This is a genomic window from Flavobacterium sp. 22659, from assembly GCF_052044235.1.
GTDB lineage: Bacteria > Bacteroidota > Bacteroidia > Flavobacteriales > Flavobacteriaceae > Flavobacterium > Flavobacterium johnsoniae.
Window position 1 is genome coordinate 77,036 of sequence record NZ_JBQEMU010000020.1, and the last position, 43,793, is coordinate 120,828.

General features: G+C 38.7%; 32 protein-coding genes. 16 read left to right on the forward strand and 16 right to left on the reverse strand.

What is annotated here, in order from left to right:
* Positions 1-631: 631 nt before the first annotated feature.
* The gene (locus ACTJIW_RS18355) at positions 632-1,942 is read right to left on the reverse strand and encodes a hypothetical protein (protein WP_440716351.1); all 1,311 of its coding nucleotides are present in this window, start codon (positions 1,940-1,942) and stop codon (positions 632-634) included.
* A 136-nt stretch (positions 1,943-2,078) separates the two neighbouring features.
* Complete coding sequence (locus tag ACTJIW_RS18360) at positions 2,079-3,974, reverse strand: ATP-binding protein (RefSeq protein ID WP_440716352.1); 1,896 nt, start codon at positions 3,972-3,974, stop codon at positions 2,079-2,081.
* A gap of 602 nt (positions 3,975-4,576) precedes the next feature.
* Here ACTJIW_RS18360 and ACTJIW_RS18365 point away from each other — a divergent pair.
* The 3 genes from ACTJIW_RS18365 (at position 4,577) to ACTJIW_RS18375 (ending at position 7,211) form a co-directional block, all read left to right on the forward strand.
* Positions 4,577-5,071 (forward strand): hypothetical protein, encoded by a 495-nt coding sequence (locus ACTJIW_RS18365; RefSeq protein WP_440716353.1) that lies wholly within the window; start codon positions 4,577-4,579, stop codon positions 5,069-5,071.
* Between the two features lie 148 nt (positions 5,072-5,219).
* Complete coding sequence (locus ACTJIW_RS18370; RefSeq protein WP_440716354.1) at positions 5,220-6,335, forward strand: ParB/Srx family N-terminal domain-containing protein; 1,116 nt, start codon at positions 5,220-5,222, stop codon at positions 6,333-6,335.
* A 6-nt stretch (positions 6,336-6,341) separates the two neighbouring features.
* Entirely contained in the window at positions 6,342-7,211 is an 870-nt protein-coding gene (locus ACTJIW_RS18375) for a restriction endonuclease (RefSeq protein WP_440716355.1), read from the forward strand.
* Positions 7,212-7,344: 133 nt separating this feature from the next.
* Here ACTJIW_RS18375 and ACTJIW_RS18380 read toward each other — a convergent pair whose 3' ends face one another.
* From ACTJIW_RS18380 to ACTJIW_RS18400, 5 genes are all read right to left on the reverse strand, one after another.
* Entirely contained in the window at positions 7,345-7,953 is a 609-nt protein-coding gene (locus tag ACTJIW_RS18380) for a BglII/BstYI family type II restriction endonuclease (protein ID WP_440716356.1), read from the reverse strand.
* Positions 7,950-9,527 (reverse strand): DNA cytosine methyltransferase, encoded by a 1,578-nt coding sequence (locus ACTJIW_RS18385; RefSeq protein WP_440716357.1) that lies wholly within the window; start codon positions 9,525-9,527, stop codon positions 7,950-7,952. Before ACTJIW_RS18385 ends, ACTJIW_RS18380 begins: the two co-directional genes overlap by 4 nt.
* A 243-nt stretch (positions 9,528-9,770) precedes the next feature.
* Positions 9,771-11,024: a relaxase/mobilization nuclease domain-containing protein gene (locus tag ACTJIW_RS18390; RefSeq protein ID WP_440716358.1), complete on the reverse strand. Its 1,254-nt coding sequence runs from the start codon at positions 11,022-11,024 to the stop codon at positions 9,771-9,773.
* Entirely contained in the window at positions 11,012-11,563 is a 552-nt protein-coding gene (locus tag ACTJIW_RS18395) for a plasmid mobilization protein (protein ID WP_440716359.1), read from the reverse strand. The genes ACTJIW_RS18390 and ACTJIW_RS18395 overlap by 13 nt, the downstream gene beginning before the upstream one ends.
* Before the next feature lie 51 nt (positions 11,564-11,614).
* Complete coding sequence (locus tag ACTJIW_RS18400) at positions 11,615-12,214, reverse strand: hypothetical protein (RefSeq protein WP_440716360.1); 600 nt, start codon at positions 12,212-12,214, stop codon at positions 11,615-11,617.
* A 545-nt stretch (positions 12,215-12,759) separates the two neighbouring features.
* Between ACTJIW_RS18400 and ACTJIW_RS18405 the strand changes: the two genes are divergently transcribed.
* The 4 genes from ACTJIW_RS18405 to ACTJIW_RS18420 all read left to right on the forward strand — a co-directional run bounded on the left by ACTJIW_RS18405 (position 12,760) and on the right by ACTJIW_RS18420 (position 16,400).
* Complete coding sequence (locus tag ACTJIW_RS18405; protein WP_440716361.1) at positions 12,760-13,182, forward strand: single-stranded DNA-binding protein; 423 nt, start codon at positions 12,760-12,762, stop codon at positions 13,180-13,182.
* A gap of 29 nt (positions 13,183-13,211) precedes the next feature.
* Positions 13,212-14,273, forward strand: a complete 1,062-nt coding sequence (locus ACTJIW_RS18410) for a DUF932 domain-containing protein (protein ID WP_440716362.1) — start codon at positions 13,212-13,214, stop codon at positions 14,271-14,273.
* Between the two features lie 244 nt (positions 14,274-14,517).
* Entirely contained in the window at positions 14,518-16,083 is a 1,566-nt protein-coding gene (locus ACTJIW_RS18415; RefSeq protein ID WP_440716363.1) for a MauE/DoxX family redox-associated membrane protein, read from the forward strand.
* 53 nt (positions 16,084-16,136) lie between these two features.
* Complete coding sequence (locus ACTJIW_RS18420) at positions 16,137-16,400, forward strand: hypothetical protein (RefSeq protein WP_440716364.1); 264 nt, start codon at positions 16,137-16,139, stop codon at positions 16,398-16,400.
* Between the two features lie 75 nt (positions 16,401-16,475).
* Here ACTJIW_RS18420 and ACTJIW_RS18425 read toward each other — a convergent pair whose 3' ends face one another.
* Genes ACTJIW_RS18425 through ACTJIW_RS18435 form a run of 3 tightly spaced genes read right to left on the reverse strand, consistent with a single transcriptional unit; the run spans position 16,476 to position 23,556 of the window.
* Positions 16,476-19,130 carry a prolyl oligopeptidase family serine peptidase gene (locus ACTJIW_RS18425; protein ID WP_440716365.1) on the reverse strand — a complete coding sequence of 885 codons (2,655 nt, stop codon included), beginning with the start codon at positions 19,128-19,130 and terminating at the stop codon, positions 16,476-16,478.
* Positions 19,131-19,140: 10 nt separating this feature from the next.
* Positions 19,141-20,523 (reverse strand): RagB/SusD family nutrient uptake outer membrane protein, encoded by a 1,383-nt coding sequence (locus tag ACTJIW_RS18430; RefSeq protein ID WP_440716366.1) that lies wholly within the window; start codon positions 20,521-20,523, stop codon positions 19,141-19,143.
* Positions 20,524-20,535: 12 nt separating this feature from the next.
* On the reverse strand, positions 20,536-23,556 hold the full coding sequence (locus ACTJIW_RS18435) for a SusC/RagA family TonB-linked outer membrane protein (protein ID WP_440716367.1): 3,021 nt from the start codon (positions 23,554-23,556) through the stop codon (positions 20,536-20,538).
* Positions 23,557-24,056: 500 nt separating this feature from the next.
* Here ACTJIW_RS18435 and ACTJIW_RS18440 point away from each other — a divergent pair, with 500 nt between their 5' ends.
* Entirely contained in the window at positions 24,057-24,296 is a 240-nt protein-coding gene (locus ACTJIW_RS18440) for a transcriptional regulator (RefSeq protein WP_440716368.1), read from the forward strand.
* 672 nt (positions 24,297-24,968) lie between these two features.
* Here ACTJIW_RS18440 and ACTJIW_RS18445 read toward each other — a convergent pair.
* Together ACTJIW_RS18445 and ACTJIW_RS18450 are read right to left on the reverse strand one after the other, a co-directional pair.
* Positions 24,969-25,145 carry a histone H1 gene (locus tag ACTJIW_RS18445; RefSeq protein WP_440716369.1) on the reverse strand — a complete coding sequence of 59 codons (177 nt, stop codon included), beginning with the start codon at positions 25,143-25,145 and terminating at the stop codon, positions 24,969-24,971.
* Positions 25,146-25,220: 75 nt separating this feature from the next.
* Positions 25,221-26,918, reverse strand: a complete 1,698-nt coding sequence (locus tag ACTJIW_RS18450) for a helix-turn-helix domain-containing protein (protein WP_440716370.1) — start codon at positions 26,916-26,918, stop codon at positions 25,221-25,223.
* A gap of 256 nt (positions 26,919-27,174) precedes the next feature.
* Between ACTJIW_RS18450 and ACTJIW_RS18455 the strand changes: the two genes are divergently transcribed.
* From ACTJIW_RS18455 to ACTJIW_RS18470, 4 genes are all read left to right on the forward strand, one after another.
* Positions 27,175-27,945, forward strand: a complete 771-nt coding sequence (locus ACTJIW_RS18455; protein ID WP_440716371.1) for a hypothetical protein — start codon at positions 27,175-27,177, stop codon at positions 27,943-27,945.
* A 301-nt stretch (positions 27,946-28,246) separates the two neighbouring features.
* Positions 28,247-29,104 carry a helix-turn-helix domain-containing protein gene (locus ACTJIW_RS18460; RefSeq protein WP_440716372.1) on the forward strand — a complete coding sequence of 286 codons (858 nt, stop codon included), beginning with the start codon at positions 28,247-28,249 and terminating at the stop codon, positions 29,102-29,104.
* Positions 29,105-29,130: 26 nt separating this feature from the next.
* Entirely contained in the window at positions 29,131-30,321 is a 1,191-nt protein-coding gene (locus tag ACTJIW_RS18465; protein WP_440716373.1) for a hypothetical protein, read from the forward strand.
* A gap of 111 nt (positions 30,322-30,432) precedes the next feature.
* Entirely contained in the window at positions 30,433-30,633 is a 201-nt protein-coding gene (locus ACTJIW_RS18470) for a YqaE/Pmp3 family membrane protein (RefSeq protein ID WP_440716374.1), read from the forward strand.
* A gap of 86 nt (positions 30,634-30,719) precedes the next feature.
* Here ACTJIW_RS18470 and ACTJIW_RS18475 read toward each other — a convergent pair whose 3' ends face one another.
* Genes ACTJIW_RS18475 through ACTJIW_RS18490 form a run of 4 tightly spaced genes read right to left on the reverse strand, consistent with a single transcriptional unit; the run spans position 30,720 to position 34,954 of the window.
* Positions 30,720-32,309 carry an MFS transporter gene (locus ACTJIW_RS18475; protein WP_440716375.1) on the reverse strand — a complete coding sequence of 530 codons (1,590 nt, stop codon included), beginning with the start codon at positions 32,307-32,309 and terminating at the stop codon, positions 30,720-30,722.
* A gap of 2 nt (positions 32,310-32,311) precedes the next feature.
* Positions 32,312-33,358, reverse strand: coding sequence for an HlyD family secretion protein (locus ACTJIW_RS18480; RefSeq protein WP_440716376.1), 1,047 nt, complete (start codon positions 33,356-33,358; stop codon positions 32,312-32,314).
* Positions 33,359-33,369: 11 nt separating this feature from the next.
* Positions 33,370-34,707: a TolC family protein gene (locus ACTJIW_RS18485; protein ID WP_440716377.1), complete on the reverse strand. Its 1,338-nt coding sequence runs from the start codon at positions 34,705-34,707 to the stop codon at positions 33,370-33,372.
* Positions 34,694-34,954, reverse strand: coding sequence for a hypothetical protein (locus ACTJIW_RS18490; protein WP_440716378.1), 261 nt, complete (start codon positions 34,952-34,954; stop codon positions 34,694-34,696). Before ACTJIW_RS18490 ends, ACTJIW_RS18485 begins: the two co-directional genes overlap by 14 nt.
* Positions 34,955-35,043: 89 nt before the next feature.
* On the opposite strand from ACTJIW_RS18490, the gene ACTJIW_RS18495 reads away from it, so the two are divergent.
* The 4 genes from ACTJIW_RS18495 to ACTJIW_RS18510 all read left to right on the forward strand — a co-directional run.
* The gene (locus tag ACTJIW_RS18495; protein ID WP_440716379.1) at positions 35,044-35,823 is read left to right on the forward strand and encodes a helix-turn-helix domain-containing protein; all 780 of its coding nucleotides are present in this window, start codon (positions 35,044-35,046) and stop codon (positions 35,821-35,823) included.
* 756 nt (positions 35,824-36,579) lie between these two features.
* Positions 36,580-37,491 carry a PorP/SprF family type IX secretion system membrane protein gene (locus ACTJIW_RS18500; protein WP_440716380.1) on the forward strand — a complete coding sequence of 304 codons (912 nt, stop codon included), beginning with the start codon at positions 36,580-36,582 and terminating at the stop codon, positions 37,489-37,491.
* An 11-nt stretch (positions 37,492-37,502) separates the two neighbouring features.
* Complete coding sequence (locus ACTJIW_RS18505; RefSeq protein WP_440716381.1) at positions 37,503-39,443, forward strand: OmpA family protein; 1,941 nt, start codon at positions 37,503-37,505, stop codon at positions 39,441-39,443.
* A 383-nt stretch (positions 39,444-39,826) separates the two neighbouring features.
* Positions 39,827-43,793 (forward strand): Ig-like domain-containing protein (locus ACTJIW_RS18510; RefSeq protein WP_440718467.1); only part of this gene is annotated, 3,967 nt, incomplete at its 3' end.

Below are 43,793 nucleotides of genomic sequence, written 5' to 3' on the forward strand. Positions count from 1 at the left end.
TTAGTTAGTTAGTTAGTTAGTTAGTTAGTTAGTTAGTTAGCTTTGTGTTTATTTTATTTTTGTTTTGACCGGCGATTGTGGAGTTGCGAAAAGAGTGTGGTTGATTTTACTATCAGATGTATTTGCTAGTTGTCAAATTGCGAATAATTTAATTTGATTTGTTTGATGCTGGTTCGAGTCCTCTTGCCGGTAATAAGTAAAGGACTTATCTTTTTCTAAGATAGTTCGTTTATGTCTTTTCAACAAGAACAAAGTTTTACCATACAATAAGAAAATGATTCGCAAATCCTTTTAAGTGACCTTGACGGTACAGAATTCGAACCATTTATGGGAAGATGTAAAGCTTTTAAATGTTTGATTTCAATATGTTTTACAAAAAAAATATTATAAAATTCTATTCTAGAATACATATATATATGTATATCACAAAGATAAATAACCTCAAAAGATTATATTAATTAGTTACAGTTTTATTTTATCAAATTCTGAATTAACTATGGTTTCCATCCTATCAGAGATAGAAATATCGTACGCCTTGTTTAAATTATTATCTGAGGAATTCCTCATATCCATTTTCTCCGGAAATGACACGATATTTAATTTTTTCTTTCTTATTCTTTTCTTTCCCATCTTAATATTTTAAATATTTATCTTGAAAAATCCTGTTATATGTAATGTCAAAGTAATGTTTTCTTTTCATCCAGATGAAGCCATCTGCTTTAGAAATAATTGCTACATCAACAGGGCCTCCAACGCTTTCATCTGTAGAATGTAATGATGTAAATTTACGCTTCAGAGAAGTGATATTAACAAGAGATTCTGCAAGTTCAGACATATCTTCTTTTCCCATGTGTGCTAAAATCTCTAAAAGAGGACCAGTAATATTTTTCCACTGATACTGTTCTAAACCTTGGATTAGTTGTTCTGAAATAGATGTAATTGCTTGACCTACTTGCTGGCTAAGAACCGGATCATTTATTATAGGATCAAGTTGCAAAGTTATATTATCAAAAGCATTTTTTACGGCGCTTTTAACTTCTTTTTTATAATTTGGATCTACTCCGGTAAGAACGGTTGTAGTTACGTCATCTTGAGCATAAGGCACAATGTTGGAATCAACTACGCCTGGATTGATTTTAATGACATCTCCTTTTCTAATTCGAGGGTTATTCATAATCGGTGTCCCCACAAGTACTAAGTGACTTGAAGGAAAGATTTCAGACTCGCCAAATCCAACAAATACTAATCCACAATGATTTTCAAAAATGAACTCAACATTTATAAGTTCGTATAACAACTGTTTAATTTTTTGTTTGTGTTCTTCGATTATAGAAAAACCCTCAAATTCTTCCGCAATCATAGATGCAATATAATTTTCTATGTCATTAAGCTCATTATTAAATTCTTGGCAGTAGTCATCAAATGATACTGTCATATAATTAGCTTTATCATATGATTCTAATAATTTTTCACTTTTATCTAACTCTATTTTAAACAAATCGGAATAAAATTGAGATTTCTCCTGACCTTCTAATCCATCTAATTCAGCTTCTCTATCATAAAGACTGTCAAGGGTAGAATTAATAATTGCAAGATGAGCCCATGAGCAAAAAGAAAAAAAAGCGTTCTTTTTATATTCAGGACTAACATGAACCAGTTGAGCTAATAGAAAATCCAAAAAATCATTTTTGTATTCCTCCAATGTATTAAATGATTGATCTTTTAAGTTTTTACGATACATTTTTATGAGTGTTTCTAACGGAATTCCCATAAAATCAGCTCTATTGTAAATTGCTATTCCTACTGGGTGAAATTTTGAAAGAGTAAAGATCTTATTACTTTTATTATAAACTTTCTTAACATTACTTCCCGTAACTGTTACAGCACTATCAGCTGCAATTGCAATTCCTTGTGAATTTAATACCCCGACAATTGCCGTCATAATTATAGTTGTTGATTAATAATTTTCTTTGATTCAAATTTTAATCCGATGGATTAAACAAAAGGTTCTGTCAAATTTTAAGGTGTCTATCTTGCCAACTTTAACTCCGCAAAAATTGAATAGATGCTGACAACTGCTAACTCTCGTCTATAAGTCTTTTTATTTCTAGTAGCCAACCTCGCATTTCATCATATCCGTTTCTTTGTTTTAGTCTTTCTATAGTCATGTTTTCTACAGCTAGTTTATTCAGTAATCCTTTTTTTCCGTTAGCTTTTTCTTTTTTCTTTTCCTCAGATAATTCAGTCCAATCTCCACCTGTATTTAGATATAAATTTTCAGCAACCTTGAATGGCACATCATCTATATCAAGGATTTCTAGAAGATTGGATGTATTCCCCTGAGATAAATACGCTTCGTTAATGGCCTCGTGATGTAAGTAGCTTTCAAGTTCGCTTTTCGTGGTATTAAAAGCTGTTTTCAATGGATTACCTTCTGCATTAATTGTGGCGACATCAACTATGTAGCTAGCAACGTCACTATCGTATAAATGGAATTCTGGTTTACCTAGTCCTTCTAAATATTTATTTTCTAAATAATGTTTTAATGATGATCCACCTGTAATTACCCAAGCAATTTCCTCTGAATTTAAATTAATTAAATTTTGATCCTCGTCACACAAAATCTTACTATACCTTTTTAATCCATTAACATCGTGATTTCCCTCTACATAAACCAAGATTCTTACTTTATCAGCAGGATTTGGCAATATCCCTAAAGTTTTAATAACCTTTTTGATAGTCTCTTCATTTGCATTTCGTGTCTCACGATCAATTCCATAATCTATATTTAAGCCTACATCTTCACTTAATGAAATAAATCTCAATGCTTGTACTGGTATTTCACGAACTAAATTGGAGCTATGCGAAGTAAATAATACTTGAGTATTTTGTTGTTCACTTAAGTCTATTAACGCCTTAATTAATAGCAACTGATGATTTGGATGTTGTGATGTTTCTGGTTCTTCAATTGCGTAAATAATCGAAGGCGCACTTTGTTCCCCTTTTCTCTTTTCTGCTTGTGCTTGAAAAAAACTTAATAAAACTAAACGTCTTATTCCACTTCCTCTCTTGTTTAATGGAATATTATTTTCATTTAGCAATGTTAAATCAAACACACTTTTCCATGAGGGAGATTTTTTGAAATCAGATTTTAATTTCTCTGCGAGACTTTCATCTATATCTTTTAATTTTTCAATAATACGGTCTGCTACTTCAGAGGATTTTTCTCTTACTTTTGATTCAATTTGTTCTAACAGCTCCTGTATTTCAGGAATTGCAAGAGCTTCTTCAACAGCACTTTTCATAGGATCCTGGACATCTTTATCTTTATCGTCTAAAGGTTTATCCACCTTAAATAAAGTATAAATAGGCAACATTGTTTTAAGTTTAGACCATATCGTCTTTAAATTACTCTCTGTTGGAAGATTTCCGTCGACTTTGATTTCTTTTAGCATTCTATTTCCCCCAAAATGGTCTCTTAAAACTTTTCTTAAAGGAGGATTTTGTTTTTTTGGGATTCCTTTTAAGTCTATCTTTAGATTTTCGGCCTTAACTTTTAAGCTATCATTTTTTAAACTTAACAAATCTGAAAGTTCAGGATTCTCAGGATAATAGCAATTTAAAAATACTGATTTTGATATCGTACCGCCAACAGAGTATCTTCTAATAATCTCTAATTCATTGTTGTTATTAAGAATTCCTTCCTCCTCTGCAGAAGTTCGAATGGAAGTATCTAAAATAATTTGTTCAGGCATTCCAGAAAAGCTGCAGGTTAACTCAATAATATTACTGTCGCCATTACTGCTTAAATCACCTGCATCAATATTATCATTAAAGAAGGCATCTAATGCTTCTATAATTGTTGATTTTCCTATATCATTTTTACCAATTATACACACTAAATCATCTATTTCAAAAATAGTTTCTCTATTATAGCATCTAAAGTTTTTGATTTTGATTCTCTCTAATTTCATCTTTTTTTCCGTATTAGTTATCAAACAATTAGACTGTCATTGCAATTTGATTTTTAGTATCATTTTTTTTTCAAATGTTATAATTTTTCAGATGCTATTTTTACGGAAATCCATAATATACAACTTCTTAAATGATTATTTTCAAAAATATAAATTAACAAATATTAATATATAAGTAAATATACCTGTTTATATAAGCGTCAGAAAAAAGTGTCTGTTGAGTAATCTTGGTTAAAACCTTTTTAAAGTATTTAAAAACAAGACTTTAAGTGATCTTGACGTAACTAAATAGAGCCTTTTATTAGATGATTTAAAGATTCTGAATGATATATAATTTTGCCATTTAAATTTGACATCATTATTTAAGTCTCATTCGCAATCATTGAAGTAGCATGATAATCGGATTTATACTGCGCTTAGCCCGAAAAGTATTCAACAAATAAAAGTCCATTTGATGGTTTATGAAATAAAAATCCTATTTTTGAAAACAACTGAACAGTGGCATTTGTTAGACATTGCTATCCAATTTAAGATAGATAGGTCGGATATTGTCAGACATATAAACGAGTTACCTGCTAGTTAAAAACCAAAAAAAGTGATAAATGGATATTTACCATATTTGCCCGAATTGTAGAAAAGAAGAATACTTTTTTGACGGAGAGAAATGGAAATGTCCTAATTGCAATCAAAATGAATTTGAAATAGCTTTATATATTAGTGAAGGCAATCACAAATTTCAAAGCCTTACTGAAATAAGCCAACCTTACTTTCACCTAAAATGTGGAGAAATTTATAGTTGTATTGTAGAATATAATCAGAGAGTTGAAAATACTACAATTACTCCAATAACTTATGCTGAAGATTCTAATAAATTATTCTTTGCATTTGAAGCAGAAAAGCTTTCCAAAGAAATGCCTAAAATGCTTGATGAATTAATAACAAAAACATTTCCCGAACTTTTGACTCTAAAAATAAATTTTGGCTTTCACGATGATATTGGCCACATGCTAGTCATTGGAGCAAGCGAAGAAGGTAATTCGATAATCGAGTACAATGGATATGTATTTAAGAATTTCCGTAAAATGAACAGCAGGTAACAGCTACTACAGCGGATTTTGACAATGATTTGGCAAATCCGAAAAGAGGGCTTAATTTAGCCCCGCACCCATTGTAGTACCAGAACGTTAGGCGATATTTAACCAAAAATAATTGAAATAAAGACTTTATTAAAAAAAAAAGATAACTATGGAACTTAATCTGATTGACAATCTAAAAGCCGAAAAAGTGAAGCTTGAAAACTTACTTTTAAATCCAAATAATCCAAGATTAATGGATAAGAGTAGAAAAAACGAGCTAAATGACAAAAGAGTTGTTGAAGAGAAAGTACAACAAACTATAATAAAAGATATTAGAGTTGAGGGAATTAACGATTTACTTGAGAAAATTAAAAAGCTTGGTTTTTTAACAATTGATAGAATAGTCGTTAGAAAAATCGAAGATTCTGAAAATTATATTGTTTTAGAAGGAAACAGGAGAATTACAACTGCTAAAGTATTACAAAAAGAACATCAAGAAGGTTTAATTACTTTAGAAGAAAACATTTTAAATTCATTAACAGAAATAGAGGTTTTAGTATATTCTGGTGACGATAAAAATATTATTTGGTTATTGCAGGGAATGCGACACATTAATGGGATAAAAGAATGGGGAGCATTACAGCAATCAAGATTTCTTTATGAAATGCAGTTAGATAACTCTTTAAATGCAACTGAACTAGACAAGATGACTGGTCTAGGAAGAAACTCAATAGCAAATAAAATCAGATCATATAAAGGTTTTATCTTTTGTCAAGACATTTATCACAGTGAACTAAATGAGAGTAATTTTAGTTTATTTCAAGAAGCGATTTTTCCTAGACCTTTAATTAAAGAATGGTTAAAATGGGATGAAGCAGAAGAAAAATTCAATGATATTGATAATTTGGAAAAATTATTGAATTGGTATATCGGAGATGAAGAAGGTAATACAAGATTAACTAGAGTACTTGATATAAGAGATTATTTTAATCAATTATTACTTCCTGAAAATAAAAACACATTAATAAAATTTATTGAAGATGAAAACTTTTCAATAAATGAAGCTATTCAAGAAGTTAGAAATAAAGATGCTGAAAAAACAGCGCAAAAACATCAACTTGATTTGATTGAAAGATATCAAAACCTTGAGGAATTATATACAAGTATGACAACTTTACCAATAATAAATATAATAAATGAAGATGCAACTAAAATAAAATTTGCTGAAATAATAAGAAAAATAAAGGATTCATCTATTTTTCAATTATCAATTCTAGAAAAATAATTTTCTATGAAAGTTAATGAAGTAAAAGAATTTATCGAATATTTAAAAACTATAAAAGAAAATAAATTCTATATTTCTCAATTTTTTATTGATTGGAGCAATAATAAATTTAAATTCAACGAATTACAATCCTTAGAACTGTTTGATTTAAACAAAAAGAGAATCATAACTAAAATAAAGGATTATATAGATTCTTGTAATTCAAAGTATATCTTACCTATTTTCTTTTTTGATGAATTTGACGAAGATGTTTTGATTAGCTCAAAATTTATAAATGGTAAGGACGAAAAACAAAATTTAGAATACAAACTTGAATGGAGAAATAAGTTTTATCAATTAATTAAAAAGTTAGATTGGAGAGAATTTGAAATACTTGGAAAACTAATCTTAAAAGAAAATCATATTGATAATGTAAAAATTACAAAATCACAGAACGATCAAGGCATTGACTTTTATGGTTATTTTAAGTTTAAAGAACAAAAGATTTTGCCTCGTTTCTATAATTATTTTAACTTTAGAATTATCGGACAAATAAAACATAGTGAAAATAATAATGGCGTAGATCACCAGAAAGTTGCGTCTTTCGGAACAGAAATTAATAAATTAAGAAAAACAAAAGATAATACTTATTTTGTTAATTTAGGTAAAGAGTTTATTGAATCCGAATTACCAATTATAGGGATATTTATTACAAATAGTTATTATCCAACAAAGGCTAAAGATTTTGCTAACGAATATGGAATTATTTATTGGGATGGAGAACAAATTTCACAAGATTTAGCTACCAAAGAAAATATTGATAAAATTTTTGACGAAACTTTACAAGACTTGACTATTGAAAAATTCAAAAATTTGATAGTAGAAATATCTAAATAAGCATCGCCTAACAGCCGTTTGGCGCGATTGGGGTTTTATGCTTAATTTAAAAATCTTTTTATATTTCGAAAAATTTGCTCAACCGAAACATAATCTTAATTTAGTCCCCCCAACCTCTCCAAGCGCCAGAAAGTTACTCTACTCCAATAATTATTAATGGAACAGATGGATTTCCACGACCTTGTCTCAAGATATGAGTTAAAGTTCTTTCATAATATCCAGGCCCACTAGACATACAAGCTTGCAAGTTTTTAGTTGGAATTATTTCAATCCCCAAATCAATTCCATCTCCTATAAAAAAACCTAAATGCTTAACAAATAAATCAAACTCTATAAAGGGATACTTACCAAATTGCACCTCAACTGAAACTCGATTTTTCACAAAGTCGGTTTGATGATAAGAAGGAGTTGCTGTTAGACCTGCCTCTTCAATAATGCGTTTCTGTTCGGTACTAGGCAAATTGACTACTTGTCGAGTAATTTTGTAGTCATCAGTAACATAATACGCATATCTTTCTTCTTTCCATCCACGCTGTTCAAACTGCAATTTCAGATTCCTATTCATTTCAATTGGAGAGTAAAGCATTTTATCGATCATCGTTTTCTCTTTACTTTGCTTAATCTTACACGCTTCGGCATCGACTTCTCCTATAGCTTCAATAATTTCAGCCCACAGCGCAGGATGATGATGATTTAGCCATTCATAACCATTTAAATGGGAATACATAAATTTTACAGTCATAGTTTCATATTTTTATTAATGACATAGCCAGTTATTAATCCAGCTATAATTAGAGATTTATTATCAAACAGTTTATTATTAAGATTTTTACCCAATAGTAACTCAAAGTCTAAATCTGAAAATTCTACCTCATCTATTTTCTCTTTTATCTGAATACCTAGCGACGAAACCATATCCAAAACCTCAAAAGGATGAGTTCCTTCTTGATTTTCGTGTACCCATCTTTTTTGTAAGGACTTTGAAGAAATCCCTTTTCCATAAATTTCCAATGATTTAATTTCGTTTTTTAAATCAATTTTCTGACGTTTCAAAACCATTTGTATATTATCAAAAAGCTCTTTATTAATTGCCACTTCAATAATACGCTTTGATGTACCGTAATAAAATTTGATAGACCATTTACAAACATCGTTAGTAAATTCATTCGACAATTCAAACCTAACCCCACTGCCAAATCTAAATTCAGGTATTGCAAGCCTAAAAGACCTACTTTCTCTGTATTTAAATTTTACTTTATCTGGCGGCGTAACTGGTATTGGCTCCAAAGGTGCTTTGTGTTTATAACTTTTCACTTCATCAATAAGCTTCAAATCCTTAGGTTGAATTTCAAGCATGCTTTGAAAGATGTAATAAGTTAAAACTGGTGGAATAGCATTGCCAATCATCTTCAATTTAGAATTAAACGAATTCCCATAAAACTGATATGTTATAGGAAATCCCATCAAAGTAGCTCTCTCGCGAACAGTTAATCTTCTGTATCCATCTTTTGATTCAATAATCAAACTTTCTCTAGAAACTCTCGTACATGTCGAAGTTATTGTGCGTGATGGCCTGTTTAACAATTCAGGAAAAGACATCCCGTTATAAATAGGATGATGCGTTTTTGACTCTTTATTTATTCTTAATTCTTCAAAGTGTAAATTTTCCTCTAAAATATGGTCAGAAAGTTCTTCTCTGTCTAATTCGTATTTATATGTAGGATCAATAATTATCTTTGAATTAAGAGCCTTTATCACATTACCTAAAGTATTTGGTTCTATCTGGTTTCGATAACTTTCAAATAATTCAAAAGGAAAATTTCCAGCTATCATCCGCATTCTTTTTTGAGGAGCCCCATATTGACTACAATCAACCACATCAATGTAGTTGAACATTTCTTTAAATCCCATAAATTTTGGATTTTCGTCTAAAATAGTTTTCAATATATTTTTAACTCTCGGTACATTCTCCATAGCCCAATATTTCGGTTTTAAATATTGAACCACCTTTAAAAATTGATACATATCGATTAATCCATCTTCAATATTACCGCCACCACCTTTATTTGCATACGAGAACTGCGTACAAGGTGGGCTTCCAACCACAAAATCAACGCTACCAACTGGTGGTAAATCGTCAAAATTTAATTTTCTAATATCGATTTCTTCGGTAGATGTTCCAAAATTGTAGTTATGTGTTCTGTTTGATTCTTTATTCCATTCAAAAGATTTTAAATGTTCAATATTGTTGAGCTTCATACCTAAAGTCCATCCCCCAATACCACTATATAAATCAATGCAAGTTTTCTTATTCATAGAGCGTAAAATTACTAAAATATAATCTCGAACTAATACTCGAAAATAAATAATTTCATTCGAGTTCAAATGTCGTATTTAATTATTTTTTTTAAATCTTAAAAAGTTTCAAAATATGATGAATTCCCTCATCAAAACCGAAAGTAATTTATGATTTTATTAATGCTATGGCGCAGGGACAATTGAAATCATAAGATTTAGGGAACAACCTTGATGTTGTATAAGGAGGCAAAAGACGCCTCCTCAAATTTTGTTAAATTTTTCGCTGTATCTTCTTTTTCTTTTTAATTTAAATTGGTTGGAAACGTAATTATTTACTTTCTCCCCACGTAGCAGTATATCTGCCAGATTTTCGTTGACATATTCTTTTAATTCAATATTTTGAATATTTTCAGAATTTGCCGAAATAGAGTTTTGATGCTTTTTTTCAAACACAAGAATGTTCATGGCACAGCTCTCCTGAATTCCTTTTGCACTGAATTCTTTCCCAAGACTACTTCCATTGAATACAGACTTGGTTTTATGGTCTACGTAGGTTATTCCGTAAAGCTGTCCTTCCTTGCTTTTTCTTAATATTATATGAATGCTTTCACGTTCCAATATATTGACTAATTTTTCGGGAGAAAATATGTTTTCGCGAAAGAAAGCAAGTTTTATGGCATTTTTCACATATTTTTTACAAGACTCTTTTTCTGCTTCATTAGACTTAAACTTTCCTTCCAGAAATTTTAAGGTAGGTCTGCTGTAGAATTCGCTGGCTTTTATCGGCACGCCTATCGGTTTTGAATTCTTGTCAAGTATCTTGTAAAGCAGTCCATTATTTTTAAAAACTCTCGATTCTTCAGTTCCTCTGTCAGCATGAACATTATAGAGGTTTAAAACTGAATTGAGCTCAGGCAGGCTTGAATACTTGTAATCAAATAAAACCTTATTCAAAACTGAATTTATCGCCTTTCTGGACTCTGCTTTTCCGTATTGGACTTTGCCGACATCTATCGGATTTAATGAAAAGTGTTCTTTCTGTTTTCTTCCTTCGGCTTTTACAAGGCCGAACATTTCTTCAATTTCTTTTCGGGCAGGTTCTGATTTTCTGACTCCCAGTAAATGAAGATCGATTCTTTTTCCGTCTCTCTGAATGTTGTTTGTCACGATATGGCAGTGAGGATGACCCGCATCATAATGCTGGTATACCAGATAAGGCTGTCTGCCGAATCCCAGTTTTTCCATATAGGTGTCTGCAATTTCAGCCAGTTTTTCTTTCGAATGATTCTCCGAAGGATCAAAGTTTAGCGAGATATGAACTGTGTTCCGCTTCGCATTGGTATTGAGTTCTGCCAGTTTTAGAAAGCGGTTTAATTTTGAAGTGAAACTCAGTTTTTCCAGTTCCAGCGGATAATTTACAGCACTTATACATTCCGCTTTTCCAATCTCAACTTTATTTTCGTTGTAATTCAGAATGCTTCTTATGGACGAGCTTGTTTTTATTACTGCAACCATTTTTCTGCTATTTTCTGGGTGTGGCCTGATACCTCTTCCATTTTATCAAAAAGCTTTTTTCTCTGGATCTCGAACAGATAAAGATGTCCTTTAAAATCAGGAGCTGTTTTGAGCGTGTTTATCTTTCTGGCAATCTGATTGATATTATTGCCGATTGCCCGCAATTCGGAAGTAAGTACAGCTGTCTCTTCCATCAGTTCGTCTAAAGACTGGTTTCTGTAGGTGGCTACAATTGGTCTGTTGAATAAGTGGCTTCTGATGTGGTCACTTAATTTTCGGCAGGTGCTTGCTCTGAATCTTTTTTCCAGTTCGGCATACTCCAAAGGAGTGAATCGCAGTCCCACGATTCGTGTTCTGTTTGAATTTTCTCTTTTCATCATCTTATTTTCATTGTTATCAAACTCTTTGCTTTTAAGTTTCTCCACCGCCGAGTTCCGAGGCAATTGGTGGCAAGATAGGCGGTTGTTAAACAACCGTTCATCTTGCTGATTGCAGGAACGTGGCAATCTTTCAATATTGTCGAAATTAATTTTTCTCAATAAATAATCAGAAAGTGAAATACGATTCTTCTGTTGTTAGCTTTTTATTTTTTAAAGATCATTTAATGCCTGTTTTTTTATTGCAGTACCATTAATTTTGTCCAAATAAGCTAAGGTGACAAAGCAGTTTGATGTGCTTCCATGTTCGATTGACAGCTCTATTTTTCCTTTTTCGGTCTGCCAGGTTGAGCGGTATTTACAGTCATCAAATTTAACCTTCTGCATTTTAATAAAATCATCTGACTGCTGTAGGGAAGAATCACCGTCGAACATTTCAACAACATCAGAAGGTTCTCCGTATTTTTCAGTAAGCATTTCTTTGAGACTAAAGTAGTTGTCTGAAAGTTTTGACCAAGTTTCTTTTTTAGGAAATAGAACTCCAATTTTGTGAACCAGATTCTTTTTGCTTAATGTTGAAACGCCGACATAGCAGTCTTTGTATCCGGCAAAATCACCCTGAAGAACTGCTGTGCCATCGTTAGTGCTTAAATGTCTGAATCCATTTTGTTTCATTTTCAGAACATATTCCTCCAATGTTCCGTCAATCGGTACGCCTTTAAAAGCCAGATGTTCAGAGGTATCTGCTTTTGTTTGCCCAAATGAGATGTAACAGGTCGCCAGTAGAGCTAATAATAGTAAAGTTTTCTTCATGTTAAGTAGTTTAGAATTATTCAAACATCCTATTTTCATTTAAAATTCCGATAGCAGGAAATTGCTTATGTAAAAATAGTATAAAACCAGATAACTTGTTCTAAAGATTGATTGTACTGTTATGATTGGCAAGAAGATGTAAAATTATTACTGCATTAAATTTTTGAACCTATGTAAATATGATCTGCTTTTTTCAAATACAGCAAGCAGATGATTTATAATGAAATAATGGTTTTCATTCGAAACGGCTAAAAAGGGCTGCCAAGATAGCGCCAGCCGTCTGCTGCATGCGCATAACGGATTCCACTTCCTTTCCATCCGCCCTGCGGGACTTATAGCACTCCGCATCCTTTAACTGACGCTTGATCTGTGCTTTCTTTTTTTCCGTTTTTTCTTTTGAAAACAATTTTATTTAAAGGGCGGAGCGGGAGTTAAGGGAAGCTCGCAGTCGGAGCAGTGGTTATTGTTAGGTATCTTATTTGGGGAATCATTAGTTGTTGCTCGGCTGGTAATTAATTATTTATTCACAATTAAATTTTAAGGTTATGGAAATTACAGGAAGGGTTACAAGGGATGCGGAAGTACGCAGAGCTGGAGACAAAGAGGTTTTGAACTTCACCATAGCGGTTAATGACCGTTACAAAGCCGCGGGAAGTTCAGAGTACAAACAGGTGACCACTTTTATCAATTGTTCCTATTGGATTAGCATGAAAGCAGGGCAGTGGGTTAAAAAAGGGGCGGTGGTGCTGTTACAGGGCAGGCTGGGTATGCACGTGTATATCAATAGCGACGGGAATCCGATAGGAAGTATTGACTTTCATGTGAATGAGATCAATATTGTTGCTTTTGCAAAAAGAAGCAGTTATAATGCGGATGAATTGGAAAGTACTGTCAGCGGAAAGAAGGGAAACGGCAGAACTGCTCCGAAGAACGGTAATGATAAGGCAGGGAGTGAGGTTCCTTTTTAATTGGATGTTTAATCTAAAAATCAGAAATCATGGCACATCATATTTATTTCAATGAACAGACAGGAAAGCACAGTTTTTTCAGCGTGAAGGAAAAACCTTGGCACAATCTGGGGCAGGTAGTGGAGAAGTATCCGACAAGCGCTGAAGCGATAGCGCACGCGGAATTGGATTTTGAAGTGGAGAAAAGAAGGCTTTTTACGCCTTCTGCTCCCATTGTTACGCAGGACTTTGTAGATTCGGGCAGGCTGGACGTTCCGGATTACTGCAGTACGGTGCGCACCGATAACGATACGGTGCTGGGCGTTGTCGGTAAAGATTACCATATCGTACAGAACAGGGATGCTTTTTCTTTTTTTGACAGTATAGTGGGTGGTGACGGGATCATGTATGAAACCGCAGGAGTACTGGGAAAAGGTGAACGTATTTTTATCACGGCCAAAATGCCTGATTATATCCGAGTGGGAAAGGATGATCTGATTGAAAAGTATCTTTTCCTGACGACTTCCCATGACGGAAGCGGCAGTATTACGGCAGCTTTTACGCCTATCCGCATTGTATGTGCTAATACACTTAATGCAGCCATGCAGTCTAAAACCAATACGGTGCGCATCCGCCACACCTCAAATGCAAGAGACCGTTTGGAGCAGGCGCATAAAGTTATGGGAATTTACGACACGCTGTCCAGCAGTCTGGAAGCCGTTTTCAATTACTGGGCTAAAACCCGTATTTCAGATCAGGAGGTTAAAAAATTGATCCAGCATGCGATGGCTCCCAACAGGGAAGTGCTTAAAAGACTGCAGGAGGAAAGAAATGAGGAATTATCGGCCTGTTTTAACAATATGGTGGATAGTGCGTTTGAATATGCGATGAGCCATCCCTCGCAGCAGACCGATACTACAAAAGGAACTGTGTTTGGTGCGTATAATGCGGTGACAGGTTATTTTCAGAACGTTAGAAAATACAAGGATGACGAGGTAAAACTTTCTTCCATACTGATGGGAGGAACAGCGCAGCTCAGAGGGCAGGCGGCCTTTAATTTATGTCTTGATTTTGCTGTTAAGGGCTTTAGTTCCTACGTAGCGCAGAACTGAGTTTGTTTTTACATTGTAATACGGGCAGTCTTAGGCTGCCTGTATTTTTACTGCCGGCTGCGCGGCAAATCTAGCCGATCTGCCGCGCGTTTTTCTTTTAGAAAGGTTTTAATGGATTATATCAGTTTTTGGAAAATTTATATCACTTTTTCATAATGAATGATAAATCTTACGATTTTAAATTTGTTAAAGATTAAGTGAAACAGATTACTGGAGAACTATTTTATTATTTAAATCATAAATTATGAATTGGAGTACAAGTCTAAGAAAAAGAATCATTGAAGTAATATGTTATCTATTTGTAATACTCTTTGTATATGCTGCCATGAGTAAATTGCTTGACTTTGAAAATTTTCAGGTACAGATTGGACAGTCACCTTTGATAAGTGCTTTTGCATCATGGATTTCATGGTTAGTTCTTATTTTAGAATTGTTTATTGCTTTGCTGCTCTGTATCCCTAAATTCAGGATATGGGGGCTTCTAGGTGCTTTCAGCTTAATGACATTTTTTGCGATATACATATTCATCGTTTTGAATTACAGTTCTTTTGTTCCTTGTTCCTGTGGAGGGATTTTGGAGAATATGAGCTGGAAAGTACATCTGGTTTTTAATTTTGTTTTTGTAATGCTGGCAGCATTAGCGGTTTATTGGCAAAGCAAGGCTGATCATGTAACAATCTTCAGTCATAATTTAAAACCCCTTAGGAGTTTGTTTATTCTGTGTCTTTGCAGTACAGGAATCATGATTTTTTTATTCCTGCATTCAGAAGATATTATGCATTATGAGAATCCTTTTATAAGACGTTATGCAAAGCATCCGGTCACATTTCTGTCTAAAAAAAATCTCACGTTTAATTCTTTTTATATTGCAGGAATCTCTCAGGGAAGAATTTATCTGGGAAATTATACCAACCCGCTTCACGTTGTCTCTGTGGATGAAAAACTACAGGACGAGCAGGTACATCAGATTATTTTTAGTCCCCAAAAAACTGCTTTTAAAAGTATAACAGTTAGCGTCAGAGGAAAGTATTTTTATCTGAAAGATGGAACAGTTCCAGCGATTTTCAGAGGAAAAGTTTCTGATTGGAGAGTTAACAGTGAACTTGAAGGACTGCCATACTTTACACAGGCAGAACCTATGGACAGTACGGCTGTAGTGTTTCGTTCCAACAATGGTGAGAACCTCGCTCATGTTTTAGGGATATACAATTTGAATGAGGATACAAAAGTGGTTTATAAGGACTCTTTGCTTCAAAAGCAGATAGACGGCGTTTTTGATACGGATGGAATATTGACATACAGTGAGACAAAGCGTAAAATAGTATATCTGTATCTGTACAGAAATGAATTTATTGTAGCGGATCACACAGGCAGACTGACTTTGCGCGGTAACACCATTGACACCACAACGAAGGCAAAAATAAAGGTGTCCTATCTAAAAGACAGCACGCAGAGAAAAATGGCAGCACCTCCTTATGTTGTAAATGCCAAAGCCGCTGTGTGCGAGAATCTGCTTTTTGTCCAGTCAAAGATAAAAGGAAGATATGAAAATGATAAACTATGGAATCAGGCATCGATAATCGATGTCTACGATTTTAGCAGGAACGCTTACTTACTGAGCTTTCCGGTTTATAATTTAAAGGATGACAAAATGAAATCATTTAGTACAACCCGCACCCATTTATATGCGATAATAGGCCGTGATTTAGTGGTATATGATTTTAAAGATATTTTAAAAGAAGAAATGGAAAAAAAAGGATTCAAAATAAGATTTGAACTTCAAGATATACCGGCCGGTATCAGGATTTAGATCGAAAACCTGTAAAAAAAAGTAGATCGAATGTTAACTTAATATTTAATATTATGAAAACGCAAATTTTTAAAAACATGATGCCTTTTGCGGTAGCAGCATTGGGGATCATCGGAGCTTTTACAACCACTTCAATGCAGCGTGCAGAAAAAGAAATGGTTCTTGTGAACGCTTACAATCCTAGTAACTGTCAGGACATCGTCAAACAGTGTGATAATCAGGAAAGAACGTTTATCTGCAGTTTTAGCGGTAACCAGCTCTATGGTAAAGACAATAATGGGAATTGTACGGAGACCTTATGGCAGGAGCAGCCATAAGTTTATATTAACTTTTAAAAAAAACAATGCCGTTCCTGTTTTGGAGCGGCATTGTGTGTTTTGATTACGTAATAATTAAATATGACCGCTGATCCAGTCAGCTTTTTTTTCATCTTTGAGATAATAATCAAACCACTCTAACACTCGAATGGTTAGATCCTTCTGGTTAATTGGATTAAGAAGTGTGTGGCTTTCTTTTGGATAGAGAAGCATGATGTTTTTTTTGTTTAACCTGCGCAGTGCCATATAATATGCTGTGGTCTGGAATGGATCAACCTGTGTATCTTCTTTTCCGCTCCACATTAAAAGAGGGGTCTGTAAATTTTCAATGGAGGCAATTGGGGAATTCCGGTCAAAATCCTCCCGGCTGGAGAAGGGTGTTTTGTCTCCCATGCGCCAGCCTCCTGATGCAAAACGCCACATTTCTGGTCTTGCCGTATTGATGCCTACGGTGAGATATCTTCTGGTCAAGTCTGTAATGGCTCCGCTTGCTATTGCCGCAGCGAATATATTAGTCTGATTGATAACATACGAAGTTTCGTAGCCTCCGAAGGAATGTCCCATAATTGCCATCCTCTTAGAATCCACGTGTCCTCTTTCCATTATTTTTTTTGTGCCGGAAAGCACACAGTCCAAAGTGGAAGGACCGACATTTTCCTTTTCATGTACAATATCAGGCAGAAAGACAAAATAGCCCGCTGCTGTAAAAATACTTGGATTGTAGCCGGACTCATTTTCCAGTGTAGGGTTCCAGTATCTGTGCAATCCGCCGGACTGTATTTCATAAATATATACAATCATGGGGTATTTTTTATTTGGGTCGTAGTCAGCCGGGTAATATAACACACCTTTTAAGCTTTTATTTTTTGAATTCTGGAAAGATACAAGTTCGCTTCTTCCCCAGCTAAAATCAGCATGCTGGGGATTACTTTCGAAAATGCATTTTTCATTTGAATTGTTTCTCACAGCAATCATTCGTGGAGGAAGATCAAACTTCTGTTCCATACAGAAATAGGTTTCTCCTTTTGATCCTGTGATAAGATTGGAAAAATAGGAATCACGCGCTATGATTGTCTTTATCCCCGTTGCGGCATTCCAGATATAAAATCCCGTCTGGCCGTTCTGGTTTTCACCCCGAAGCAGCAGTGTTTTTTTTAAATCATACTGCTGGTGCAGCAGTCCTTCATAAAGGTATTTGCGGTTAATTGTTTTAGGTTTCAGATCCAGTCTGTATCTAATTTGTGCTTCCCTGCCGTTAGTTAATCTTCTGCTTCGGGTTCCATCTGGTTTAAAAGCCCACAAATCAAATTCGTCATAAAGAAGAATTTCTGTGTCTGAAGTAGTCCATCCGGCATTTCCATAGGGGCTGTCAGCTGAAAGCGCCATTACTTTTCCTAAGAAAGGAATGCCGGTTTTTGAAGTAAGGCTGGTATGGGTTTTATTATTTAGATTATAAATGCACCAGTTCCTGTCTTTAAAATAAGAGATGTATTTTCCTGTTGGCGAAATGGAAATGTCATGCAATAGAACAGGCTGTTTTCTTAGAAGAAGATGTTTTTCAAAGGTGGTTAGATCCAATAGATAATAATCCCTGGGGCCTTCAAATTCGAACTGCGGTTCATAGGCTTTTGGATCAGACAGCACAGCGTAGCTGCAGTCAGGGGAAAGCATCATAGAGGAAAGGTTATTGTCTGTAATCTGTCTGAATACTTTTTGTTCAGGCATCCATACCGCTATTTTTGGAGTGGAGGGAAAATTTCCGTTTCGCTGTTCCTGCGGGTATATCCATTTGTCCTCAGTGCTCCAGATCTCCACTTTTGAAGGTAATTGATCAAAGGACGCTTCGCTTTTGTTTTTTACAGAGAAAAAGACCCTTTTCACATCGTCTGATATCAGCATCTTATTTCGTGAAGTGGCTGCTATGGAAGCTCCTTTAGGAAAATTATCCAATATGGCTGGATCAAGCTGATGCATTTTCTTATCAGCGATGGTATAGAGAAACAGTGAGACAGGATCTGCTGCTGTTGAGTTACTGCAGAATGCGATGGCTTTATCATTTCTCTGCCAGGTAAAATTGTCATAATAGTTTTCATCAGTGCTTATCAGCTGTTCTGAAACGGATAATTTTTTAAGATCAGTAAGAAACAGCGAATTCCTTGTATTGAATGAGACGTTATATAACAAACGGCTCCCCGAAGGACTCATTGAAAATTTAGTCACATTAGGTATCTCCAGAAACGTTTCACCTAACGGAGATTTAACTCGTAAGGTGCCTTTATTTTCCCCTGAACGAATATAAACCAATAGCAGGTTATTCGGATAGGAATACTCATAATGAGCAGCCGATGTGATGATGTCCTTTTTTCCGTTTTCAGGATTAATGGTGGTTAAGGTATCTCCTTTCATAAAGAGGAAGAGATTGTTTTTTGTAAACAAGGACTTTACAGCAGAAGGAAAGCTGTAGGTTCTGCCGTCCTTAACGTTGCGCAGGAATAACGTATCGGAGCTGTAGGCGTAATTAATGCCGTAACTTACCCATTTTTCATCGGGTGCCTTTTGATCTATTTCAAAATTGGACCATTGTTTATAAAAGGATGGATCTAATTTCATTTTTTGCATTACCTGCCCCTTTAAAGGGCAGGTTACTAATGGCAAAATAAAAAATGAAACAAGGGTAAAAAATGGTAAAAATGAGATTTTAATGATTCTCAATGGAATACATGCTGTCATAATAAAAGGTTTAATATCCGGGATTTTGAGGAAGAAGTTTGGGATTTAAATTAAGTTCATTCTCAGGCAGGGGAAGAAGCTTGTCCGTGGCCTCCCAGCCTGGTTTCACTTCTGAGAGCACGGCATCTAACTGCTCAAATCTGCGCAGATCAAAAAAACGATGACCTTGTTCTGTAAAAAGCTCCCATCTTCTTTCCTGAAGGATGGCATTTAGGATTTCCTGTGGTGATACTGCAGCTGTGCCGGGAAGACCTGCCCGGTTTCTGATCTTATTCAAATCCTCTTTTGCCCCGATTAGCTCTCCCTGACGGATGCGTGCTTCAGCTCTTATAAGATATTGTTCAGCAGTGCGAAAAATGATGGAATATTCTTTAGAAACCGGAGTGTTATTCTGCTCTTTGTATTTGTATGCATGAGACCATGAACCATTTGCATTGGTAACAGTCCTGATCCAGCTGGTTTTGCGCAGATCGGCATTTGAAAAGGAATTCAGCAGATAAGGGGTGAGTGCTACAGTGGAAGGCGGGCCGGCCTGAAAAATAAAAAAGGATCCTTCCGCGGCATTCTGACCCGCAGCAGAGGTCTGCAGCTGCCAGATTGTTTCTTTTGAATTGTTTAAAAATACCTTTGAAAGATCATTTTCCATTATAAAGAGTTCTGTTTTGTTCAGCACTGCAGAGGCTTCGTTTGAGGCCTCCTCAAACATTTTATTGTAGAGGTAAACGCGTGCCAGAAAAGCATGGCAGACAGATTTGTTGGGACGGATTCTGTTGGCAGAGGTATAATTCTCCGGTAAGAGTTCCATTGCCTGGTTTAAATCAGTAATAATGTTCTGATACACTTTATCTTCGGTCATCCTGCTGACTTTTGTGTTTTGCTCATAGTCAGTCTCTTTGAGATAGGGGATATCTCCGAAAAGATTGAGCAGGTAGAAATGTGATAAAGCCCTAATGAACAGCGCTTCACCCTGAAGTTGTTTTTTTCGGTCCTCACTGAAATTTATGCTGTTTTCAATCCCTTTTAATAGGGCATTGGCGGTATAAATCTGGTTATAAGAATTGTTCCAGTATGTCAAAACTACAGTTGATGAAGCAGGAACCGTGTTATCGTAAAATGTGAACACTGCATTTGAGGGCAGACCATAAGCAGTCAGTTCATCTGCATAGTTTCCAAGCTGGTTTGAAATTCCTATGGTTGATCCGTTAAGAATCCCGTTATCTCTCATCTTGGAATAAATATTGGTAAGAGCGGCATTTGCGGTGTCATAATTATCAAATACAGCTTGTGCGGTCAGTTGTGATTTTGGAAGGTCAACTTCGACAAAATCAGTGCAGGAGCTGAACATTAGCAGTATGGACAGCATTGAAAAAAATGAAGTAGTAGAATGTATCATAAGAATGTTTTTTTAAAAGGTTAATTGTATCCCTGCAGTCACAACTTTAAGAGGAGGCAGATAACCAATAGTAGAAAATTCAGGATCCCCATCCGGATACTTTGTAAAAGTCAGCAGATTTTGAGCCTGCAGCATTACCTTGCAGCTTGTGTCTTTCAGGGTTAACGGAACAGTATAGGAAAGTGCAATATTTTTTAAACGGATAAAGCTGGCATCGGTTATTATTGCATTGCTGAGCAGGTAATTATTATTGGCGTTTACAACGTCTCGGTCTGTCCCCGTTGTATAGATTTGGTACGCTGTCTGATCCCCTGTTGTCTGCCAGCTGTCTGTTAACCTTGTCTGCTGATTGGACATCATCCCCGGCGTTCCCATTGGAAATATCCGGTTCTGTTGTTTTGTGAACTGAAAAAGAAAATCAAGATTCCAGCTTTTATAAGTGAGCTGATTCTGTATGCCTCCAAAATACTTGGGATTCAGATTGGCGGCATACTGCCTGTCATAAGGGGAAGATATTACACCGTCGTTGTTTACATCTTCAAAATCATAAATGCCTGTCTGTGGATTTACGCCCTTAAATTTGTAAAGGAGCAGAATATTGAGCGGTTCTCCTATTCTGTACTGCTGGCTGTAGGTCGAACCCTCCAGACCGGGAAAACTCAGCAGTTTGTTTTTTGCAAAGGTGAGGTTGAAATTGGTTGTCCACTGGAAATGTGCTTTCTGTAAATTAACGGTACGCACCGTAAATTCTAAACCTCTGTTTTCAACAACAGCACTTAGATTGGCCTGAATAGAGGAAAAGCCTGTTGTTCCAGGAAGCGGAATCCCAACCAGTTGATTAGCAGAACGGTTTTGATACCACGCTGCCGTGGTAAAGATTCTGTCCCTTAAAAATCCTGTTTCAATTGCAAATTCAAGCTTCTTATTGATTTCCCAGCCGAAATCAGCATTGTAAAGTCTTGACGGGGAAATTCCGGTCACGCCGTCATAGTTGACTCCTGTTGTGCTGTAGGTATCAAAAAACTGATAATCGCCAATCTGGTCATTTCCTGTGGTTCCATAACTGCCTCGGAGTTTTCCAAAACTAAGCCAAGAACTGTTTTTTAAGAAATTTTCATTTGTGAAAAGCCATGCCAATCCTGCTGCTCCAAAATTAGCGAACTGCCTTCCGGGGCCAAAGCGACTGGAGCCGTCCCTTCTTGCTGTAAGGTTTACAATATAACGGTCCTGCCAGTTATAGTTAAACCTGCCAAAAATTGCCTGATACTTATATTGTGTTTCATCATCCAGTTGTATGGTAATCACTTTAGCAGCCGCAAGATTATAAATTAGGCTGTTGGAACTAAAACCGCTTCCTGACTGATACAGTGTGTTTGTAATCTGGTTTTGAAAAGTAGTGCCAGCCAGCAAGTTTATTTTTCCCTTCCAGAATTCTTTTTCCCAAGTAATCTGGGGTTCGATAATCCAGGAAGTTCTCGACGTTTGGTTTTGATACAGCACTGATCTCTGGCTTGTGAAATTGTAAGCAGGGTTAAAGATTGTGGAAGGTGCTGTACGGGTTTCCAAAGTGCCCAGATCAGTAAAACCAAAGCTGCTCTTAATATTTAGACCTTCTGATAGTTCGTAGGACAGCAGGGCGTTTGCTATGAGGTCTTTGGTCTTCGATTCATATTTTGCGTTAAGGTTTCGCAGCGGATTTTCCCAAGTCTGGTTTTCCCAGTTTAAAGTTCCGTCCGAATTGTAAAGCGCAGGTGCGTTAGGAGGGAGAAATCTTGTAGCATTAGTTAAATCACTAGCGGGCTGGTTATTTTTCTGTGAAGTGTATCCGCCCGAGAATGTCATTTGAAATCTATTGTCTTCTGATTTGTGGTTAATATTTACCTGCACACCGCCTCTATTATAGCCGAAGCGGCCGGGAAAGACCGTTGATTCACTGTGGTAGGTGCCGCTGAGCAGAAACTGGGTGTTTTTTGCCCCTCCTGAAACTGTGGCCTGATTGTCATTAATTTTTGAGGTTCCACCCAGAAGTTCCTGTTGCCAATTGGTATATCTGTTCTGATCCCAGGTTCCGTTTACATCATAATCGGTAGCACCATACTGCTTTCCATCATTTAAGAAAGCTTGTTTTCGCATGGCCAGATACTGTTCGGTATTCATGAGCTTAAGAAATCTTGTAACGGTTCCGGCTCCCGTACTGCTTGTTATGGTAAATCTGGTTTTTCCTGATTTTCCTTTTTTAGTTGAAATTAAAACAACCCCGTTGGCACCCCTTGAGCCATAAATAGAGGTGGCATCGGCATCTTTCAGTACCTCGATATTTTCAATGTTTTCTGGGTTTATACTGTTCAGCGGACTGGTTGAGGTGGGAAATATGGATGAGGTCTGTCCTGAACCAATCGGGCTGGAGGAGTAAGGAACACCGTCAATTACATACAGCGGAGCATTGGCCGAAGAGCGCAGACTGTTCTGCCCACGGATCTTGATATCAAAACCGCCTCCGGCTACTCCTGTAGTCTGCGTGATGTTTATTCCGGCCATACGTCCCTGCATTACAGCCAGCACATTTGCAACTGGCTGGGTCTCGATATCCTTTGATGTGATTTTTGCTATGCTTCCGGTGCGTTCGCTTTCTTTGACTGAATAATAGCCGGCGTTGACCTTTACTTCCTGTAAAGTGGTAGAGTCAAAAAGCAATTTTACATTAATGGTCTGTTTTCCCGTAATGGGAATAACGGCAGTTTTAAATCCTATAAATGAAACCAGGAGTGTATCATTGGGAGAAGCAGTTATTTTGTACTGCCCGCTGTAATCTGAAATAGCAGCAGTGTTAGGTCTGTTTTTTATGGCAATAGTCACACCTGGCAGGGGAGCAGTTCCATCTGTAACAGTTCCCTGAACCTGATGTTGCTGAAAAAACGTTTTGAATGTTTGTGCGGAATTTTTGGCCGACGTGGATGAAAAAGACAGCAGTATTCCAGTAAAAATTAGGCAATAAAGAGCTTTTCCATCCTTGTATAATGAAAAATAATTCATAATATTGGGATTGGTTAGTTAAATGGTATTTGATTAGCTATATGGCTCTCTACACTAGTTTGGCGACGAAGTAGAGGGCCATTTAATTTTTTTGAGTTTAAACTTAATATTAGATTTTAATTCACAGGCAATATTATTTCAGGGTTGAACAAGTTAATAAAATCAAAACATTGAAATAATGAAGAAGTGCTAAGAAAGAAAGAGGAGAAAAATAGATGGCGTGGGTTGTTCTCAACTTATCATGCATTAAAGGTACTGGAATAACCCGCGCGCATACAAGTGAGCCCACGCCAATATTAATATGGCGTGAGCATTAACACTTATCATCTTGCGCGCTTAAAAATTTTCCAGTTTCTTAATGCAAGTTTCAAAGCGAATGCTTCAAATATTTTATATGAAGAATCGCAAAAATATGTATTTCATTGCAAATATAACAAAATAATTTAAAATGCGTACTTTAGTACGCGTTATTTTTTTTGTATTAGACTTACTTTGTTATAATGGCAGAGGCAAATAAAATAATATGTACTTACATTTTTAATAACTGGATTAAAAGTTATAAGTCTCAACGTGCATTTGGTTTAGATCATGGAATTGAAGAGAGTATTGTTAGAAAGATTAAAAATACAGTATTGATACCTGAAAAGGTTGATTATAATATCCCTGTAAATACTCTTCAGAAAATTTGTGAAGCAAGAAATATTAAACTTTCAGATTTCTTTAAACTTATAAATAAATAAATAAATAAATAAATAAATAAATAAATAAAGATGCTTGGATGTCTTTTTTTATGTTCAATAAAATTTAAAACAGGTACTTATACGGTACTCTTTCACCATTAAAAGAATTATTTTGTAGCTTACTAATACTTATGGGAATGTAAAATAATTTTTGTTTTCCAAATTTCGTCTTTCATAATCAAGATACTAAATTTTAATTTATGAGCATTGATAAATCGGAGTTTAACATGATTACTGTGGGAGTTATTTTTTTAATAATATGTCTAATAATTAGATATGTCATTACAAAAAGTAGATTTAATCGCAGAGGTGCTAGAGGCTTACAACATTTCAAAAATTTCGAAAAAGCTTGGTTAATTACATTTGCTGAGAAAATATTAATGTGGCTGACATTTATAATAGCTATAGTAATTCTAATATTCATAATAATGGTTATTTTTTTGTGAACAATCTAGATAATCCATTAATATTTTAGAGGAATCGTAAACGAATAAAAAAAACACTTCGCTGTTATATGAAAAAACGCCTAACGCCTGCGGCCTCCTGCAAAATTAAAAATATAGCTCACGTTATGAGCGCTTAACAGACAGAATCTATATAAAAAATAGCTTAAAAAAATGGAGCTTCAAAGCCCCATTCTTTTCTATTAAAATTATGTAAGACTGCTGAAAATTATTTCTTAGAGTCCTCAATAGAAACTTTTCTAAATTCTTTTAATAGTTTTTCAATTTCAAGTGATGATTTTCTTGCTCGTGCTCCGGCAGCTTTAACTCCTTTTTCTGATAGAGATTCAGATTCTGTTTTGAATGTTTCGATTTCAGTGTTAATTTTTGCGATTAGATCTTTCATGGTTTCTGTTTTTTTAATTACTGGGCAAAAATAAAAAGTAAAAAAACATATCCTAGAAATATTTGGAGAAAGTAATCATTCTTTTTCTTTTTTTAGTTTATTGATAAAGTAGGAGGGTGGGAATCCCATTTTAGCTAAAAATGCTTTTTTAAATCGTTCTGTAGTGCTGAAACCGGCCTCTTTTGCCAATGCTTCATAAGTGTAATATTTAAATCTGGATTCTGTTTGAAGCAGGTTCATGATGTATTCAATCCGAAGTCCGTTTATATAGTCATTGATGCCCTTTTCCCTATGATGTTCAAGGATGGCGGCGATATATTTGGGATTGGTATTAAAGGCGGCTGATAAATTACTGAGGTTCCAGTCTTTTTCCAGAAACTTTTTATGCTGTTCAAAGTTGTCCAGATGTTTTAAAAGCAGGGCAGTGGTTTCAGGGTTTATATTCGCGATAGGGTCTTTTTCTATTTTTGCCTGCATCTTTTTTGAATTTCTGTGCTGCTCTTCGATATGCAGCTGATAGTTCTTTTTATATATTTTTCTAATTTTCTGGTAGCGGTAAGTGACGGCTATTATGATGATAAACATTCCTAAGAATACTCCTGCAAAGATCATATCATAATATCGCTCCCAAATGAGCTGAGCTGTCATAATCTCATTTTCAGTTCTAATTCTTTCCTTTTCCAGTATAAGCTCTTTGGTGTCATATTGTTTATGGATTTTCCCAATAATATATTTGTTGGTTTCAGTCAGCAGGGTATCTGCTTTGAGAAGCTGATCCATATAATACAGCTGTCTATCGGTGTCTTTACTGCTTTTATAATAGTTGATCATCAATTCGAAAGCCTGTCTTAAATCTGGGCGGAGGTACTTTTTATCATTGAAGATTTTGTTTACAAGTGAAAAGTAAACAACAGCTTTCTCTTTCTGATGGAGCGCCCAGTAGCTCTTTCCGATGTAAAAATATCCAACTGCTTCATTGCCGAAATCCTTGTTCTCTACTATTTGTTCCAGTGAGTGTTCAATATTTTTGATCGATTCGCCGTAATTTTTTTTAAAGTATTCATTTATGCCTTCAGAATGCATGAAGTAAGGAATCATGTCTTCTATTTTGAGTCTTTTGGATTCTGAAATTCCAAACTCGTTTATCTCGGTGCACTTTCCGTAGTTTCCGGTTTTGTTATAGCACAGTCCGAGTGAGTGAAGCGAATTCAGATAAGGTTTGGGCTGGGCCTGCTTGTAATAGTCGGTACATTCCTGCAGCAGTGAGGCAGCTTCATCGTAGAATCCTATATAAAATTTTGTCAGGGCAATACAGTATTTAACTTTATGGATGAGATACTGATCTTTGGTCTGGGAAATGTAACGGTTTGCCATAAGATAACTATCCATAGCCTGCTGCTGCTGTTTTAATCCATAATAGACAGTGCCTTTGCTTAAGTAGGCAGCTCCAATGAGAGCGATGTCATTAGATTTTCTAGCTGTATGTATCATGCTGTCGGTGTAGGTCAGCCGCATTTTTTCTGAAGAAATCAGCATCATGTTTTGGTATGCGTTTAGAATCTCTTTTGCGTTCTGTTCCTTTTTTGCTTTATCGAGCAGGGCATAAGCATAAAAAGAGGCCCGTGCGCTGTCTCTTTTCAGTGTGTAGAAGCGGTTATCCAGGTATTCATAATTTTTGTTCCTTAGTGAATCGGGAATTTTAAAGCTGTTTTCCTGAGCCGTGGCAGAATAAAAAAACAGCAGCAATAGAATAAGTGAATTTTGTCTATTCATTGGTTGGGCTGTATTTGAATTTTAAACTGAGCATTGAAGCTGCACTTCTAGTTTAAAGCAGATGAATAATTTTACTTTAAATTAATATAAATGTAACATAAACAACTGATAAATAGGTTTTTATTTTTTGAAAAATACAGTGCGGATTTATGGAAAATCCATGGTAAAAATGCCGAAAACCCGCAGATGCAGTCTTGCGTGAGATTTTCCATCGCCATAGTTTTGTCTTGAATTCAAAAGCAAAATGTCCGGCAGGGTGCCGGATAAAAGTTCTGCTTATCCGGATGAAAGGAACTGGGAAGGAATTCCCATTCACCTTCAAACCATTCAAATCATGAAAACCAGTTTTATATGCATTATGCTGTCAGTTTTTTTATTTTCATGTTCTGCCGAAGCAGATGTAGAGACAGCAGTTTACCAGTCGAATGCTGCTGAGAGCGATATTGTTCAAATACGCCAGTCTACCAATCCATTGAATCCCTTTGACCATGAAGGGGAAATGATTTTGGAAGCGTTGCAGCTTTATTATCAGAAGCATGGATTTCCCAATTCCGTGCCGGAGCTTGGTGAGCAGATTAGACAGATCGCCGCAAAGAGTCATAGGGCAGCAAGCGTGACCCAAAGGCTTATACCATTTACTGATGAAATGGTGCAGACCATACTGGAGAATCCTGATAACAGCATGATTCTAACGGTCCAAAACAGCGCGCTGCAACAGTATGCAAAAGACAACCTAATCAGCTTTCTTCAAAATCTTATGAACAAGAGACAACAAGAATTCAGTATGATCTGCGCCTATATACTGGAATATGAGAATCAGGTGCTTGCAGATACCGCTTTTACGGCTGAAGAAACAGAAACCATCCTTACTGTAGCCTCTATCTCAAGATATTCGCTGTATTCAGAAGAAGAACGTAAAGATAAGGATTGGGATATTCTTCATGGAAATAAAGCGGTAAAACCATTTTTTTGCAGAAATGAAGTCCCGATTGTTTTCATAACTGCATTTTTAGATAAAGTTCTTTAGTCATTAATAATTAACAGCTTAAAATGAAACTACCCACTATATTGTTCCTCTCTCTTGTCCTTTTGAATCTTTTAAGTCTCTATTTCCTAATAGGTCTTTTTGGAGGTGAAGGCATACGGGAATTTACAGTAAAGATATATTATGAGGAGGGGCACACCCGTGTTATTGTTTATCTCTTTTATATTACTGTCCTTTTTAATCTTTACGCTCTGTTTTATGTTGGAGTAAGACGATTTTTTAAGGACTAGCAGGGGCAGTTTCTTTAGGCTGGTCAAGTAACAAGGCCATGCTTAAAGATCTAATGAATACTAAAATAAAACAACTTTCTGAGATTGGGGCAGCTGTTTATATGGTTAAAAAGGATGCGGTAAAGTTTCCTTTGGGGGAATTTATTGAAATGCAGGACACTGTAATGCTGCTCATTAAATCAGGCACATTTGTAATACAAATAGAACAAGACATTCAATATTTAGTACCGTTTGATTTAATGGTTTTTCCAAAAGGATCTCGGTACCGAGAAATAGAAGCTGGAGAAAAACTGAAGTTTTATTTCTTAAGCTTTCCTAATGATCGTATTCATTTTATAGAAAAGCAGTCTTTTGAAGATTTATGGAGCAAAAAAGCATTTAAAATCAATCTGGATCAAACCGATTACCTCTTGCTGTCCCTGATATGCAGGTTGCTTCAGGCTGAAGGCAATGTCGTGAAATCTGATGATTTTGCTATTGAGCTCAGACGTATAAGTTCTAATCTGGTACTCGTCGAGCTGAAATTTATTTATGCAAAATATCTCGCTTCTACTGTACTGCATATATCCAGAGCAGAAAAGGTGGCCATGGAGTTCTTAACGGTGCTGTCGATTCACTGCCGTAAGTACCATACCGTCAAATTTTACGCCGGGACGCTGTACGTTACTCCCGTTTATCTCAATAGGGCAGTCAAAGAGGTCACGGGTAAAACTGCCAAGAGGCTGGTAGCAGAATCGATTCTTGCTGAAGCAGTCACTCTGCTTGAGGAATCACCGTTTACAATCGCTGAAATAGCAGAAGAACTGGAATTTAGTTCTTTGTCAGCATTTGATGTTTTCTTTAAAAACTTAATGTCCTGTACGCCGTCAGAATATCGTTCAAATGCGGTAGAGAAATTTAAGAGTCGTTAGTCTTAACTGTTAACTGCAATTAAAACATGAAAATGATGAACCATAACTATCCTTTAGAATGGCTGGATGCTTTGATACTGGTGCATTTTAACCCCGCTAAAACAGATCTGAGCCAGCTGTCAGAAGCTGAGCTGGCTGTTATTTCAGAACATGCTGTAAAAGAGTCGGGGAGGATTCAGGTACGGATTAAAAATGAGGTATTTAGTATGGGACGAAAAAGGGAGATCCGGCTTTTGGTGAGAAAGTATCATTCGACCTTAATTTTTCTCTTGGATACGATGCTGGACAATCAAAGACACAGGGTATTCCAGTTACCTTCTGTATCAGAAACTGCCGATTTTATTATTAAATGTCTGGACGAGCTGCTGTCGTTTTTAGAGAAACGGTTTTCCAGTTATCTGAGTTTAGATGAGCGGGTGCCGATCACCTATCTGCTGGTGTCCAGAAAAGAGCTGCAGCTGAAATTAAAAAAACTGCAGAAAAGAAAAGCGGAAAATGATGAAATGAATTTGGTTTTAAATGTGGTGATCAAGGAAATCCTAGAATCATTTTCCATGCAGGAAAGAGACAGGATAACATTTCGCCAGATGCTCTATGAAAGAACGCTCTTAGGTGAATTGTTGCTGGTCGCTGATTTCAAAGAACAGGTAGTGTTTTCTGCGCTTGATCAAACACTCATTGGGTTGAATTTTAATAGTTCCGTTTATATAAACCTGCTCATCAAACGTCTGGTTTCAAAAGTGGAATTGGAAGAAGATATTGCCGGAAAACTCAGTCTGCTTTCTTTTTATTGGAAGGAATTCAATCAGATTTATTCCAATGAAAAACTGTTTTTTAAAGCAGGAATGCAGCATATTAAAACAGTTGTCGGCAGCTGGTTTGAAAATGAAATCCAATATCTGGAAAAGCAGCTGGAACTTTTGTCTGTTGCCTCTAAAGAGGCAGTGGGAGAATCTAAAACGGAAAACAAGCTCGAATGTGATCTGTCTGCCGATCAGATCGGTATTATTCTTCGGGCAGCCGATGAAGCGCGCGTGGTGAAATCCAGATCCATGAGTCTGGTGTTTAAAAAAATTGTACCCCATTTATCAACGGCTTTTAAAAGGGACTTGTCGTATCAGTCGGTTCGCAGTAAGTCCTATAATGCAGAAGACAACGATAAAACTATTGCCATATTGACCTTGGAGAAGATGATCAAAAAGATTAGATCCTATTGAGGTGTAAATTTGTATACTGTTTTTGAAACAAAACAGGTTTTGTGTCGACTCATCTTTTAAGATACTTTATTGGTATCGCATTTAACTGTAAAGATCCTAAAACTATTTATTATGATGACCTTAATTGCTATATTCTTTCCGTCGTTGTCCTTCTTACTGCGTGGTAAAGTGTTAACTGCGCTGCTGTGCCTGATTCTGCAGATCACGCTGATCGGCTGGATTCCGGCTGCTATCTGGGCGGTGCTGTCGCTTCAGAATTCCAGAGCCGAGAAACGCAATGCAAAATTGATCCGCGCTGTGAGATCGAAATAAAATAAGTCTATCAACCAATGCAGCCCCTGAAATTTTTGTTTCAGGGGCTTTTTTTAGTATCAGGAAGAAGGTGCGTTACTGTAAGTTTAATAAGGAATATTGCTTTTTTTTAATTTTAGAACCACATTTTGAATGTGAGGCAGCAGCAGTAAAAGGACGATCGTAATGATGAGCCCGCCCAGCATCCAGTCATAATAATCTCTGACGGTACGCGCTAGTATTTGGTGCGCAGTCATTTGATTGAAATAGCCGTCTGCCATGGTTTTTGAGACATAGGCATCACCGCCCGGATTTAGGTACTGGCTTTGGATGTCCTGTAAAGTAAGAGCCAGCTGGGGATTGGTTTGGGTTACTGCTTCACGAAGTTTTTCCTTTACGGCTGCTTTTGCCGATAATTGAAGCTCATTGCTGAATGCCAGGCTGGCGGTAAAACCGGTGAATCGGGCCAGTATACCGACAAGTGAGGCATGGATGGCCATTTCGGGCGGTGCAGACGAGGCTGTGAAAGAGACTATAGGGACAAATAACACACCGGTTGCCACGCCGTAAACAAACAGGGGCAGAATAAAATCAGTTGTTTCACCCTGTACCGAAACAAACAGGATCATACTGATGTAATACAGGGCCATAATGCCAAAACCGATTATTATAATCCGGATCAGATTGTAGCCCATCAGCACAAAGCGGGCTGTTACAAACATGCTTATGACAGTTCCTGAAATTACCGCAGTCCAAATCGGAATGGTACTGAGCGGATCAGTTCCTAGAATCACTTCAAGATAGCCGTACGCCAGCCCCGTGCTTCCTTTGAATATATAGAAGGCGAAAAGCAGCAGCAGACCCGTAACAAAATTCGCTGCCTTAAATATACGCAGGTTAAGTAAGGGTCTTTTGAGTTTCAGCTCTCTGATTATAAAAAGAAACAGGATTATCAGACTGCCTCCGCTTAGGTTTAGTAGCAATTGGCTGTCGAGCCATCCCAGCTGCCGTCCATATACCAGAATGTATCCCAGAATCAGGATAAACGATACATATAAGATATAGCCAATCCAATCCACCTGATACAATGGTATTTTTTTTGTAAATCTAGCTTTACTGTTCATGGTAAGCAGTATAATAAGGGCCAGGATGATCAGCAGGATAGTAAATCCGTAAAACAGCCAGTTGAAATCCAGGAAGTGAAGTACTATACTGCTGCAGATGCAATAAAAGGGCACAGCGATTTGGATGCATCCGTACAGAAGGCTGTAGGCAATAACTCTGGCGCGCGCAGCATGCAGTCTTGGAAAAATAAGCTGCAGTACGATGCCAGACATCAAGGCGCAGGTAATTCCCTGTAAAAACTGGCAGCTGACAAACAGCGTCCAGTTTTTGAAATGATAGCAGAGAATAGAACATAATGAGTTAACGGTGAGTGCTGCAAGCAGGTATTTTCTGGGTGCAAAATATTTTACAATGCGAAAATCCAGTGCCAGAAAAGCAACCGTTGAACCATAGACGACTACCATGCCGTACTGCACATCGGCAGGCTGTACGCCGTAATAGCCCATAACGACAGACGGACTGCTGTAAAAAGCGAAACTAAACAGGCAGGTCATCAGAATGCAGCCTATCACGAATCTTGCCGTCCATTCGGTCACCCATGTTTTAAAAATCGGTAGTGTATGTGCCTGCATCTTCAATTTTTTATAACATAAACATTGGCATTCATTCCCGCAGAAAGTCGAGCGGTTTTTTCAGGGGTGTCGGTCAGTTTGATCCTCACTGGAATACGCTGGATAATTTTTACAAAATTACCCGTAGCATTATCAGGAGGCAATAGCGAATAACGGGAACCTGTTGCCGGGGAAAGTGATTCGATAACCCCATTGAACTGTTCTGCCGGAAAAGCATCGACTTCTATAAACACCTTCTGTCCGGTCCTGAAACTGCCGATCTGTGTTTCCTTGAAGTTGGCCATTACCCATTTTTCTTCGGCTGTGCTGACCATAAAGGCTAAGGTCTGTCCGGCTTGCAGCAGCTGTCCGGTCTGGATGTTTTTTTTACCGATCTGACCGTCAAAAGGTGCGGTGATCACTGTATATCGAATGTCGAGCTCCTGTCTTTTAAGAAGCGCTTGCTTGATTTGTATTTCGGCCTGAAGAGCCTTACGCTGTACTTTGAAATCACTTAATTTAGACGCGGCCACCTGCAGGGAAGCTTTTGTCTGGTTGTAATCGGATTGTGTGATGGATAACGACGCGATGATGTTGTCGAATTTCTGCTGGGTGGTGGATGCATCGGCAAGAAGATTTTTATACCGTTCGTATTCCTTTTGCTGTTGGTTCAGTTTTGCCATGGCACCTGCCAGCTGTGCCTCTATGACGGCCATGCTTTTGCGCTGGGTCTGTTCGCCGGCATCCAGGATAGGAATTTTTGCCTTGGCACTCAGCAGTTCCGCTGCCGCGGCATCCCTTTTCAGCCTGTATTCGTCCGCTTCGATCACCGCCAGTGTATCTCCTTTCGCAACCTTTTGGTTGTCTTTATAATAAACGGCATGGACATACCCGCCGACTTTTGCGTTTATAGGGGACAGGTACGCATCGATTTGAGCGTCGTTGGTCTGTTCATAGCGGTATGCTTTTACCAAATAGACAGCGCCCCATATAAAGATTCCTGCCAATAATGCGATTCCCAGCCATTGGGTCAGCATCACGATACTTTTATCTGTTTTATTTTTATTCATAATTTTTGTTGTTAAAGGATTCCTGCGATGGCCAGCAGACGGATATGATCAAGTTGTAGGTCTGTCTGCGCCGTTGTTAAATTAAATTTGGCTTCCAATAAAGCATTTTCGGCCTCCATAAGATCGGTAAGAAGGGCTTCCTGATGCAGATAGCTGTTTCGGATAACCCGGACCGTTTCAGTAGATTTTGCAATGTTTTTTTCGGCTGTTGCCGCACTTTCCAAAGCCTGCTGTTCCTGCAGGTATGCCTCTTTGAGCTGCAGGAGGATGTCATCCTTTTTCATGTCCGCTTTTTCTTTTGCCTGTGAAAAAATCATTTGGGCACGAGCTATGGAATGTCTGCTTTTGTAGAGATTATCAACCGCAAACTGTGCTTTGATACCCGTCTGGCCGAATCCCCACAGATCATTGGAGTACGGATAAAAGGAGATCTGCGGATAGGTATACTGGTAGGCCGAGTAGAGGGAAACTTTGGGCAACAGTGTTGTTTTGATCTGCTTGATATTGAGTTCACTCCATTTGATGTCGCTGTTTGCGATTTGATATTCAGGTGATTTGTTCAGCGTTGCGGCGGCATAATCGCTGTAGGGAGCAGGAGGTATGTCGTCCAATAAAATAGCATCTTGATAATTGATGATTAGTATAGCTTCAGGATCACGTCCCATAAGAATATTGAGGCGCTGTCGGGCTATTTCAATTTTCTTGTCGATTTGGGAAAGGCTCAGTTCAAGCTGTGATACTTTTACGGAGCTTCTCAGCACATCACTTTTGAGTACAGTACCGTTTTTATGAAGGCTTTCTATAAGGGTAAGCTGTTTGTTTTCGGTTTGAATTTCAGCAGTAAGAAAATCATGGAAGTGCAGCGCCTTATACAAATCAAAGTAAGCGGCCGCCGCATGGTATTTTACGCTGTGCCGCTGCAGGTCAGCTTCATACTGCCTGCGGGATGCTTCTTCCTTTTTCATGGTGATATTTCTTCGGTCCTTACCGCCGTTGAAAAGGTTGAAATTCAGGCTGTATCCTGCTGCGTAACCATAGTTTCTTACCGGCACATCCTGCGGTGAGGAGAACAATCCATCATCGTAAAGTAAAAATTTAGAATTGAGTTTTAGATCTGCTCCCAGAGTCAGTTCCGGCAGCCTGCGGTCTTTGGCTTCTACTACTTCTATTTGGCTCTGCTGCAGGTTTAAATCCGAAAGCTTGAGCTGGCGGTTATGGGTTTGGACCGCTTTCCATATTTCTTCTAGACTTAATGTCTGGGTGTCTGCTGTATGCTGTGCTTGGAGCGGCTGCACCAGTACCATCAGGTGGATGATACAAAAAAATGCGGCTGTTTTATAGTGTTTCATCTGTTTTATCATTACTGTTTTTGTTCTTCATTTTAGCGGATTTCTTATGGAACAGCCTTCTTAGCTCATTCAGGACAAAGTTCCAATCCATCATGGGTAAAAAAGGACCGCAGTAAGCGCAGGTAAACCAAAACATATGGGTTGTGTCGATTTCTTCGGCTTCTCTTGATACTGCAGGTTTGTCATTTGGATCTGGTGTTTCAGGCTTTCTTTGCTGCTCCGGAGGTAGGGTTGTATTTTTCATCATAACGGTTTTACTATTTACAAAGCAAAATTATGCAGGGCGGCTCTCTGTCTTTTTGTATAAATAGCCTATTTTTTGTTATATTTGGCCATATGGAAACCCTAAGCCAGCTCATAGATACCGTGGATCAGAATCCTGATTCAATTTTGGTCATGCGGCAGCAGACCGAGCAGCGTCTGCCTTCCCATCAGCATGACAAAGCGCAGCTGTTACTGGTGTATGGCGGCATTGCCTATCTGCAGACCCAGGAAAGAGACTTGTACATTCCCTCCAACCATTATATATGGATACCGGGAAATTACCCGCATAACCTGATGTTTAATACACAGGATCTGTATATTATCAATATCTATTTTCCGCAGCAAAAAGCCGGTGATTTTTATGATGAGCTGGGAATTTACCCCGTGAGCAAGCTTTTGTCGGAAATGCTTTCCTTTAGTGAAAAATGGCAGGGTGATTATGCGGAAGGCTCCTGGGAGTTTGAGTTTTTATCCACTCTTAAGAATGTGCTGTCCAAAGAAAACCTTAAGAAATTTTCAATTCAGCTTCCTACAACCGATGACCAGCGGCTCAATGCAATAACCAATAGCATTAGAAACCGTCTCAATGAAAGTCTCAGTTTAGAGGATACGGCAAAACGCGCTGGAATGAGTGTCAGAAGCCTGACAAGATTGTTTCAGGCCCAACTCCATATTACCTATATTCAGTACTTGAAAATGCTTCGGATTATCAAAGCCATGGAATTAATCAATGATACGGATTTAAACATGACCGAGATTGCTTATGAAGTCGGGTATTCCAATATTGCCGCTTTCAGCAATAATTTCCACCAGTTGACCAACATGCGGCCCACTGAGTTCAAACAGAAATAAAAAATCATGTTTCGCAGGTCTTTTGTGGGTGTATTGGGAACTATACAACCTCTAATCCTGGTATATTCTTTTCATTTTTTTTGTCTTATAGGATGGTAAATGGGAGAGGATACAGCATTTAAGAATTAAATGTCAGAAAAAAGAACTTTTGTAAATTAATTGAAATAAATGTTAAATAATTGATTTTCAGTTATTTTGTATGTTTTTTTTATATTTTTGTAAGACATTTAATACTGTTTGTGTTTTAAAAATGTAAGAATGTTATTTTTCGAAATCAATTGGTTCAGGTCTTTTTGAGCTGTTGTACTATCCAGTTGATCGTCACTTATGGTTATGAATTCTGTTCACGCATTACAGCTGTTTATTGGTGTCATAAATCTTATTCATCTGATCAGTGAATAAAGATATATAAGCTGATTCCCTGCTTTGTGCTTTAATGATCTACGCCCGACCTACCAAACCAATTGCAGCAGTTTTTCCTTTTTCGCCCTATTTTTATTCCGCTTTAGGATCCGTTTTTGAGTCTGCTATCCGCCAAATCTAGTGCACCGCCTGATGAGTAAAGCAGCATGCTTTACCTTTACCGGTCTTTTTTTATTCTCAAGGTTACCACACAGAAAATTTGTTACGATCGATCTTCAGGCCGCTGTCTTTACAGTACCTGCAGGTCCGATGCTCTATTGTTCATTAAAATGCTCAGGGATACGTTCTCTATTGAAACGTCATGCCCATATGTCAACTTTAAAAGATAAGAATATGAGTCAAAAAATACTTTTGTTTATCGTTTTATTTGGGTATTGCACCGTCTATGCGCAGCAGGACGCACAGTATACGCAGTACATGTACAACACCGTAAACATCAACCCTGCTTATGCCGGCTCCCGTGGTGTTTTAAGCCTTTTTGCTTTGCATCGGGATCAATGGATCGGACTGGACGGCGCGCCTAAAACCAATTCATTTTCTGTAAACACGCCGATCAACAACAGCAAGCTGGGCCTGGGCTTGTCTCTGGTCAATGACAAGATAGGACCAGTAACGGAGAATCAGTTTTCTGTAGACCTTTCCTATACCGTGCCCACTTCAGAGACATGGAAACTTTCGTTTGGGATTAAAGGCACGGCTGATATTTTTAATCTTGATGCCTCAAAACTAAATCCTGCAGATCAGGGGGATCCACAATTCCAAAACCTCAATAATGATTTTTCCCCTAACGTCGGAGCGGGTATTTACTGGCACTCTGATAAGGCATATGTAGGATTATCAGTTCCGAATTTTATTCAGACCAACCGCTATGACGATACTGATACTGCCATTTACAAGGACAAGATCAATTACTATTTAATGGGAGGGTATGTTTTTAATTTTTCTCAAGAAGTAAAATTCAAACCTGCCGTATTAATGAAAATGGTGGAAGGGGCGCCGCTTCAGCTGGATGTTTCGGCCAATTTCCTGTTTTTTGAAAAACTGACGCTGGGGGCCGCCTACAGATGGGACGCCGCCATAAGCGCAATGGCTGGATTTCAGATTACCCAGGGACTGTATATCGGTTACGGATATGACAATGAAACCACCCGGTTAAGGCATTATAATTCAGGCTCGCACGAAATTTTCCTGCGTTATGAATTCTTGGCAGGCAAAAGCAGAATTACAACTCCCCGTTTCTTCTAAAATCAGGTACTATGAAAAAAACTATACTACTTTTTACAGTTATTACTTGTTTCTCACTGCAGGCTGCCGCACAGCAGGCAAAGGTCGATTCCGGAGACAGGAAGTACGACAGTTACGCCTATATCGACGCGATAAAGACGTACGAAAAGGTTGCGGCTAAAGGCTATAAATCCGAAGACCTGTTTGCAAAACTGGGAAATGCCTATTATTTCAATTCTGATTTTGAAAACGCGGCAAAATGGTACAAAGAGCTCTTTGCAATGAACACGGCTGTGGAACCCGAATATTACTATCGTTACGCGCAGTCTTTGAAAGCGGCTGGGGAAACTGCCCAGGCCGATAGATTTCTGGAAGAATTTAAAACGAAGTCCCAGAATGACAGCAGAGCCCGGCTTCTCGCAGAGAATGTACACTATATGGATCAGATTAAGGCAAATTCAGGAAGATACAAAATTGAAGATGCGGGCATCAACAGTAAGTATTCCGATTACGGATCATTTGTACACCATAATAAAATATATTTTGCTTCTGCTCGGGATACGGGAAATTTTATCAAACGCAGGCACACGTGGACCGGTGAATGTTTTACCAACCTGTATAGTGCCGATCTGGATCCTGAAACCGGAAGCGCCTCCAAAGCAAAGAAATTCAGGTCAGCGGTCAATACCAGATTCCACGAAGCATCGCCTGTTTTTACCACAGACGGTAAAACAGTGTATTTTACCAGAAACAACTATAGCGGCGGAAAAAGGGGAAGAGATGAAAACAAAACGACTTTAATAAAGATATACAGGGCTGAACTTGGAAAAAACGGTAAATGGACCAACATTACCGAACTTCCTTTCAACAGCGATAATTACAGTACGGCGCATCCGGCCTTGAGCCCGGATGAAAAAACGCTGTATTTTGCTTCTGACAGGCCGGGATCGCTCGGTGAATCAGATCTGTACAAAGTCAGCATAGATCCAAACGGCGGTTTTGGCACGCCTGAGAATCTCGGAAATGGTATTAATACGGAAGGAAAGGAAACCTATCCTTTTGTGAATTCAGATAACGAGATTTATTTTGCATCTGACGGGCATCCCGGACTGGGAGGATTGGATGTTTTTACCGCCAATATGGACAACAGCGGCAACATAACCCATATACAGAATGTCGGGGCTGATGTCAACTCTGTAAAAGATGATTTTGCCTACAGCATCGATCCGCAGACCAGAAGAGGATTTTTTACTTCCAACAGAGACGGCGGACAGGGATCCGACGACATTTATAAATTCTTAGAGACCAGAAGGCTGAAATGCCTTCAGGAGCTTGAAGGAATCATTACCGATGCAGTTTCAGCAGTGGTGCTGGCAGATACAAAAGTTACCCTGCTGGACAGTGATCTCTCACCGGTCAATGCTGTCGTTTCAGATGCATCGGGACACTACAGTTTTTCTGTGGACTGTGGCAAAAGATATTACGTAAGGGCTGAGAAACCAGAATACAGCACCAAAGAAGTGATTGCGGTCATTGGAACAGAAAGCGGCAAAACAACCCTTCCGATCCAATTGGAAAAATCAATCTGTAAAGTTACGGTGGGCGATGACCTGGGAAAATGTTTCGGCATTAAAATGATTTATTTCGATTTGGATAAATCTACTATCAGAACCGAGGCAGCGCTTGATCTTGAAAAAATACTGGATGTTTTGAATACGCATCCGACGATGAAGCTCGATATCCGATCCCATACCGACAGCAGGGCCTCCCGCCAATACAATGAAGCTTTATCGGCCCGCAGAGCAGAATCAACCCTGCAATGGCTGGTTAAAAACGGCATTGCGCCCGGCCGGCTTTCTGCAAAAGGATATGGAGAGAACCAATTGGTGAATAAATGTTCGGACGGCGTTCCTTGTACAGAACAAGAGCATCAGGCCAACAGGCGAAGCGAATTTATTATTACAGCATTGTAATATCGAACAGCGCTATTTGAAAGAGATATACCTAGTATTAAAATTTATAGATGATGAAAAATAAAATTAAGATCATTTTAGTATTTACGGCTTTGCTGCTGATGACAGGTGCATCGGCACAGACGAATTACAGCTTTTCTATTGCTGATATTTTAAGTGCAATGCCGGCAGGGAAAAGACTTCCAGACGGTACAGTGGTAAAAGCGGAACTTATTGCCACCGGAGGGGCAACCCATTCGACAGGGCCTTCAGGTTCAGGAACTGCAGGACCTGATATTGGCGGTTTGTTTACAGGGGTGACACTGCCTGCTTACGTCGGGGACCACACGCCGTCTAACTTTACCAAAATCCAGATGGCCAATACGCTCAATGCGGATAACGGTATGGCAAATAACTGCTCCTCAAGCATTGGTTTTAGAATCTATTTTGACAGGCCTGTCGAAAGCATTAATTTTCTGGCTCTGGATATTGACGGGGTTCATGGAACTCCAAATGGAAATGCAGAATGGGTTGCTTTTTTTGGCTACAATGGGAACACTTTTGTGCCCTATGCCATCAGCGGACCCACCACCCAGCTGGTGAATCAGTCCATTAATACTGCTTCGGCGTCGCACAGCTGGAGAACACTGGTAGGAAATACGATCGGTTCGGCCGCCGCGGCTGCTTTTCCCAGCGCAATGACAATCCGGAGACAGACCGTAAACGGCGGTTCCGGCACACCGGATGATTTAAACCATCAGGTGCTTTTTACGCCTCCTTCTTCCAGTACTAAGGTAACCGATTTTTTCCTAATGACCGGTATCTGGAGTGTTACCGGACAGGCCAATGTACAGGCATCTGGACTGAGTCCCATTGTGATAACCATCAGTTCGGACTTTGGGGATGCTCCGGACAGTTATAAAACACTTTTAGCATCTGGTGGAGCTTCACATGGCGTGGTGGGAACCCTTTGGCTGGGCGATACTAATTTTTCGGAACCTGACGGACTTCCTTCTGTTTTGGCCGATGCCTCTATCGATGATGACGGTCTTCAGGTGCTGCCGCCGGTACTAAATAATGGACAGACTATGAGCACTTATACCGTCACCCCGTCTTTTACCAACAATACAGGACTGCCGGCCCATTATGCCGCCTGGATAGATTGGAACAATAATGGCATTTTTGAAGCTTCTGAGGGAACAACTGCAGTTACTCCGGCTGGTGCTTTTTCAGGAAATGTGAGCCTGACTTGGAATAATGCGGTTTTAACCAATACAGCCGGCCGCGCGCATACATATTTACGACTAAGAGTCACTACAGAAGCCCTGACCACCTCAGATGCCGGAGGTGCTTTTATTAATGGCGAGGTGGAAGATTACGCAATAGGCCTTCCGGCTGCAACGCCTGATACGGCCTGTTTCAATGCCGGACTTTCTTCAGGATTTATAGATGTTCTGGCAAACGACACCACGGGAAGTGAGATCGTTCCCGCGTCAGTGGGTTTGGTAAATCCCGGAAATGGAACCAATATTGTAATAGATGGTTTTGGTGATATTGTAGGCATAACCATTCCCGGAGAAGGGACCTGGAAAGCTAATTCGGCAGGTCAGGTCAGTTTCGAGCCCGAATCCGCCAGTGTCATCAGTCCAACGCCAATTGCTTATCTGGGAAGGGATGCAGCAGGAAACGTATCAAACAGCGCCTTGATTACTCTGACAGCTGCCAGCATACCCGTTGCGGCTGCGGCCGTATTGGAAGGCTGTTCTCCGACTGTCTTAACAGCGGCAGCAAGTGTTCCTGCCGGGCAGTCGGTTACATGGTACGATGCTTTGTCAGGCGGAAATAGTGTGGCCTCTCCGGTTTTGAGTACAGTGGGAACCGTAACATATTATGCACAGGGCAATAACGGCACCTGTACAAGCGCGGTTAGAACACCGGTCACGTTAACCATAACAGCGCCGCCGAACTCCGGAAATCTGTCGGGAACCCAAAATATCTGTCAAGGCATCACTACTAATTTTTCTACCGACGGCGATGCCGGAGGTACCTGGTCAAGCAGCGATACAGCCATAGCCGCTGTGGATGGGAGCGGCGCGGTTACAGGGCTTATGCCCGGCACTGCCACGATAACCTATACCGCAATTGGTACAGGCGGCTGTTTAAATACAGCATCGACGCGAACCGTTACAGTTGAAGATGCTTCGGACTCGGGCATCCTTTCGGGAAATCAAAATATATGTGTCGGCGGAACATCGGCACTTGTTTCTGACGGCGCTGCGGGCGGTACCTGGTCAAGTGATAATCCGGCAGTTGCCACTGTTGATGCAGGCGGTAATGTAACGGGCGCCGCGAAGGGTACTGCTGTCATAGAATATACCATACCGCAGACGGGAAGCTGTCCTGTTATTCCTTCAGTAATAACCGTTACCATTATTGAGTCCAATCCTGGGACTTTGTCCGGAAACCAGAATGTCTGTGTCGGAGAAACAACGGCCTTTACAACCGATGGTGATATGGGAGGTGACTGGACTACTGATAATGCCGGCATCGCCTCTGTGGATGCAAATGGTGTCATAACCGGTAATGCCAGCGGTACAGCAACGATTACCTATACGGTAAATGGCTTGAGCGGCTGTCCTTCAGCATCCACGACCAGAACCGTAACCGTCAATGTGAACCCGCCTGCTTCGGCAGTCGATATTGCAGGTGCAGACAGTCAGATCTGTCCAGGAGGCACAGCAGTGTTAAGCGTAAGTTCTGCCACAGTGGCCAATCCTGTATTTACCTGGTATGCGGATCAAACTACCACAGCGGTACTGAACAGCGGCGTCTCCTACAGCGTTTCTCCGGCTTCAACCACCACCTACTATGTGAGCGTAAAAGGAGATGCAGTCTGTGAAAATGATCCCAATACCAGAAAACCCGTAACCGTAACGGTTAATACTTTAGGGGCAGCAGCTGATATTACAGCCGCTGATGCCACAGTCTGTTTAGGCTCTGCAGCTTTATTAACCGCATCTTCACCAACCGTTACAAGTCCTGTTTTCAGATGGTACGCCGATCAGACCTCGACTGTTATTTTAAGTACGGGAGCCTCTTATGGCCCCTCACCATTGGTTACCACAACCTATTATGTGAGCGTCAGCGGTGACGGAGTCTGTGAGAATGCAGTTAACACCAGAAAAGCAGTAATAGTGAATGTAACTCCTTTAGGTGCACAATCTGATATAACAGCTGATGATCGAACAATCTGCAGCGGTTCGTCAATTTCCCTTACAGCTTCTTCATCAAATGTAATAAGTCCGGTTTTCAGGTGGTATGCTGATCAGACAACTGCTGCAATTCTCAGTATCGGGCCTTCATACAGTGTGTCGCCTCTGAGCACCACAACGTATTATGTCAGTGTAAGCGGTACAGGATTGTGCGAGAATCTGCCCAATACAAGAAAGGCGGTAGCCGTTACTGTAAATCCATTAGCGCTGGCATCCGATATAACAACTGCAGATGCTGCCAGCTGTCCGGGTGAAAGCGTTGTACTTACGGCTTCTTCTGCCACTGTTACGGCACCTGTATTCAGATGGTACGCCGACCAGTCTACGGCAGCGGTTTTAAGTGTTGGGGCAGTCTACAGCCCGTCTCCGGCGGTTACCACTACCTATTATGTAAGTGTAAGCGGTACTGGAATCTGCGAGAATGCGCCTGGTACAAGAAAGGCAGTGACCATAACCATGGATCCGCTCGCTGCAGCGGCAGATATTTCCACACTTGACCAGACCATTTGTGCAGGAGATACAGCACTGCTTCTGGCGGCATCGGCAGTGGATAGTCCGGTATTCATCTGGTATTCAAGCCAGATTTCGACCAATCCGCTTTTTGTAGGCGATTATTACGATCCTGCGCCGGCAGTGACGACCACTTATTATGTGAGTGTTAAAGGAACCGGAATTTGTGAAAATGCGATTAACACGCGAAAACCCGTAACCGTAACAGTGAACACTTTGGCGCTGGCTTCAGACATTACCGCACCCGGTGCTGTAATCTGTTCAGGTTCTCCGGCATCGCTTACGGCTTCATCTGCTACAGTGACAACGCCTATTTTTAATTGGTATGCCGATCAGACCACTGCGGCAGTTCTGAATACCGGAGCATCCTATACGCCCTCACCGACGGTAACCACGACGTATTACGTTAGTGTCAGCGGCGATGGAGTCTGCGAAAATCTTCCGGGTACCCGCCAAGCCGTAACGGTAACGGTAAATGCTTTAGGACAGGCGTCCGATATCACCGTGTCCGATGCTGTGATCTGTTCTGGGGCTGCTGCATCGCTTAACGCTTCGTCTGCTACAGTGACAACGCCTATTTTTAATTGGT

Coding starts and splice junctions, on each gene's coding strand:
- ACTJIW_RS18370 (WP_440716354.1), top strand. CDS start 5,220: ATGGAACTTAATCTGATTGACAATCTAAAAGCCGAAAAAGTGAAGCTT.
- ACTJIW_RS18485 (WP_440716377.1), bottom strand. CDS start 34,707: ATGAAACACTATAAAACAGCCGCATTTTTTTGTATCATCCACCTGATG.
- ACTJIW_RS18505 (WP_440716381.1), top strand. CDS start 37,503: ATGAAAAAAACTATACTACTTTTTACAGTTATTACTTGTTTCTCACTG.
- ACTJIW_RS18410 (WP_440716362.1), top strand. CDS start 13,212: ATGGCACATCATATTTATTTCAATGAACAGACAGGAAAGCACAGTTTT.
- ACTJIW_RS18405 (WP_440716361.1), top strand. CDS start 12,760: ATGGAAATTACAGGAAGGGTTACAAGGGATGCGGAAGTACGCAGAGCT.
- ACTJIW_RS18390 (WP_440716358.1), bottom strand. CDS start 11,024: ATGGTTGCAGTAATAAAAACAAGCTCGTCCATAAGAAGCATTCTGAAT.
- ACTJIW_RS18445 (WP_440716369.1), bottom strand. CDS start 25,145: ATGAAAGATCTAATCGCAAAAATTAACACTGAAATCGAAACATTCAAA.
- ACTJIW_RS18430 (WP_440716366.1), bottom strand. CDS start 20,523: ATGATACATTCTACTACTTCATTTTTTTCAATGCTGTCCATACTGCTA.
- ACTJIW_RS18435 (WP_440716367.1), bottom strand. CDS start 23,556: ATGAATTATTTTTCATTATACAAGGATGGAAAAGCTCTTTATTGCCTA.
- ACTJIW_RS18470 (WP_440716374.1), top strand. CDS start 30,433: ATGATGACCTTAATTGCTATATTCTTTCCGTCGTTGTCCTTCTTACTG.
- ACTJIW_RS18425 (WP_440716365.1), bottom strand. CDS start 19,130: ATGACAGCATGTATTCCATTGAGAATCATTAAAATCTCATTTTTACCA.
- ACTJIW_RS18440 (WP_440716368.1), top strand. CDS start 24,057: ATGGCAGAGGCAAATAAAATAATATGTACTTACATTTTTAATAACTGG.
- ACTJIW_RS18475 (WP_440716375.1), bottom strand. CDS start 32,309: ATGCAGGCACATACACTACCGATTTTTAAAACATGGGTGACCGAATGG.
- ACTJIW_RS18365 (WP_440716353.1), top strand. CDS start 4,577: ATGGATATTTACCATATTTGCCCGAATTGTAGAAAAGAAGAATACTTT.
- ACTJIW_RS18450 (WP_440716370.1), bottom strand. CDS start 26,918: ATGAATAGACAAAATTCACTTATTCTATTGCTGCTGTTTTTTTATTCT.
- ACTJIW_RS18465 (WP_440716373.1), top strand. CDS start 29,131: ATGAAAATGATGAACCATAACTATCCTTTAGAATGGCTGGATGCTTTG.
- ACTJIW_RS18495 (WP_440716379.1), top strand. CDS start 35,044: ATGGAAACCCTAAGCCAGCTCATAGATACCGTGGATCAGAATCCTGAT.
- ACTJIW_RS18380 (WP_440716356.1), bottom strand. CDS start 7,953: ATGACTGTAAAATTTATGTATTCCCATTTAAATGGTTATGAATGGCTA.
- ACTJIW_RS18360 (WP_440716352.1), bottom strand. CDS start 3,974: ATGAAATTAGAGAGAATCAAAATCAAAAACTTTAGATGCTATAATAGA.
- ACTJIW_RS18385 (WP_440716357.1), bottom strand. CDS start 9,527: ATGAATAAGAAAACTTGCATTGATTTATATAGTGGTATTGGGGGATGG.
- ACTJIW_RS18500 (WP_440716380.1), top strand. CDS start 36,580: ATGAGTCAAAAAATACTTTTGTTTATCGTTTTATTTGGGTATTGCACC.
- ACTJIW_RS18375 (WP_440716355.1), top strand. CDS start 6,342: ATGAAAGTTAATGAAGTAAAAGAATTTATCGAATATTTAAAAACTATA.
- ACTJIW_RS18415 (WP_440716363.1), top strand. CDS start 14,518: ATGAATTGGAGTACAAGTCTAAGAAAAAGAATCATTGAAGTAATATGT.
- ACTJIW_RS18400 (WP_440716360.1), bottom strand. CDS start 12,214: ATGAAGAAAACTTTACTATTATTAGCTCTACTGGCGACCTGTTACATC.
- ACTJIW_RS18355 (WP_440716351.1), bottom strand. CDS start 1,942: ATGACGGCAATTGTCGGGGTATTAAATTCACAAGGAATTGCAATTGCA.
- ACTJIW_RS18460 (WP_440716372.1), top strand. CDS start 28,247: ATGAATACTAAAATAAAACAACTTTCTGAGATTGGGGCAGCTGTTTAT.
- ACTJIW_RS18420 (WP_440716364.1), top strand. CDS start 16,137: ATGAAAACGCAAATTTTTAAAAACATGATGCCTTTTGCGGTAGCAGCA.
- ACTJIW_RS18490 (WP_440716378.1), bottom strand. CDS start 34,954: ATGATGAAAAATACAACCCTACCTCCGGAGCAGCAAAGAAAGCCTGAA.
- ACTJIW_RS18480 (WP_440716376.1), bottom strand. CDS start 33,358: ATGAATAAAAATAAAACAGATAAAAGTATCGTGATGCTGACCCAATGG.